This is a genomic window from Proteus sp. G2609, assembly GCF_963896135.1.
GTDB lineage: Bacteria > Pseudomonadota > Gammaproteobacteria > Enterobacterales > Enterobacteriaceae > Proteus > Proteus mirabilis.
On sequence record NZ_CAWQNB010000030.1, the window covers coordinates 1 to 57,671 of the forward strand.

The window sequence follows — 57,671 nt, forward strand, 5'->3', positions numbered from 1 at the left end:
GCTGTTCTCACTTTTAACTTTGGTGTCTAATTTTAAAGTAATTGATAATCACAATATAATTAAAATTTATATTGTGATTATCTTTTACGTTAAAAATTTAACAGTACTTAACAGTACTTAGTACGCTATCAATGTTCTGAATATCAAATTAGCACATCATTCAATCAGGAACGATACATCAATACTTCCTTTATAAGTATTCGTAGGTATATTCCCATTGGCACAAAGGTTGAATGATAATGACTTATAAACAGATCCCCCATTATATTTGCCTGAAGGTTGTCCTGCATAAAACTCTAAAGCTTCGGAGGAATTGTTATTACATACTGCATTAGTTATTGTTTTAGTTGCATCAGATACCGTGATATAAGGTGCAACTTCTTTATTTTTCAAAGGGATACTTGGAGACATTGTCATCCCAGTTTTACTCCCATTGACTAGCTCATTATAGGGTTTTAATGTCACATACATATTTCCTGAATGAGGACAAGAGACAAGCATACTAGCGACACTTTGCTCAAGTAACTTGGCTGACTTAAAATTTTGTGCTAGTTGAGCGGCAAATTGTATGTTTGTTGAGCTAGCAGGGGAAACATTACATGTTTTTAAGACGTGAATAGGACCATTACCAAATGAAAAAGGAACTGAAGATAGATCTGGAGGAGCATCAGTTGCAGTTTGAGCTGTAGTAAAATATATCGGAGCTACAAAATCGTAAATACCAGGTTTAACATGACCTACTGCATAAATAGAATAAGAGCTTATTCTCAAACTAGTATTGTTTACACGTGATATATAACCATACCAGCACATTGGGTGACGATAGACAAATTGATCCGCATACTCAGCTGTTCTAGAAACCTCTTTTCCTCGGCGCAGAGTAATTCGAGTCGGAGAATATGTTCCATTCTGATAATACACCGCATCGATAGATACTATTCCATTGATAGCTGCAACTAAATAATTTTCCCTATTTTCCGCTTCACTTGCATTTTTATTATATAATTTTAATCCGTACTCCCCCTCTTGACTTCCTGGGAATGGGAATAAAAAACTCTGCCATTGTGCACTGTTTTTACTACAATAATCTACAACATTATTAACACCTACAGCCGCTCCATAGGTATTACCACTACTACTAAGTGACATATATGATTGAGGAGGTGTTAATTCACCTATATACCCCGTTCCATTATCTGGAATAACAAGTGCTTTTGTTAGGAGAGGGAAAAACAGTGACAATACCAAAAGACTGATTTTAATAGTTATCGTTTTCAATTTTCACCACCGACCATAATGACAAATAGAACCATCTATATATACTATTTATTATATGACTATTAGTGATTTTTATCTCTAACAATAAGAATAAAAATTATTATTCCATATAAAAATTAAAATAAAAATAAAGTAAAGAAAAACATTCCAAAAAAGAATCACTCTCGTTATTTTTAGCAAAATAATATCTTAAGAATTGTTAACAAACATCATTTTAAGATTTTTATCCTACGTTCTTTTTTCACTTTCTGTGCTTCTTCCATTTCACGTATTCTCACCTTATAGCTTGATTGCTCTGAAAAAATTTGTACACAAATGCGCTTAGAACAAAAAATAAAACAGCTATTAGCAATATAAAAGGTCTATTTTTAATTATCTCTTTTAGATAACATCAGATATTAAAATAAACTCAGTTTAAGAAAGTCTAAATTAGATATATTAAAAAACACATTCAGATATCATTAAATAAATAAACAAAAGGTGTATTATATAATATTGCTTTGTTATTTATCCTCTAAAAAGGAATAATGATATGAAAAAATTATTACTTAGCCTAACTATGCTGGCGATAATATCTACGCCAGTGTTGGCTAAATCCCCTTTGGCTAACTTAAAAATCAATGGAGATATTAAACCTCCAACTTGTACTATCAATGGAGCAACACAGAGTGATGTGATTTTCGATTATGGAGCCATAAGCCCAACACTTATCCCTCAATCAACTATCTACTCTTATCCAGCCAGTATGGCTCAAAATACAGTTACGATTGAATGCGATGCAAAAACATATTTAACCTTTGTTGCGTCTGATACTTATGCTGATACAGAATTAAGTGTTAATAATACATCAGGCTGGTTTCATTTAGTTGATAAAGCAAATCCTGAAACTGCGGTTGGAGCAGCTTATTTTGTATGGGATAATGTGATCATTGATGGCAAACCTGCATATATTTCACGAGCAAATGACGTGGCTATTACAGGGAAAAGCTACAATAACGTCCTATACAAAGGGCCAACTAATGGTTGGACATCAGAACAACAAACAAGCGTTGATAAAAACGCCCTGACTCTAATTTCAGGTAAAATTTTCCAATCAAATTTCAGACAGGGAACTGAAAGTAGTTCTAATCAAACCTTCATTTTATCTAGAAATGAATTAAGTAAAAAAGGAATAGATTTATCTAATGGTTTAGATTTTATGGGTGAAGCCGTCCTCACTTTTAATTTTGGTGTCTAATTTTTAAAATAACAGATAATCACAATATCATTAACTTTTATATTGTGATTATCTTTTGCTATCAATAAGAACCCCTCAAAATTTAATATAATTAAGGACTTCTCATATAACATAAAATTATTTTTGTATTTCTTTTAAATAATCAGCAACACGATATTCAATATTTTTACGCTCAATGTCAGATAAAGAATAAAACATAGCGACATTATTCACATCATAATTTAATAGTAAACCATAATAATATGCTTCTTTCACATCACCTTTGAGTAGAAGTGCTTCATAAAGTTTGTCAAAAGAAGATATTGCAAAATTCATTTTTCCTAATCGAATATTCATATCTAAAATATAATCGTTATGATTTTTTAGTGTAGATAAATACACATTCACGAAAGGATCCTTACTTATGTATTTTGGTGCATTAGTATACATATTATTTAATTCAGAATACAAAAAATCATTTATTTCATATGGATAATCTAACGATAATTGATACCACTCAATAGCCTTATCAAGGTTTCGTTCAACTAAACACGGTGACTCTAAATAATAATCAGCAATGATACTAATACTAGAATATTTGTATTCATTAGAAGAGCTGTATTTACTAGGTTCTTCTCCTGTTGTTAGCCATTCTTTAAGATAGTAGTCTGCTTTATTGATATTATCTTTATCTTCACAGATATTTTGCATATAGTACCAATAAATTAACTCAGCCGCTTCTTTATTTCCTAAATCATATGCTTTTTTGGCATAAATTAAACTTCTTCCACTATCTTCAATACTATAAAATCTTGCTAATTCTAGTTGTTGTTTACTACTCTCTTTTTGGTTTAGTAAATAATCAAGTGTATTATCTCTTTTTTCCTTCCATCTTCTATCTATTTCATATTTTTCTGATTCCAGCTCAAAGTGAGACGAATTGATGCTAATACGTCGTTCATATTCAGATGCTTTAGCAATGTTCTTTCTAACCCCCTCTTTACCGTCTCGATAAATTATAGCCAATTCTTTTAAGCAAATAAAATCACCTAAATCTGCACATTTTCTTCGCCAAACCAAACGCTCCTTAATAGTGATATTAGTTAACTTATCAAAAGAATAGTCTTGATAAATTTCATCGCGAGCATTCTTATCTTTATACTCTTTTGTAATAATAAATTTAATTGCATCAATAGAACCTATTTCAGCTAATTTAAATATATCCTTATAATATTTTTTTAAATTATCTTCATTAATATTGTTAGCTGAGTTCTCATGTATTATATTCTTTATTGTATATTGAAATGCAAGATTTGTATTTTGACTTAATAATGGTTGAATAGCCTTTCTTATTTTATCATCATATAGCGAACGTTCCACAATAAAATCAATTACATACTGTGAATCCATTCCATATCGGAAAAGAATACTATATCCTTCCTGTCGTTTTTTTTCTGTCAACCTTCTGCTTTCTAAATCATCTTTCAATTCTGAAACAATATTAATAAGAGCTTGATCATCTATCATATTTTTATATTTAATAGTCGCAATTGCTTGATGAAAAGTAGCTTCATAGGCATAACCTCGTGCTTTTTGATATAATGAAAAAGCATATTCTTCATTATTGGCGACATCTTCTTCTAAAAGAAGATCTGCATAAAAATGAGCTAAGCTATAGTTTTGATTAAATGTACCAGCTGATTTATTTTTAATTACACTCTCTCTTAAAATATTCACAATCTCTTCTTTTTTAAGATAATCAGAAGCACCAAAATCAAAATATATTTTTACTAATTCTCTTTGGCTTTTACCTGTCAATTTATCATTAGTTATGTTTTCTTTCAGAAAACTAACTGCTTTTCTAATATTCTGATGAGCCCCCTCACTATTAGAATATAATTTAGCCAATAATAATTTGCTTTCAGGAGATGGCTGTATGTTATATGCTCTCTCTACCAGCTTAAGTGCTTTTTCAAAATTATAAAAACTACTATTTGGTTTTAAATAGACATTAGCGAGCGCTAGCATGGCTTGTGGAGAGTTTGGATATTTCAATAATAATGTATTAATATATTTTTCAAGCAAGTTTCTAAAATAATTTGATGATAATGTATCACTATTATTTAATTTCTCTATTATTTTAATTAATCCATCATGATGCGCTAAATCAGCAGATTTTTTTAAATATATATTAGCTAAAAAAGAATTTTCTTGAAGGGGATAGTTTTTCTTATCACCCTTGTAGATTTGATACAGAAGATATGTTGCCTCAGGATAGTTCAAATATGCTGAATCAAAAAGTAAGTTAATATCTTGACTTATTAACTTATATTTTAAATACATCATTTTAGGATCTTTTTCTTCAATAAAAGGACGTATCATATTTTTAGTCTTTTTTGATTGTTTTACTGAATCCTTATTCTCTAAATATTGATATACAGCTTCTTTATTACCTTCTTCTGCTAATTTTTCTAATTCTTCAAGTGTTCTTTTTTTTTTCAGACCAAGATTGCTCACCATAAATAGGGAGTAGCGTATATTCTTTTTGATCATAATAAATCACAGGAAAATTAAGGTCATGTAAAAAATCTTTCGCTATTGAAGAGCCTAAATCAGCAGCTTTAGTTAATGACGTTAATCCTTGAGCATCATCAGTAGGACTTTGGATTAATCCTTTGTTACGTAAATATCCTAAATTATAAAGTGCATTTCTATTTTGTAAGTTTGCTGATTTTATTAACCATTTTTGTGAAGCTAAGGCATTTTTATCAACCCCTATGCCATCCCAATACATCATTGCTAAACTAAATGCCGCTTGCGGATCACTTTGCGCATGTTGTGAAAAATAATTAAACGCCTCTTTATAGTCACCTTTTTGATAATAACTATAACCATTTGGCTTTAACTCTGGTTGGATTTGATTTTTATTGAGATAAAGCCCAAAGGCAATAAATACTAAAAAAATGGAGATAAGTATATTTTTAATTTTACGAGACATAACATTCCTTTTAAAGCTCATTCTTTTTATATAAATATAGCACAATAGTAAAAATTAAAATCAATATAATTGCTATTCTTTTATTTATATTTTTATATTAATTTATTTAGATTTGCTATAAAAATTGATTGACATTCAATACTCCACTCTATAATCAGCCCTCGTTGTGTCGTATTATTCAGAAAATAGTTTGACTACTTCACGTCTAAATATCACTAAAATAAGCTTTTTAATATTACAATCTTTCATCTGACAAAATTAAATACCTTACTATACTAATATATATGATTAATATTTAATCATTTCTGAATAATAATCAGAGGTTCTAAAAAGGTTATTATTTATAATTATAACAAACCATAATTAATTCAATCTTTATCAAATTTAAATCCCGTGAAAATAAAAAAATCATTTTAAATCACTAGAAAATGTCTATTAATGATTTACAGATTGGTATTAAATCTTATTTATCCAAAATACGATTTTAACTTATTGCCTCATTTGTCAGTTTATGTAAACATCAGCACCAAATTTGACTTAAGATAATATTCTCAATGAAAGTCAACTAATCGCTAAATTCCGTACCCTAAACTTATATTTAACCTGCGTAACAACGGATTTGTGACTGCATTAGTAAGGATGTCCGGATCTATATTTCATTACTGACATCGCCTTAATTCATTGAGTTAGACACATGTAATTATTGATTGATGAATTAGGCAAAAATATGCAAGAAAAACCATTCTCCCTTACATCACATCATACTGACAAACAACATCGTTTATTAAAATGGAGCTTACTCAGCTTATATTTTATCTCTGTCCCCTTATTGGCTGATCCCGTCAATCAAGCACTCTCTATCGATGCCCGCGAGCAACAACGCCAGCAAGAACGAGAGCGCATGTTACAACAGCAGAACAACCCCGTTGTGGATACGCGTATTCAACAGCCTGATTTAACGCTGCCTGATTATCCGCAAAATGAACAACCCTGCTTTACCATTTCCACTATCCGTCTTGATGGTGAGTCCGCTGCCGATTTTCAGTGGGCATTAAAGGCCGTTAACGACGCCAAAGGCCAGTGCTTGGGTAGCCAAGGGATTTTGTTAGTCCTCAATAAAAAACTAATAGAGGTCAGCGATTGTTATGGACATTAATCAAGATATTAGACGTTTAGGTGAAAATCTGAAAGGGCGTTTGGCGCCTGATATTGTTGATTTTGACTTAGAATATATAGACCACTCAGAAAGTATTTTAGCTTTTAAAACGTTATGCGATCACATAGCTGACTATGATGTCGTAATAACCAGTGATGAGTATAAGCAGATCATTGGTATTGTAAATAAGCTAAATCTTGAGTTAGATGATAGATATTTATATATAAATCCAGATAATATTAAGTGAATTAGGGTCAATGAAAAGATCCTAGTTCAATACTAGGATCTTTTGTATTTATCTCATCCCTTCAGCCACTTACCGATAATAGTGAGTTGTGGGCTAGAGTTAGGTTACCCCCCTGTTCGGTAAGTAACCCACTGTATATTGTCTGGTTTTACCCCCTTCTTCTTCTTTAGCTGTCTAGCTTTTTACCTTACAACTGTGCACTAATGCCAACCGTCGAAAAGCGAAACCCACACCGACAGCCGCCAGTCGCAAGGCAGTACCTTATTTACCGATATGAAGACCGCAGACTGAGTAATAGAAATGGTATAGCTGCAAATCAAGATAAAATATCTACTTTTATGGTTGAAAGCGATACTCGAATAGTCCTTAATCATGATTGGTCTACAAATATAAATAGAGTTATCTATAAAGAACAAATATTAATAAATAATTAACTTACCATCATCAAAACAATAACAATTTAATTTTTAAAATTACTCTACACTTACTCTAAAAAAGATAAAAATTATTTTTATCTTTAGTAATATCTATGATAATTGAATAGCTACAGTTTAAATATAAAATAACAATCACTTTAAGAATATCTTAATTAGATAAATTAAAAATATATCAATTTGTAATTAAATAAAATTATAGATTGTGTATTATAGAGTATTATTTATATTTTTAAATTTATAAAAAGGAATGGCTATATGAAAAAATTGCTATTTAGTCTTGCTACGCTGATTGTAATGTCAACACCAGCATTAGCTACTCCACCAGGCGCTAACTTAAAAATAAACGGTGATATTACTCCCCCTACTTGCACCGTTAATGCTGGTGATAATGATATTATTATTGATTATGGTGTAATATCCCCCTCTTTTATTCCTGCTGAGGAAAATTACGCACTAGGAGCTAAGAGTGCCAATATCAAAATATCCTGTGACGCAAGCAATTATTTAACACTTAAGGTATCAGATACTTATAAAACAAGTTCAACAGATTCAGCGAAAATTAGCGTTTTTGGATTAGTTAATGCAAAAAATACAGAACAAGAGATTGGTGGATATATAATTGATGTCATTGATATCAAAGTTGATAATAAACGAGCTTATTTAGGAAGAGTGGCAGATAAGATTTGGACTGGATCGTCCGCAACTATTTTTAAAGATACCTTAACAGCGTTAACTAGTGAACCTCAATCTCAGGTTGATAAAAACAATTTAAAACTTATAGCTGGAAAAGTGTTTAATGCAAAAATACAAATAGGAACTTATAACGAAAGTAGGTATGCGTATATTTTATCAAGAAAAAAATTGGCACAAAACAATATCGATTTAACTGATGGAATTGATTATATAGGTGAAGCTGTTTTTACTTTTAACTTTGGTGTCTAAATTTCAAAATCATTGATAATCACAATATAATATATGTTAATTTTTATTGTGATTATCTTGTGTTATCAACTTATCTATAATGCTGTGTACTGATCGTGCTGATACCTAAAAACCGCCAATCAACCCTTCAGCTAAACTTAATCACATGCCAATAAGAGAGTAATTACTATAACGATAACAAAAAAAGAATCCCCCTCTTTCGTCAAAAGCGTGAGGAAATATCTCTATTTTCGTTAATCCAAACTCTGCACTCTAACTATTTTTATTAATATAAATTATCAGTATTAATACTTAAAATATGACACAACAATCAAAAATAATTAACTTTAAAAAATATCTTTTAGCGAATTATTTTCAATAAAAACAAAACACAAACATATCTATATATCACATCAATAAAAATAAACCTTCCCCTTAAAGTTAGAGACTAAATAGCTATAATAATCAACTATATTATTTAATTACTGCTACGATTATTTTAGTAATAAAAACGCCTAATTGTGATAGTGATTGGAAGAAATAATAAGAAAGTTATCTATACTAAACTAATATCAAATTTTAAGTATCAAAATATTAAAGGAGTTTGACGAAATGATACGATGTGTTCGCTTATGGACCGGAGAAGATGGTAACTCTTTATTTGAAGAAGGTATCATCGAATTTAAGGATAGTTCACGAGGCGATAGTGAAAGTTTGCCAATTACTGTTTCAGAGTTATCGTTTAGAGAAACAACTTCAGGTGGTTCATATGATTGGCATCAAGATCCCGTTCCTCGTTATGTTATTACGTTATCAGGAACATTAGAGTTTGAAACAAAAGATGGCTCAACTTTTATCATTAAACCCGGTGATGTGCTGTTAGCGCAAGATAACAGTGGCACTGGTCATAAATGGCGTCTTATGGATGATGAACCTTGGCGACGAGCTTATGTTGTTTACAAAGAAGATGCAGGATTATGTTTTAAACCTACCAAAACAACTAAGTAATTGGGGTCTGTATGAATAAAACTATTAGTGAACATGTAGATGTCGCGCTCATTGGTGCTGGCATTATGAGTGCGACACTTGGCACACTTCTGAAAGAACTAGAGCCTAATTTAAAAGTCGCAATGTTTGAAAGACTTAATGATTGTGGTCAAGAGAGCTCTAACTCATGGAATAACGCGGGAACAGGACATGCTGCTAACTGTGAGCTAAATTATACGCCACCAAATCCTGACGGCACCGTTAATATCAGTAAAGCGTTAGAAGTGAACACCGAGTTCGATTTATCGCGCCAATTATGGTCTTATTTAGTAACAAAAGGAAAAATTGCCGATCCGCGTGATTTTATTCATTCTTGCCCTCATATGAGTTTTGTTTGGGGTGCAGATAACGTTAAATTCCTTCATCAACGCTATCGCCAAATGTCTGCCAATCACTGTTATGAAAATATGCAATACAGTGAAGACAAACAGCAAATTGAAGATTGGGCGCCATTAATTATGGAAGGGCGTGATCCGAATCAACAGCTTGCTGTCACCCGAGTAGCTACTGGTACTGATGTCGATTATGGCGCATTAACACATCTATTAGTTAAGCAACTTTCTCAACAAGATAATTTTGAGTTGCACTATAAACATGATGTTATTGATATCAAAAGAAATGAGACTGGTGGTTGGAATATCGAAGTTAAAGATCTCACCACCCATGATAAATACCTAATTACAGCTAAATATGTATTTGTTGGTGCCGGTGGACGCGCTATCGATTTACTCCAAAAATCAGGTATTCCAGAAGGTAAAGGCTACGGTGGTTTCCCTGTTAGTGGTATTTGGCTGCGTTGTGATGAAGATAAAATCAGCTCTCGCCATCATGCCAAAGTTTATGGAAAAGCAGATGTAGGCTCACCACCGATGTCTGTCCCCCATCTTGATACTCGTATTATTGCAGGTAAACGCTCCCTACTCTTTGGCCCCTATGCTGGATTTTCAAGTAAATTTTTAAAACACGGCTCCTATTTAGATTTATTTGAGTCAATTCGCCCCAGCAATATTGAACCTATGCTAGATGTCGCGAAAGATAACTGGTCATTAACTGAATATTTAATTGGTCAAGTATTACAAACGTCAGCACATCAATTTGAAATGCTTAAACAGTTCTATCCTCAGGCTCAACATGAGGATTGGCAAGAAGCTGTTGCAGGTCAACGAGTGCAGATTATTAAACCCGCAGCTAAACATCATGGCGTATTAGAGTTTGGTACTGAGCTAATTAGTAGCGCAGATAAATCATTTTCAGTGTTATTGGGGGCATCACCTGGCGCTTCTACAGCAGCATTTATTGCCATCAATATCATTAAATCTTGCTTTAAACAGCAACTTGAAAATGAGGGTTGGGAAGATCGTCTTAAAACAATTATTCCAACTTATGGTATTGATCTCAAAATAGATGCCGATGCTTGTCGTAATATTCGTGCATCAACGGCTAAGATATTAAAATTAGAAACACCTTAGTTATATCTTACCGATAAAAATAAAACAGACCGGAAATTAAAGGTCTGTTTTATTTTTTATTTGCATCGTTATTATTAATTACCCTTTTCCAAGTAAATATACTTAGAAAACTTACATCATTTCTACAATAGTGATACCACCAATAATAGAAAGTAATGAACATAGCGTACTTAATAATACAGTGCCCGTTGCCATATCAGCATAGGCCTTATTTGTAATAGCTAAAGCAGGCACCGCTGTTGCAGTAGGCAATACACCAATTAGAAAGACGGCTTTTAATAATTCAGTTTCTAATCCAAGTGCAAATCCCGTTCCTAAAATTAATGCCCCTTGTACAACATTCTTTATTATCACATTAAAAACAATTTCAGTATTAACTTTGAGTTTGAGCCCTGAAATTAATAGTCCTAAGAAAAATAATGCTACACCACCAGATGTTTTCCCTATTTCATTCACTGAGTTTTGTAAAATCTCTGGTAGCTTAACGCCGAAAATAGCTAGCATAGCCCCCAAAATAGGCAGGAAAACTAATGGCTGAGAGATAGCATTAAGCAATGACTGTAAAATGCTTTTTCCTTGTTTGGCACCACTAATGATCATGATAGTAAAAGGTAAAATAATTACCGTGTAGATCAAATTTCCCACCACCATAGCAATCAAACCAGATGAGCCGACTGTTGCCAGTAATACTGGTGGTCCACAATAAGCCATATCAGGAAATGAAACCGATAATGCCTGCATTGCTGAGTTCTTTTTATCATGTTTAAAAAAGAACTTGCCGCCTAAAAAACCAATAAGATAAGAAACAATTAATCCTACCGCGAGAGCTAATAGATAGTCGATATTAAAGAAAACCGACGGAGAAGCTTGGGTTGCCGCTAAAAAGAGTGAAAAAGGCAGAGCAATTTTAACGACAAAATCAGCAAAGGCTTGTGAATACTCTCTTTTAATAAATCCATATTTACCGGAAAGCCAGCCAACTAAAAGCCCTAAGATAATAGGGCCCAGCGCTGCTAAAATGGTTTGTAGTAACATATTACCTCTGGTTGCTTAATATAGTGTCCCCACTTTATTCAATGGCTATAACTGATAACAAAATAGTTATCTATTATATGAATAAAGTAAAAATATTCGTATTATTACCTAGTAATAAAAATTAGAACATTTTAATTATCGGATATATTTAAAATCATTCAAATGATAAATAACAATATTACTTCACAATGATCAACAGGATACTTTATCGAGTAAACTAAACAGGGAAGTAAACCAACACGGCAATTAGGATTTTAAGTATTTTTACTTAAAATAAACCTAACAATGGTAATAAACAGATAATAAAAGAATAGTTTTTGAATAAAAAATAAAATAGGTAGCAATAAATTAAACCATATGGAAATGATTAATCGAGCTTATTTTAATATATATGACAATGCTATATTGCATTTTTCAGCCTAAGGACACTGTTTAGGCATATCATTTAGCTGTTGATGCAGTTGCTCAAAGAGCACTTTTTTCTTATCTACTTCTTGGATTATTTTTAATATATAGATACTATCAAAATCACCACTTTCCCATTTAGGAATAGCTTTTGGATCACCACCAAATTGCGCCACAATATCTCTTACTACTTTAACTAAATTATCATGCTCCCAAGCAATAAAAATGACTGAATTCTGATATTCTTCGCTCAGCAGTTTATTACGTAATGGGTCTATCTCTTTGGCATGGTAATTTAAATGGATTGGCAGTGATGTTTTCACCGCAAGAGGTGTTAAAGTTTGAAGAGAGCGTAATGAATTTCCAAGTTTACTTTGTTTTGGTGCTGCAGCAAATAACGCATCAGGCTGACCAAATTGTGTTATCAATCGATTAGGTAACGCTAACGCACGATTTAATCCCTGACAACTTAATTGCCCGCTATCATTATCAGGCTTTTCACCATGACGGATAAATACCAGCGTTTGTTCTGAATAAGCCATAAGATTAAATCCATATAAAATGAGGCTCAAAAAGATAATGATATAGCGCATATAACACTCCTTTTGAGCCGTTTAATTTTTAGCCAAAGACTTTGGTTAGATGTGCTTTATATTCTACAATATCTTTCTCAATATTAGGCTCTTTAATGACGTTGTTGGTCATAAAAGTAGGCAGCTGAGATAAACCAAGAAATTGTTGTGATTTATGAAAAGCAAAATAGACACCATCAACCCCTCGCCCATCAAAGAAATTACCAAATTCATTGAAAGCTTCAATAGGGGCATTCCAAGTCACGGAGATCATATATTGCTTACCTTGCAACAATCCCCCGCTACCATATTGTTTGCTTGGATCATGACGAGTACGTCCATCGTTTTCATATAGTTTGCCGTGACCGTAAGTATAAACTTCATCCATATACTTTTTCACTTTCCATGGCATCATCATCCACCAGCCCGGCATCTGATAAATAATAGTATCAGCCCAGATAAATTTCTCTATCTCTTCGTTGATATCATAGCCTTCTTCAATTTGTGTTTCTTTTACCTGATGCCCTAATGTCGCCAAATGTGCCAGAGCGATATCATGTAATGTACGGTTTAATTGTCCTGCAGAATGCCCAAATTTTTGTCCACCGTTAATAAGTAGAATATTCATATTTACTCCTAATTTTCTTACTACTAAATATTTAATATGAGCTATTTTAACAGAAAATAAACGGATGCACTTCAGGGTAAAAAATCACCAAAAAGAGACACTGCAGTATTAATCACTTTTATCGAAACAGAATAAACCAACAATAAGTTAAAAATGCTAAAAAAGTAGCCATTAATCACTGTGTATTTCAATAAAGTGGATTATTGCTTTTATCGCAAAAGTCTATTGTTTATTGTCTACTTTATTGCCTAAATTGAGTTAATTAACGATAACGCTGGTGGATACTAGTGACTTACTCCTAGTTTATTTATAAATCAAAAAGTATGCTCTTACTGATTGTTGTTTAAGATCCTTGTCAGCATAAAACATCTCAATATTGTATGAAATTGCGACTCATAATGAATCGCTTTTTGATTTAATCGCTGTTCAACACAGCTAATCACAATTACCATACAGATGCTTTTTATGAACAACATGGCTATTTTTCACTCTGAGCATAAAACAACCTCAAATGTTAAATCCTAAAACATTGCTAACATAACTTATGAAATTATTTATCAACGATAAAGATTTTTATCAGCTGATCTTGCTTTTTATGGGCGTTATTTTCAATCTCTCGGGCTTTATAAGCGATCGTACTTAACGCGATTTCAAATAAACAAGCGTCAAAGTCTGTAGAAAAAACAAGCAGCAAAAACAGAATAAACCTGATAGTTAAGTGGCAGAAAGTTTCGCTACTTGTACCCGATAACAAAGAAATAACAATAAGCGGAAAAACAGATAAGTAAGTGAAAATGATATGCTGACAATTTTCTAGTGTATGTATTATTTCCTCTTTGTTAATACCCTAACAATAGTCGTTTTAGTCACAATTAAAAATAGAGAGTAATAATAAGACATCCCTTTTTTTGGTATATATGACGATTTTTTATTAAGAAAAAAGCAGATCTCGATCACTATTTTAACTTTAGCTATATTTACTAGCCATTCAATATTTACAGCATTCTTATCTAATCACTTGTTTAAATATTAATTATCACACTGATTTGTAATACAAATAATTTACCTATTATACTAGTAATATCATAATGTAACATAAAAAAGAACTTCATCACTGATAGTAAAGTGTCAACTAAACAATTTGTATAATATTATCTTTTCTTTATGAATTTTGAATGACTAATATATCTAACATTAATCATATTCTTATTTATTGGAACAAAGCAATATAAAATAAATTAGCGTTTATTTTTTATCATCTTTATTTTCCACAAAAAAATAAATAAAAAATCTTAAAATAAAAAAACTTTTAAAATTAAAAATAAAAAGAATTAATCTCTATATAAATTTAAAAATAAAAAATTATTATTTATTAATTATAATGAAAGATAAAATATAAAAAATAATTAATATCAATAATGAATATATTAAATGGTAACGTACTTTGGTTTATAAAACTGATTTTTATAACACAGACAATAAAACATTAGAAAAACTTATGATTTTTGAACGTTGAATGAGTCGGATACCAATAAAAAAAGCTAAGTTAGGCTTTAATGTATCGAACAAGTTACCAGTATAAGTAATAAAAAACTCTATTTTTACTATCAAAAATCATCTTGATAACAATAACAATAAATTAATTACATTGATAAAAGTCAAAAAACAAGACAAATAATAACTAGTTAGTAACAAAAATAGATTTTTTTTATATTTGTCACACAATTGATTTTATTCTATTACATCTTTCTAAATTTTTCCTACAATAGCCCACAACCTAACCTGACAATAGTTTAAGTAACGAATGCTTATATTATTTCTTTAGGTAACTATCTTTTTTTCTTTATGATTTATCGTTTCAGCAAAATAGAAAACCATCAAACTAAGTGCCCTACACAAAACATAAATGACGAATGAATAGGTTTGCCGGTGCAGTGATAAACGATAAAAAATTGCAAACTTAAGGATAAAAATAATTATGTCAGACTATCTATCATTTTTACTGGGAATTGTTCCTTTAGCCGTTCTGATTTTTATGATTTTAAAAATGAAATCGGCCGTTCATCACGCTGTCCTCGTTTCGCTAATTATCACTGTGGCTCTCGCTATTTTTCATTGGAATAACACCCTTCAATTTGCCTCAGTATCTGTACTTTATGGTGCGGTAAAGGGGTTATGGCCGATTATCATCGTTATTCTGGCGGCTATTTACAGCTATAACCTAATGCTAAAAACAGGAGGAATGGAGGTATTAAAAGACGTATTAGCGGGGATCAGCGATGATAAACGCGTACAAGTTTTACTTATCTCTTGGTGTTTTGGCGGTTTTTTAGAAGCTGTTGCAGGTTATGGTACAGCAGTTGCTATTCCTATCGGTATTTTAATCGCACTAGGTTTTGATCCCTTTAAAGCAGCTGTCGCTTCACTAGTCGCAAATACGGTACCTACCGCATTTGGTGCCGTTGGTATTCCAGTGTCTATTTTGGCACAAAATACCGGCCTTGATGTATTGGTGTTAAGTAAAACCATTATTATCCAACTTGGTTTATTCAATATTCTATTACCTTTTGTCATTGTTGCTATTGCTGGTGGTGGTATTAAAGCCATTAAAGGTGTCGGCTTTATTACTTTAATGTGTGGGATCAGCACCTTAATCCCTCAATATATTGTCGCAGCTAATTTAGGTGCGGAATTACCTGCCTTTGCAGGAAGCCTAGTCAGTCTGATTGTGGTTATTTTCTTGGCTAAACGCATGAAAACAGGCCATGATAAAAGTAAACAACCAACAAAACACTCAGCTAAAGAGCTATTAGTCGCTAGCTCTATCTATCTGTTTACTTTTATTTTTATCTTAGCCTGCTCTCCGCTATTCCCTACAATCCAAACCGCAGTAGGAACTATTGCAACTAAAATTCCTTTTGTATTAAGTGATACTCAAACTGAATATCAAACTATTGCTTGGTTAAGTACGCCTGGGGTATTGATTATTTTAGCGAGTTTTGTTGGTGGCACTATTCAAGGTGCAAGCCTTTCAACGCTCTTTTCTGTATTAGTAAAAACCACAATTCAATTAAAGAACTCCATTATTGCCATTATGGCTATTGTTGCGATGGCAACGGTAATGGATTTCAGTGGCATGATTGGTAGCATTGCGGAAACATTAGTTAACTTTACTGGCGCTGGATTTATCTTTATTGCCCCAGTCATTGGTGCACTAGGAACGTTTGTAACCGGAAGCGATACAAACTCTAACGTACTATTTGGCAAGCTTCAAACCAGTGCCGCGGCAAAACTCCATGTTGATCCCTTTATTCTCGCAGCGGCTAATACCTCTGGGGCGACTGGCGGTAAGATGATTTCACCACAAAGTATCGCGATCGCCGTTTCGGCGACCAAAATGGATGGGCAAAGCAGTGCCATTATGCGAGAAACATTAAAATATTGTATTGCCTATATCATCATTCTAGGTGCCAAAATCGGCATTATTTATCACCTAATGAATTAACTATACAAGATAAGTGATGGCTTATCTTGGCTATCACCTATCGCTTTGACATAACGAAAATAAAGAAAAATAACCAATAAGAATTTTATCTTAAATAAAAATGACAACATCTGAGCGATGTTTTGGAGTTCGGTGAATGAAAGTTAATTTTTATGCAACCTGTCTTGGTGATGTGCTAAAAGCAGATTCGGCACGAGATACCGTATTATTGCTCGAAAAATTAGGTTGCGAAGTATTATTTCAAGAGCGCCAGGGTTGCTGTGGTCAGCCAGCACTTAATAGCGGTTATGTTAATGATGCAAAACCCGCAATGAAATCATTAATTGAGACATTAGAAGTTAATGATTATCCGATTATTTCCCCTGCAGGCTCTTGCACTTATGCGATTAAAGGCTATCCCAGCTATCTTGCCGATGAGCCTCAATGGGCGCAGCGAGCCCAAGGTGTGGCCGATCGTTTAATTGATCTTACCAGCTTTATCGTCAACACCTTAGGTGTGGTTGATGTTGGCGCCCGCCTTGCGGGTAAAGCGGTTTATCACCCCTCTTGTAGTTTAACGCGAAAGTTAGGGGTTGTTAGTGAACCTTTAACCTTATTAAAACATGTTGAAGGACTCGAAATGTTACCTTTCGCCAATTCAGAAACTTGTTGTGGTTTTGGCGGCACCTTCTCAGTAAAAATGTCAGAAATTTCCGGTGAAATGGTCACTGAAAAAGTAAAACATATCATGGAAGTCAGCCCTGATTACGTCATTGGTGCAGACACCAGTTGTTTAATTAATATTCAAGGCCGTTTAAGTCGTGAAAAGCGTCCTGTCAAAGTGCTACATATTGCACAAGTTTTAATGAGTCAATAAGGGGGCTGCAATGTCTATTAAAACCAGTAATATCGATTTTAGACCACGCTTAGCGCATGAAATGAATGATACCATTATGCGTAACGCCGTTGTTATGGCACAAGAGCGCATTGGAGCCAATCGCCAAATAATGGTAAAAGAGTTAGGTGATTGGGAAGCGTGGCGTGATCGCGCAGAACAAATCCGTAACCATGTTCTTGAAAACTTAGACGCTTATCTTTATCAATTATCAGAAAAAGTGACTGAAAACGGCGGTCATGTCTATTTTGCCAAAACGGCAGAAGATGCGACACGCTATATTTGTAACGTTGCCAAACAGAAAAATGCCAAGAAAATCGTTAAATCAAAATCGATGGTAACCGAAGAAATCGGTATGAACAAAGCCTTACAAAATGAAGGTATTGAGATTATCGAAACCGACCTTGGTGAATATATTCTGCAACTGGATAACGATCCCCCTTCTCATATTGTTGTACCGGCGATCCATAAAGATCGCTACCAAATACGTAAAGTGCTAAATGAAAAACTAGGTTATCAAGGTAGTGAAACCCCAGAAGATATGACCCTTTTTATCAGGCAACGTATTCGACAAGATTTTCTTTCTGCTGATATTGGAGTCACTGGTTGTAACTTTGCGGTTGCAGAAACAGGCTCAGTCTGTTTAGTAACTAACGAAGGCAATGCACGGATGACGACCACATTACCTAAAACCCATATTGCCGTTATGGGAATGGAGCGTGTTGCGCCTACTTTTGAAGAAGTCGATCCGCTGATCACGATGTTATGTCGTAGTGCGGTTGGCTCACGCCTAACCAGTTATAACACTTGGGTAACTGGACCTCGTGAAGCGGGTAATGTTGATGGCCCTGAAGAGTTTCATTTAGTGATTGTCGATAATGGTCGCTCTGAAATTTTAGGCTCACAATTTAAAGATATTCTACGCTGTATCCGTTGTGGAGCCTGTCTAAACACCTGTCCTGCTTATCGTAATATCGGTGGTCATGCTTATGGCTCTATTTATCCCGGCCCTATCGGTGCAGTTATTTCGCCACTCTTAGGAGGCTATAAAGATTTTCATGACTTACCTTATGCCTGCTCATTATGCAATGCATGTAATGTGGTCTGTCCGGTCAAAATCCCTTTAGCACAATTGATCCTAAAACATCGTCGAGTCATGGCGGAAAGTGGTTTAACACCAAAAGCTGAGCGTCGTGTAACCGGTATGTTTAATTACATTAATGCGCACCCCACGCTTTGGAAAGTTGGCATGAATGTAGGGGCTAAGATGGCGGGCTTGATGATCAAAAATGGCTCAACTCCAATCAAGATAAGTGTACTCAATGATTGGATGGCATCACGTGATCTCCCAAAACCCGATGGTTATAGTTTCCGTAGTTGGTTTAAGCGCCACAAAGCAGAAGGAAAAAAATAATATGTTAAACGAACAAAATCGTGCTGAGTTTCTGCAAACTATTGCTCAAAAATTAGGACGTGAGGTGACGCATACGCCAAAACCACAAGATCCCCCTATTAATAATTTAGCTAAAACACGCTTAACAAATTTAACCCAAGATGAATTATGCAAAGAATTTACTGATTTTGCACAAACCCAGCAAGTAAGATGCGTTATCACTAAACCAGAACAAGTGATAAATAGCTTAATAGCGCTTTGTGAAAGCTATGATTGTCAAGGCTCAGTGATAATAAGTGGAGATGAGCGCTTAAATGCACTTGGTGTAACACAAGCTATTAGTGAAAAATATGAAACTTATATTTGGGATCCTAAACTCGGTCATGAAAATATTATTCATGCTGAGCGCTCTCAAATAGGGATTGTCTTTGCGGAAGCGGGATTAACAGAATCTGGCGGGATTGTGCTGTTTTCTTCTCCGGAAAAAGGGCGTTCTGTCAGCCTGTTACCTGAAACCTCGATTGTTATTTTACGCAAAAGTGACATTTTACCGCGAGTGGCTCAACTTGCAGAGCGTTTACACAAAATGGCACAAGATGGGATCAGAATGCCTTCATGTATCAATTTAATTGGTGGTGCAAGCTCAACGGCTGATATTGAATTAATCAAAGTATGGGGAGTTCATGGCCCTGTTCATGCCGCTTATCTTATTATTGAAGATTGTTAGTTTAAACGAAACAATATAAAAACGATAACCAAATAACTTAACGTCATGGTCAACGGATTGACCCAAATACAAAACACCTTTTATACAGGTGTTTTGTATTTATGGCTTAATTAGTGAGTAATAATTTAGCTCGCCATTGATTTAATTTTATTTCACAAGCCAGCAGTACTTCATCAGCACCATTGCCCCCCATCATTAAAGCAGATTGACGTTGGCATTCACTACTTCTAAAAAGAATAAACTGCTCTTGTGAACTGACTAATGCATCAATAGCACTTTTAGCCGCGATAGAGTCACTATCTTCAAGGTCGCCTTTGCTTTTATTATAGATAACATTCAACTGCTCTTCAGATAATCTTAGTTCATCTAATAGACAAGCTTTAATGGTTGTTTGGCTTGCATCTGTTGACAACTCATAACATTTGGTCAGGGGATCGTGATTTACTTGAGCAAAGGAGGAAAAAGAGATCAAACTCATTGTGAGTAAACTGTAAGAAATTAAAAGCGTACCTATCTTCACGTTGGCTCCCAATAATAAGTTTTTTACTAAATTTGACTGTCAAATATAAGGTATTAAAGAATTAACACCACATCTATTAGTGCGAAAACACAAATTTAGGATATGTCGCATTAAGTGTAGAAAATAAATCTTAATAAGAAGTAAAACTATAATTAATAAGTCTTTAAATCTATCTATTTTATTAGTATTTTTTATAAAAAAAGATGTTTTAATAATAATCTTAGTAAGCGTTATATTTATCTATTGAGAGGATAATATAAAAAAATCAGGTTTAGTGTTTTTTCTCGATTTAAGTCAATTTTTTTTGATCCTCCGAAGTTCTATTTTTAGCAATAGATCTAAAAAAATAGACTTTTTTTACTTGATGTCAATAGCAAAACAAAGCGTTTTGCAGTAATCTCATCGCTGATTTTTTGCTACTTTCTCCCTTTAAAACCTCTGGTGGTATGACAAATATGTTGTATAAATTTACCCCCATTATTCTGCTGATAATTTCCAATATCTTTATGACTTTTGCTTGGTATGGCCATTTAAAATACGGTAATAAGCCGTTAATTATAGTGATCTTACTCAGTTGGTTAATCGCTTTTGTTGAATACTGTTTTGCAGTTCCTGCAAACCGTATCGGCCACAACTATTACAGCGCCGCCGAATTAAAAACCATTCAAGAAGTCATCACACTAACCATTTTTGCTGTTTTTTCGGTGACTTATTTAGGTGAAAGTTTCACACTTAACCACTTTATCGGTTTTATTTTAATTGGTGCGGGTGCGCTATTTATTTTTAAGGGGCCATTTTAAAGAATAAAAAATAGCTGCTGATAAAATAAATGAAAATTTTCAAAACCTCATTTCGAAATGAGGTTTTTTGTTTTGTAGAGCCCCGCCTCACCCGAACAAAAAACAATCAAAATAATTGATTTCAATTATTAAGTACTAACCAGTAATTCATAGCAAGATTAAGTTATATCATTCAATAAATTACCACATCCCATATTATGCACTGCATTAGTAGAAATTTGACTACAAAAAACAAATATTGCTCTTGAAAAAATATTTTCATTCAGCGCATAATAGCTAGCTAAGAGAGGCATTGTTTCTCTTTCTTTCTTTGTTGCTTCTCTTAAGTGAAAACGATTTTCAAAAACTTCTTATATTACTTTAAGGTCAGATAAAACGGTATCTGGTATGAGCAAACATTCTAACGATTTTATTTATATGCAGGATAATCCCTGTATGCATTGTGGTGCATGTTGCGCCTATTTTAGAGTCTCTTTCTATTGGGCTGAAATGAAAAGTGGTGGTGGTGTTGTTCCTGACGAATTTACCGAACCCTTAACCCCTTTTCTATCATGTATGAAAGGAACTAATGAGAAACAACCACGCTGTGAAAAATTGATTGGTGAAGTTGGTGAATGCGTGAGTTGTGCAATTTATGAACAGAGACCATCCCCTTGCCGTGAGTTTGAACAATCTTGGGCTAATGGCGTAAAAAATGAAGCTTGCGATCGGGCAAGAGCCGCTTTTGGGCTTCCTCCTCTTCCTAATATTTCTCTACCGCATTCTGCGTAGAACATCAGAGGGGCTAGCCCCTCCTGAGTCTCTTTGATCACAATTTTGCACTTCTTTGCATAAAATAAAGAATTTTCACCAAAAATAGCATTATAAAATAATAGGTTAGTTTGACTTTATTTATAAATCATCTAGTATAGAGAGTAATCAATTAATAACGTGTATTTAGTGAGGTTTTTTATTTAAAAATAGCAATAAATTAGGAGGTCACTATGATCAGTAGCTCATTTTTCATTCTTTTCCTTTCCCTTATTTGTTCCGTTGCCGTTGTCAGTATGTTACTCGGTGGCTTAGAGGACTAATTATGAATATTTCTGATGAAAATATTCTCCCCCAGAAATAGACGCCCATACCAAAATAATTATTTTTAGTATGGGCGTCTATTAATATTATATTAATTAACTTTCTTTTTATTTTGCTATTACTCGTTATTAGTAAATATTTTTATATTCTATTTAAATCTAATTTTAATAACTGTAATGACCGGTTATTTTCCACGAAAATAAAACATCTTCAGCGACTTGTCCAAAACCAATATTATGCATCACTAAATAGCGCTGATTATCACTGCTTTTCTTGTCTATGACGAGACCAATATGAGGACGCCCATTATCTAAGCGCCAGCTAACAATATCACCAGGCAAGTAGTCTGACGCCTCTTTGCTAATAGGTTTCACCTTTCCCTTACGCGAGAAAAAAACTTCCAAATTGGGTACTCTGCGGTGATCAATATTAGTATCAGGTCGACTAAGTCCCCAGATACGCTTACTAGGGTAAAGTGCAAAATTGGCTTTGATATCTTCATGTAACAATTTTTGTAAATCAATGCCAATTCCTCGGTAACTACGAATAATCACATCACTACACACCCCATAATGAGCAGGCACATCACCATTAGGATAATTAATTTTACGGTAGGCTGGATCATAAATAACGGCTCTAGGTAGATCCGTTGCATAAGCCACCAGCTGTTTATTTTGTGTCGGTGTTATCGCTTGGGAAACAGAAATGGGTAAGATAATCAGAGAGAGAAAGCTAAATATGAATATTTTCAAAGAATTATTTCCATGTTGTATCAATCGATGATAATTAAAATCATCTTTATTTAATGACTTTATCATTTGCTAAATAGTGGGGTAAAAATATGAGAAGGATCTTAATTAGCCATCACGCATCAATAAAAAAAACCGAGTTACTCTTAAAAGCAACTCGGTTGATATCAAAGAATGAAAGTGTTTAACGCAATTAGTTAAGCACAATATGGCTTTTGCGTCGTAAACTGGCAAATAACATATATACAGCTGTCGCTAATAACACGACAAAGAAAAAGTTCATAATGCCGTTACTTGCTTGTGACATAAACATACCTGCGCCTAATGGCCCCATTGCTGAACCCACGCTGTAACTTAATAACATCACCTGAGTAATTGCCACAATATAGCTCGCATTAACATGATCACAAGCTAATGTGATAGCAATAGGATAAAGTGCAAAAGATGACATTCCTAATAAAGCTAATGCAATAATTAACACCACATAGTCATTAGACAGATAAGTCATGCCCATCGCAAATACCCCAACTAAGCACATCATGGCTAATAATAGGGTTTTACTCATCATCACCGACAATTTGCTAATAATAGGCTGAACAACCATACCACCTAAAATAATTGCTGCCATCAACACCCCAATTTGGTCGGTGTTAAATTGTCCTTGATTTAAAGCCAATGGCATCATGCCATAAATACTCCCCATCACAACGCCAGAAACCATACAGCCTACTAAAGAAGCTTTATTCAGCCGGCTAATCTGTTTAAGTGACAAACTTTTATGCTCGTGGCATTGGGGTTGTCCTTGTTTAAAAAACAAAGGAGGTAACACTGCAATTAATAGCAATGCCAATACCGCGATAAAAGGAATTGCCCCTTGCGTACCAATGGCACCAATAGCAAGCTGACCTAATGTTGTGCCACCATAAAGTGATGTCATATAAAAGCCCAAGCGTTTAGCTCGCTCTTTAGGATTATCACCAATTAATAACCATGATTCGACTACAACAAAGATACCCGCAACCGCCATACCACCGAAAAAGCGAGATACTAGCCATACCGATAAATAAGGTAACAGTGGCAAAATACTCACGGTGAATGCTAACAACAATAAAAACAGCACAAAAGAGAGCCTATGCCCTATTTTTGCAATAATAGGTTCGATCATCACTGAACCTATAAGTAATCCAATAAAGTAAATGCTTGCTAACCAGCTAGCATAAAAAGTATCAATACCAAAACTATCCATAGATAGTGGAATTAAACTCATTAAATAGCCTGATGCGATAGCAAATACCGTTAAACCCGCGACAGGTACTAATGTACTGTCACCTTTGCGTACCAAAGTAGTGTTCTGTTTCACTACCCTCGTCTCCACAATCAAAACGGTTAATCATGCGCTGTTTTCTCGAAGCCAGACATTGGCACTCCTTTCATCTAGAAAAGATGAAAGCAATAGTGATGAAAACAGTGGGTGGCGTCCCTAAGTTAGGGGTGCGTGAATATAGCTCGTTACTAAAAATAAATAAAATTATAAAATCTAATGCTAGCGAGTAATTTTATTTATCCTATCCGTTATTATCGTCCTTTCACGGTAAAAAAGTAGTCCTTGGCGCAAATTATTTTTTAAAATTGAGAATAATCTATAGCCTTTGTGATAACAGCGCACAGAGCAGAATAGCGGCTATTTTATTAAATAAAACAGCCGTTAATAAAAACGCTTATTCTGTACTTTGTTCTAAAGCGATTTTGATTGCATCAGGGATTGAACTGCCATGTCCTTTACCCGTAAAGAGGTAAAATTGGCATGTTTTGCCGGCATCAGTAAGATAATCACAGAGTTGTCGAGGAGTAAGCCAGCTACTACGCGTTTGATAGCGCAAGCGTTGCTCTTCGCTCATTTGAGAAAAATCAGGGGTTTCTTCTAATTCACCTAATGTAATGGTCACCGCAACATTATTGGGGATCTGTTGCCATTTATCTTGAGTGATCCACTCACCTTTTCCCCACCAAAGAGATGGGCTAGCAGCAATATAGCGTTGAAAAGCGTCTGGATGATTAAATAATACATATAGCGTAAACACGCCACCAAAGGAGTGTCCAAATAGTGATTGCTCAGTAATAGTGATGTTTTCTTGCACCGCCTGTGCTAGTACATAGGGTTTTAATTGGCTTACCATAAACTGATAAAACTGTTCAGCATTACCGCCTTTGGCAAAGGCTTCGCCATGTACTCTTGGGGTATAGTCGTGAGTTCTTTCCGCTATAAAATAGGCCTTTTCACCTACATAGCCTAGGCTTGCAATAACAGGCAATGGCTTTTTCGCTTGCGCTAGTGCTTCATTCACAATAAGTGGAAATTGTGCATTTCCATCAACACTATACAGCACTGTTGTCTTAGGCGTATTTTTGGGGATCGCAAGAAAAAAGCGATACTGCTTTCCTTGATGCTCAACCTCTTTTTCCATAATGTGATAATAGGTTGATACTTGTGGTGTGATCTGAGGAACTTGTTGATTAGGTCTTGCTTGCACAATAGAAGATAACATTATCATTCCACATAACATTAGTATTCTCATCAATCAGATACCCTGTAAGTTATTATCAAATGATGGCAGTAAGCCCCATAATAAATGAGGCTTACCTTTACTGGGATAGATTAAAAACTATATTTGATATTTGCCCAATAACGACGGCCTTCATCAACGACCCAGTTCCCCCCTTTATCGTTGACCGCAGGACCCGTTTCATCAGTAATATTCAATACGGCTAAATTTAGCATGGTATTTTTATTAAAGTTATAGGTCATTCCTAAATCAAAGGTTGTATAACCACTACGATAACGAGCGCCAGTATAACCATTTCGTTGAGCCGCCCAAATTTGCTTACCAGTATAGGCAGTATTGGCATAGAAACTGGTAGCTTCATCGTATTGCCAATCAACACGCGCATTGGCGCTATGTTTTGGTGTCATATCCAATGGATAACCTTTTAATGATTCACCAGAGCCTAATTTTTCGTCATCACTTTTACGCTTAGAGTTGATATAAGTGTAATTAGCACTTACTCGCCAATTATCAGCGACAGGGAATGCAACCGCGGTTTCAATCCCTTTAATATTAGCTTTACCCACATTATCATATTGGTACAGTTTTAATCCGGTAATAGGATCGATTTCACCGGTATCGTAGTTGGTAAGCTTATCTTTAAATTCTGTATTAAAGAAAGTCACATTGGCGGTAAAACCATCACCATTGTCATAACCAACACCAATTTCTTGGCTAACCGAAGTTTCAGGTTTTAAGTCACGATTACCATACATAATCGCTCGCCCTTTTTCCGTTGATGTACCATATTGAGGGCTAATTTCTCGTAAACTCGGGGCTTTAAAGGCCTTAGCAATCCCCCCTTTTATGGTAAATTCGTCGGTTAAATGGTAAACCGCGTATGCTCTTGGGTTCCAGTGCTTACCATAGTATTCATGATCATCAAGACGTATTCCCCCAGTTAGGGCTAAATTATCTGTGACACTAAATTCATCTTCTAAAAATAACGCTTTTTGATCAGCGGTGATCGTAGATTGTTTGACCTCTTTACCGCCGACTGAAGATTCGTCTTTTAAACGTGCATATTGGTATTGACCACCAAAAGTCATCACATTATCAGGAAGGAATGCGGTAAATTTAGCATCGAAAACAGTATTAGTGATTTCAGGGCGGCGATCTTCATAATATTTGTAGCTATTTCCTGTCGCTTTATCTACACCTTCCGTCTTTTGAACACGCTTGGTTTGCTCTTGATAAACACTTAACTCAGAGTGCAAAATATCAAACTGATTTTTATAAGTTAATGCCCAATGGTTACGGTCATTATTCGTTTCTAGCATTTTGTTTTTATCAAGACGTCCACCACGATTGGTAAATTCGCTCATCGATTTACCCGGTGTTGTCGTGCGTTGTAGCGAATTGCGCCCAGCTTCTAATAAAATGGTTTGGTTATCTGTAGGAGTAAAAGCTAATTTGGCCGTAATATTTTTATTATCGTTACGCCCTTGCCCATATGTAATTTTATCTTCTGCACGTAAGTAGCTACTACCATAAAGTTGTAAACCTAACTTATCTTCAATTAATGGGCCGGAAAGATAAAAATCACCATTGATAGAATCTCCCGCGTCACGGTTATGTTGCAATGTTCCCCCCATGGAAACTGCACCATGCCACTCTTTAGTAACAGGCTTAGTAATAATATTAATCACACCGCCCATCGCATCTGAGCCATAAAGTGATGACATTGGCCCACGTATTACCTCGATCCGTTCAATGGCATCCGCGGGAGGAATAAATCCACCTTCATATCCACCACTCCCATTAGGGCGTGATTCACGACTATTTTGACGTCTGCCATCAACCAAAATCAGTGTGTATTCTCCGGGTAAGCCACGAATAGTAATTTCTTGTTTATTTGCATTACCATTCACACTGACGCCTTCAACCCCTTTTACGGCATCAGCAAGATCGTGTATCGGTTTTTTCTCTAATTGTTCTTTGTTGATTACCGTAATGCTAGCGGGTGCATCTGTTTGTTGCTGTGCAAACCCTGAGGCTGATACAACTAATCGTTCTACTTTATCTTCTTGTGCGTGTAGTGAATAAGAAGTCATTAAAATACAGGCTGTTAAAGCACTTATTTTAAATTTCATAACAAATCCCTGAAGTCAAATAATGGTTATAGTAATGAGAATGATTAATATTATCTTAATCAATTGACTGTGAGAATAATTTTCTTTTGCAATTTAGTGATATTTTTTAATCTGCATCAAAGCAATTTAGAGCAACAAAGATAAGAAGATTTGAATAGGCATTGAAGTGACAAAAAAAGCAGAGCTATTGGCTCTGCTTTTTTTTGTAATACATTGATAAATAAAATTAATTACTAATTACCAAAATACAGCATAAAGCACACAGAGGATGATCATAATGATATAAGAAGCAATATTGAACCCACTTTGGGTTTTAAATGTTGCATCAGTTAATACAATCGCCCCTGCGCTATCATCACTTTTCGTTGAGGTTAAGCTGACCAAACCAATAACAACCGCGGTGAAAATAAAGGTATACATCATTTGGTCAAGGAATGGCATTCCTAGTGGCATTAATTTTAGGAATAAAGCAAAAGGAATTGAGAGTACAACCCCTATAATTGCCCCTTTGGCATTAGTTTTCTTCCAAAATAGTCCTAACAAGAATACAGCTAAGATACCAGGACTCACTAAACCTGTGTACTCTTGGATATATTGGAATGCCTGATCAATGCCCCCTAACAGTGGCGCAATAAAGCAAGCAATAATCAATGCAATCACCGCACTAATACGTCCCACATTAACTAAGCGGGTTTCTGAGGATTTTGGCCCAATATATTCTTTATAAATATCCATCGTGAAAATAGTCGCGATAGAGTTAAGCATGGAAGCTAAAGAAGAAACGATAGCTGCTGCCAGTGCTGCAAACACAACCCCTTTAGCCCCAATAGGTAAGAATTGTGTTAACCAAGGATAGGCTTTATCCGCTTGCGCTAAGGTTGGGATATGCTCCTGTGCCATTGTTCCTAATCCTGCCATCAGCGTAGGATCGGTTGTAATAACAAAAGCTGCGATCCCCGGCACAACAACTAAAATAGGCACAATCAGTTTTAAGAAAGCGGCAAACACTAAACCTTTTTGCGCTTCATTAATAGATTTAGCGGCTAAAGCACGTTGAATAATGTATTGGTTAAAGCCCCAGTAATAGAGGTTAGCAACCCATAGCCCACCGATTAGCACAGCAATTCCTGGCAAATTCATAAATTGTGGGTTTTCTTTTGCTAAGATCATTTTAAAGTGATCTGGCGCGGCGGCTGTCATCTTACTTAAGCCTTCCATTATTCCGCCATCACCACCGATATAGCTAACAGCAAGTACGGTGGTGAAAAGTCCACCGAGGATCAGGAAGAAAACTTGTACAACATCCGTCCATGCAACCGCTGAAAGTCCACCGTAAAGCGAGTAGATAACCGCAAATAGTGCCAGACCAATAATGGCATACATCATCGGCACACCAAGAATGGTTTCTAACGCCAATGATCCTAAATACAATACAGATGTTAAGTTAACGAAAATAAAGAGTGCTAACCAGAATACGGCGAGGATCGTCTTTAAATTACGACTTTTAAAACGATTCTCAACAAATTCAGGAATGGTATAAATGCCTTTTTCAATAAAAATAGGCAAAAAGTATTTAGCAACGATGATTAACGTCAATGCTGCCATCCATTCATAAGATGCAATAGCAAGACCTATCGAAAATCCTGAGCCAGACATACCAATGAATTGCTCAGCTGAGATATTAGCAGCAATAAGAGAAGAACCAATCGCCCACCAAGGCAGTGTTTTACCCGCTAGGAAGTAATCCTTTGTTCCTTTTTTAGCTCCATCTTTTGAACGAGAAACCCATAATCCAAGGCTAATAATAATGATGACATAGAGGGCAAAGATTGCATAATCTATTGTGCTTAATCCAACACCTTCTGTATGCATAATATTTTCCTTTCAGACCCATAGAGAGAAGAGAATATTAATGTAAACGTTTCCACTTGCTTTTTCCGTTACTCCGTTCACAATTTTATCGCCTATGTTAAAAATCGGATCGATAAAGCACATAACAAACGATTACCTTAACTAATAAATCAACAAAATTCGCTGATTTCACTTTATGCTCTTTTAATTGAGAAAAAAGTCATCGCTAAAAATAAACAAAATAAAGAAAGTTTGATAACGATTACAAGAAATAACCAGATAATAATAAGAATATTTTTAAGCGATAAAACAGATAAAAAAGGCGCTTAAACAAACTGTTATAAACTTCTGAGCCTATTATCAGAAGTTTGTAACATGTTTAAAGTATAATGGATGATTAAGAAAGGTGGCTTAAATTATAAACGGAGTTGCGCTGAACCAGAGTGGGTGAGTAAATACGCTGCTTTTGGGTTAGGACTTCCCCTTGAGAAAGCTTTAACGCTAATGTTGCTGCTTGCTCTGCCATCATATGTATCGGATAACGCACCGTTGTTAGCCGAGGATGAATATAACGAGCGATAAGTACATCATCAAAGCCAATCACTGAAATTTTTTCAGGAACAGGGATCTCATTTTCATCAAGCACCGATAATGCCCCTGCAGCCATAAAGTCGTTATAGGTGACCACTGCTGTAAAATCTATCGACTTGGTTAATAGACGCATCATCGCTTGCTCTCCCCCTTCGCCTTCTGGCTCGCCATATTCGACATAGCTTTCAGGCAAACTAATATTATAAGCTGCTAAAGCAGCTTTATATCCCGCAAGCCTTTGGCTGGTATCTTCAATATGGTGAGTGGATGAGATATAGGCGATTTGAGTATGACCTTGACGAATAAGATGTTCGGTGGCAATCCATGCCCCTTTGTAGTTATCTAAGGCGACACAACGTTCCGCAATTTCTGGGATAAAACGGTTAATTAATACCATGCTATTAACTTCATTGGCATAAGCTAACAACTCTTCATCAGAAAGTGCCTTAGAGTGGATCACTAAGCCATCACAACGGCTGTTGATCAAGAGTTCTATAGATTGGCGTTCATCTTGCGCATCATGGTAACCATTACATACCAGAATATGTTTTCCCGCTTTTCTGGCAATATTATCGACCGCTTTGACCAAGGTCCCAAAAAAGGGATCGGATACGTCATGCACCAAAACACCTAATGTTTGGGTACTTTGACTGACCAGTGCTCGCGCAGCAGCATTGGGGCGATAACCTAATTTTTGCATTGCCGAATTGACAATCTCTATCGATGCTCGGCTCGCTTTTGGTGAGTTATTAATGACCCGAGATACCGTAGCAACAGAAACACCCGCTTCTTTTGCCACATCCTTGATAGTTGCCATATCCACCTCATAAATAACTCTTATTCTGCATTAAAAACCTTGTGTCATTAATCGATGGCTAAGAAAAAGAGTAAGTTATAAAACAAGTGGCATGATTATCAGTGAAGATAAGAAATTTAAAAAGTAAAATGATCAAATAAACAGTAAAAAAGGAAAGCGTTTACACTTTCCTTTATCTATTACTGATAAAATTTATATATTGTTTGGCTATGCCACGGAGTATTTGCAGCTAAAATACCTTGGTTCTCACCCCATTCAGGATGATTCGGCCCATCAGGAAAATATTGTGTCTCTAAAGCCAGCCCCGAATAATTACCATAACGACGAGTTTTTCCTTTACTCTGTGCCAAAAAATTTCCTGTATAAAACTGTATAGAAGGCATGGTAGTAAAAACATCCATTTTAAGCTCACCTTCAGGGGCAATAACTGTGGCAATCGATGCTTTATCTGCTATTTTTTGTTTGTCTAAAATAAACGCATGATCATAGCCATTAGCGGCTTTTTGACATTCATCTCGCATAAAATCGATGCCAATACGTTTTAATTGGCGAAAATCGAATCCCGTCCCAGTCACATCGACAATTTCCCCTGTAGGAATATTACCCGCACCATTTTTTAAGTAGTGAGAAGCGTGGATAACTAAATCATGTTCAAGAGCCGTTCGCTGAGTATGCTCCCCAGCTAAATTAAAATAGGCATGATTAGTTAAACTCAACGCTGTCGTTTTATCACTAATAGCCTGATAATTGATATGAACTTCATTATCATCCGTTAATGTATATGTCACACTGGCTTCGACGGTACCAGGAAATCCTTGTTCGCCATCTGCAGATTGCAAGCTTAAAGTGACCGACTGTGTGGATTGCGCCACAATAGTCCAGCGACGATGGCTAAAATTTTGTTTACCACCATGTAGCGTATTGTTGCCTTCATTAGCAACAAGGCGATACTCAGTTCCGGCGATGGTGAATTTAGCCCCTGCAATACGATTAGCAAAACGCCCTACCGTTGCGCCAAAATAGGCCGTTTGCTGTTGATGGGCTTTCATATCTGCAGATCCTAAAAGCACATCGCGACGATAGCCATTCACAGGGACAATACAACTTAACCATGTTGCACCAATATCCATAATGGAGATAGACATACCAAAACGGTTTGTCAAAATCACGACTTGAGCAGGCAAACCATCAAAAGCGGCTTGTGTGGTCATCTGTTCAGGCTTAAAAAAACGGTTTTCATTTAATGCCATTAGTTATCTCCAGATAGCCCGCCCCTTGGCTTGCAGAGCAGACATAAATAGTTTCTTTTAAACCTGTTTGGGGTTTATATTGGGCTTCAACCGCTTGTGTCACTTTTGCAACTAAATCAGGAGTCACCAGCGCCACCACACAGCCCCCAAAACCTCCGCCAGTCATTCTAACGCCACCTTGCGAACCAATCACTGATTTAACAATTTCTACCAGTGTATCCACTTCGTTAACGGTTATTTCAAAGTCATCACGCATAGAGATATGTGATTGTGCCATCAACTCACTAAGTTTAGTAAGATCGCCTTGTTTTAACGCCTCAGCCGCTTGTAAAGTACGCTCATTTTCGGTGATCACATGACGAGCACGTCGATATACTTTATCATTCATCAGTGCCTTTTTCGCTTGCAATTGCGCTAAGGTCGCATCTCGTAATGCAGTAACATTTAATATTTTTGCCGCTTCCTCACACTGTTGACGACGCGTATTATATTCGCTATCGACTAACCCTCTTTTTTTATTTGAGTTAATAATCATCACTACCGCACTTTCTGGCATTTTTACCGCCGTAGTGGCTAATGAACGACAATCAATTAATAGTGCATGGCTCTCTTCACCACATGCAGAAATAAGCTGATCCATAATACCGCAATTGCATCCAACAAATTGGTTTTCTGCTTTTTGACCGTTAAGGGCAATTTCTTTTTGACTAATAGGAAGTTGATAAAGTGTTTTTACTGTTTGTCCTATAGCCACTTCTAATGCAGCTGAAGAGCTTAAGCCAGCCCCTTGAGGCACATTACCTGTAATGGCAATATCCATACCCTGAAATACATATTTGGCTTGTTGTAAAAAATGAATAACGCCACGAATATAGTTAGCCCACATTTTATTAGGTAAAAACTCAATGGGATGTTCGAGAGAGAATTGATCTTGCGCATTCTGATAATCAACCGCAATCACACGAATAAGATTATCATCTCGTTTGGCGGCAGCAACTACCATTTGATAATCAATGGCACAAGGAAGAACAAAACCATCGTTATAATCAGTATGCTCACCAATCAGATTAACTCTGCCTGGAGCTTGAATAAAATGTGTTGGGGCATAACCAAAAATAGAGGTAAAAGAATGAGTCACATTATTAATCAGTGCCTGCATAATAAATCCTTAACTTAAAATTAAGTAATAACAACCTGTTACATCAATATAATAGTGATGCATCCTAGGCTAGGTAGTGATTTAAAAAGCGTCCGCCATCAACCCGTTAAGCTAATTTTCTTGCTCTTTATAATGGATATCGCTTACTTGGCGTAAATTATAAGCAGCTTGCTCTGGCGTTAAGTCGCGTTGCGATTCAGCCAACATTTCATAACCCACCATAAATTTACGTACTGTCGCAGAGCGTAATAACGGCGGATAATACAGGGCATGTAATTGCCAATGCTCGATGCTTTCGCCCTCTTTAAAAGAAGGTGCAAAATGCCATCCCATTGAATAAGGAAATGAACAATGAAATAGATTATCGTAACGACTGGTTAATTTTTTTATTGCCAAGGCTAAATCATCACGTTGTTCAGCCGTTAATTCACTCATTCTGCGAATATGGCTTTTTGGTAATAGCATGGTTTCATAAGGCCATGATGCCCAATAAGGCACGACAGCTAACCAGTATTTAGTTTCAACCACGGTTCGACTACCGTCTTCAGATTCAGCTTTAACATAATCCATTAATAGATTACGGCCATATTGATTAAAATAGTCTTTTAATTGGCTATCTTTGCGTGCTAATTCATTAGGTAAAAAATCACTCGCCCATATTTGCCCATGAGGATGAGGTTGAGAGCATCCCATTGTTTCACCTTTATTTTCAAATACTTGTACCCATAGATACTCTTTACTTAGCGCTTCTATTTGGTTATCCCAAGTATCAATGATTTTACGTAGGCTACTAATAGGTAATTCGGGAATAGTTTTACTATGATCGGGGGAAAAACAAACAACACGACTGATCCCTCTCACCGCTTGAGTCTGGAAGAGTGGATTATCGGATACCTCAACACTATATTGGTCTGTCAATAATGCAGAGTGATCGTTATTAAAAACATAAGTGCCTGTATAATCAGGATTTTTATCACCCGAAACTCGGGTATTCCCTGGGCACAGATAACAATGTGGATCATAAGAGGGAAGTGTCGCTATCTGAGGTTTTTCATCTTTGCCATTCCATGGTCGTTTTGCTCTATGGGGTGAAACTAATATCCACTGCCCAGTCAAAGGGTTATAACGACGATGAGGATGCTCAACGGGATCAAAAATCAGTTTTGACATAATCTTCTCTCTTATTTATTAAAGATTATCTGATAGCGTTTTTATGATCTATTTCAGATAACCGTTAGGATTTTGTGATTGCCAACGCCAAGCATCGGCTGCCATATCATCAATAGAGCGAATGGCTTTCCAGTGTAAGTCTTTTTCTGCTTTGGCAGGACTTGACCAACATTGTGCGATATCTCCCGGGCGACGTGGCTGAATTTCATAAGGGATTGCTTTACCACTGGCTTTACGAAATGCTTCAATCATTTCAATCACACTGGTGCCATTCCCTGTGCCTAGGTTATAGATATGTAACCCTGCTTTTTCTCCTAACGCATTTAAGGCGGCAATATGACCATCAGCTAAATCCATGACATGGATATAGTCACGTACACCAGTACCGTCTTTTGTTGGGTAATCATCACCAAATACCGCGACTTTTTCACGACGACCTATCGCAACTTGCGAGATATAAGGCGTTAAATTATTAGGAATACCCTTAGGATCTTCCCCCATAGTGCCAGATGGATGAGCACCTACTGGATTGAAGTAGCGCAGTAAACTGATAGACCAACTCTCATCTGCAATATAGAGATCAGACAAAATACGCTCGACCATATATTTACTGGTGCCATAAGGATTGGTAGTGCCACCAACAGGTGACTCTTCAGTAATAGGCACAGTTTGAGGATCACCATAAACCGTGGCTGATGAGCTGAAAATAATACTTTTTACGCCCGCATCACGCATACAACGAACTAACACCAAAGTACCGTTAACATTGTTGTCATAGTATTCGATGGGCTTTTCAACAGATTCACCTACCGCTTTTAATCCAGCGAAATGGATCACTGATTGAATAGAGTGCTGAGTAAAAATTGTGGCCAGTCGTTTTTCGTCACGAATATCCCCCTGATAAAACAGTGGGCGTTTTCCTGTTAATGCTTCAATTCGGTTAAGTACCTCTTCATTTGCATTACTGAGGTTATCCAAAATAATAGGCGTCATGCCTGCTTCTAACATTTGCACGCATGTATGACTACCGATATATCCCATTCCACCCGTAACTAAAATTTCCACATTCACCTCTTTTGATTTATTTCAAATGAAAAGCGTCAAGCGGTTTTGTTGATTGCCTCAGAGTTTAACAAGTTCAACAAACTAATTTCGTGATCAAACCGACATTTAGTGTAAACGTTTACACGCTTTTCTTATTCCTTAACTATTTAATAAAAACGACCTAATATAACCGTATTACAGCAAATTATTGTTAATAATCGTTATATAGTTATTTTAGAGAGAAGTGCCCTCTTCACCATAAAAGTAAACGATTACATTATACTGAATACTTTAATTATATGATAAAACTGATATTAATTGGTTTTTATCATACCTTATTAACATCCACGCTAATATGCTTTACAGTGAAATTAAGAGTAGCCTCAATAGATGAATTGAAGAGAAGAGAGTGTGATTTATATCTATTAGTTAATACCAATTAGGAGAACGCTATGAAACCCGTTGTAATACTTTATCAACCGCTTCCAGAAAAACTGCAACAAAAATTATCTGCCGTTGCTGAGGTAAAACAGTTTAACGCGCTCTCTCTCGATTGTGCCGATTTTAAAGCCACCCTCGCTCATGCTGAAGGATTGTTAGGCGCCGGCGGTAATATCGATAAACACTTTATTGAAAGAGCACCAAAACTAAAAGCCGTATCAACGATTTCTGTCGGTTATGATAATGTGGATGTTGCCGCGCTCACTGAACGTCATATCAAATTGATGCATACACCTACGGTATTAACTGATACTGTCGCTGATACAATGATGGCGCTTGTTCTTGCCGTCTCTCGTCGTATTCCTGAACTAGCCGATAATATAAAACAAGGTTTATGGGTAAAAAGTATTACGCCGGATTGGTATGGTACTGATGTTCACCATAAAACCATGGGAATTATTGGTATGGGGCGTATCGGTAAAGCATTAGCACAACGCGCCCACTTCGGTTTTGATATGGATATTATTTACCATTCTCGTACTGAATATAACGATGTTAACCAGCATTTTAATGCTAAATTTTGTTCCCTAGAGATGCTTTTACAACAAGCCGATTTTGTCTGCATTACTTTACCGCTAACGCCAGAAACTCATCATCTGTTAAGCGCAAAACAGTTTGCATTAATGAAAGCTGACGCCTATTTAATTAATGCCGGACGCGGTGCCGTGGTTGATGAAAAAGCATTAATTAACGCATTAGAGCAGCGACAAATAGCTGGAGCCGGATTAGATGTGTTTGAGCAAGAGCCACTGCCAACCTCTTCACCACTTTTAACCATGAAAAATGTTGTCGCCTTACCCCATATTGGCTCTGCAACTAAAGAGACTCGCTATGCAATGGCTGAATGTGCCGTTGACAATCTGATTGCTGCATTAACCGATAATGTAAAAGAAAACTGTGTTAATTTTTAATTAAGCAAAGAATAAAAACAAAAAGGTAATAAATACAATTTATTACCTTTAAACTATCAAATAGTTAACGCTAAATTAAGCAGGATCGACGTGTATCATCACACTTAAAATCTGTGCATGCTGTTTAAGTACTCTATCATGGGCATTGACCACAATATCATGACTTTGATTGACCGTTAATTCGCCTTTAATTTCTAAATGGACATCAACTAATAAATAATCACCTGCACGACGGGTTTTTAAATCATGTACCCCTTGTACTCCTGGTGTGGTGATTAATGTATTGGTGATCTGTTCAAGTGTTTCTTCATCAGCGCCTCTATCCATGAGATCTTGCAAAGCTTGATAGGTAAAACGCCATCCCATACGGCCAACAAATAGCCCGACAATAAGTGCTGCTAGTGGATCAAAGAATTTAAATCCAGCAAGGCTACCAATGATCCCTATTGCAACCACTAAAGAAGAGGCGGCATCTGAGCGCGCATGCCAAGCATTGGCCACTAACATACTAGAATCGACTTTTTTGGCTACAGCTAACATATAACGAAATAACCCTTCTTTAGCCGCTAATGCCAATAAAGCCACATAAAGCGCGATGCTATGAACATCAGGAATGATTGAAGGATCTAACATTTTATGGATAGCAGAAAATATCATTCCCAAACCAACAATCAATAAAATTGTCCCTAACACTAATGAAGCGGCATTCTCATAGCGAAAATGTCCATAAGGATGATCGGCATCGGGTTGCTTTTGACTGCCTTTATTCGCAATTAACACCACGAAGTCAGCAATTAAATCAGACAGTGAATGAATACCATCAGCAATTAAGCCTTGGGAATGTGAGAAGAAACCAATTGTGATTTGAAATATGGATAAAAAGATATTAACAAAAACACTGACCAATGTGCTTTTCTTGGCCGCTTTGAATTTGTCAGATTGTGTTTTCTCAGCCATATTCAACTCAATATCATCAATGTGATTATGTGTCATAATAATAATCTTATTCTGTATAAATAGCCTACCCTATTTGTTTATAACGAATAGAGTTCCATAGGTTATTTCAGGTTCCATAACTCATTGGTGAGGATAAAGGACGACTCTGAATAACAATCCTGTTTAGGGACTAAGATTGCTGTCCAAACATCATATTGAGATGCTATTAACGGTTAATATGCCATACTTTACTGATTAAGTCTCTAAAAAATTACTAATAAAATCCTATAGATACAGAACAATAATATAATTGATAATCATTCTTTTGTGCATTTTCCTCTAGATGGCTAATTAAAAAACTTTTATTTTAAATATCATCTTATTTAACTCATTCCTGTCAATAAGTTAAGATTGATATAGTTTTATTCTGCCTTTTTAGCTTTTTATTTTAAAAGCACTAATTATTACTATAATATAAATAATTAAGTGATAGAATAATCATTCTCACTCTTATTTAGAACGTAGATCACAGCTATATTTTTTATATTCAGTGATAATAGAGTTATATTTTAAAACTAACGTTAAGTGAGGTTTGTAATGTACAAAAAAATTCTAGTTCCTATCGATATTCTAGAAGATGAGCTTTCTCAGGAACTGATCACTCACATTGAACAAATTGCTCAAGTTGGCAAACCCGAGATCCACTTCCTCACCGTTATTCCAAATGCAGAACTTTTCTTCGGTATTGAGTTTGCCGCTATTCCTGAAAAATTTAAAGACTCTTCAGAGCGCACTCGCCTCGCTTTTATTGCTCTGCAAGATATGATCAAAGATGCGAAAATTCCCGATGAGCAAATTGTTTGCAATGTCGGTGTTGGTAATGCAAAAGATGAAATTTTAGAGTATGCACGTCAAATCGATGCAGATTTAATTGCTATTGCTTCACATCGTCCTAATGTTTCTTCCTACTTATTAGGCTCAACAGCATCATCTATTGTTCGACATGCAAAAATGTCGGTATTGGTGATCCGTTAGTTATAAAAAAAGCCCTTTGAAAACAAAGGGCTTTCCACTCAATAATAATTAAAGATCAATCATTATTTCTTTGTTGAATCTTTAACCTCGTCAGAAGTAGACCACACACGATATTTCACATCTACATCTTTTGGTGCATAGACAACAATAGGTAATTTGCTGTTATAGCGGATAAATGCCGCTTGCCCCATATTAGCTTGAACAAAGGCGGGTTTTTTAGTGTTATCAAGACAACCCATCATCGTAGACATTGGGCCATTTAAGTCGCTTACGATATAGTAATCATAACCCCAACCTTCGAGATCTTTTTTATCTAACTCAGCACCAAACCATTGACGATTACAATCAACCATCATCTCTTTACCCACGATCAACTCAACTTGGTAATTGCCTTCGTTTTCTTTTTGTTCTAACTCAATAACATGACGAATTTGATTTTCCTTTGCTTTAGGATAAGGAGCGACTTTTTCCAAACTATCAACCGCTTGTGCGCAAGCAGACAAAGACATCGCTGCAACCAAAGATAAAATTACTTTATTCATCATTTTCTCCATATTCACAGCGCCAAATCGCTGTTAACAAATTTTGCTTAGATATTTTTATTAGTAATCATCTTAATACTAGCATTTTATAATATAGATGCTAACACTTTAGCAGATCTCTCTCTGAGAGGATTATTCTGATAATTTTTTAAAGAACTCATTCTTTTATTGATGAAATGTAAATTTGTGATGCACTAACGTGCAGATCAGCTATCTATGATTATACTGAAATAGAGATCGCAATTTCTTTCATTAGGAGGTTATATGTTCTCAGAAAGACAATCACTGGTTTCTCAGTTAAAAAATACCCATCCTCGTTTCCAAGCTCTCTATGATAAACACCATCGACTTGATCAAGAAATTGCTAAATTAGAAGGACCTAATGGCGCAGGCTACAATGATGAAGTTGCAAAACTAAAAAAAGAAAAACTCTATCTAAAAGATGAAATGCAAAAAATACTTCAACAAGCTGAGAAATAAACCGTTCTTTACTACGGCACAAATATTATTTATCAGCGACCTGAAGCGATGACCTTTTGTCATCGCTTTTTTATGATTAAAAACAAAGTTTCCCACCTAAAAAGATGCATAATAAATACATCTTATATAATTAAGGGCTAACAAATGGCATCTATACATGGTCATGAAGTATTACATATGATCCTTTCATCAAAAGTGGCGTTTACGCAAAGATCACTTATCGAGGCAATTCATCAACGTTTTGGGGAAGAAGCGCGCTTTCATACCTGTTCTGCTGAGAATATGACAGCGGCCGAATTAGTGGCATTTTTAGAAAAAAAAGGAAAATTTATTGCTGCTGATGGCGGTTTTACTACCAGTGAAAACAAAATTTGTCGCCATTAGTAATATCAATAAGTAGATTGCCAGTAAGCAACATGTTTGGCATGTTGTTAACTATCTATCTAATCAATAAAAGTAAGATGCTCTGGCAATCTCTGTTTAACTTAATTGGTCGTTAATCATCATTCGTTTGGAGCCAACTATCATCTTCCCAAACACTTTGAATTAACTCCATAATATGCTCATGCTTAGCTTCATCTTTTACGCCCGTGACTTGGATCGTATTCATGCTACTAAAAGCGATACGAAACTGCATATCAGGATAAATAGGAATAATTTTTTTTCTTAGTTCATGTTCTAACAGCGGAAATAGTGAGTCAGTGACATTAGATTGTTTGTTAAATAAAATTTCCACACGCATTATTTTCACCATACCAAGGCAAATAAACTGTATATAAATACAGTATTATATAATCAAAAAAAAGAAAAGTATTTTTGCAAAATTTTTTCTTTTTTTGCCTTAAGAATAGCCAATTAATTTATCATCCCAGTCATGCGTTATGATAAAATGCATTTTAAATGCAATAATAAGAAGTGAGAGTACCATGTCAGGTAAAAGAATTAATCGAGAGAAGCAAACCATCCAAAAAATGGTTGCTCTGTATGAACGAGCGCATCCTAATACCGACCCCGAGTATTATCAGCAATTAGTGACATATGCTTATAAAAGACTAGATAAATGTCGCTATGGTGAGGAAAAACCCGCCTGCAAACAATGCCCAATTCACTGCTATCAGCCAGTAAAAAGAGCAGCAATGAAACAAGTCATGCGTTGGGCTGGGCCTCGAATGCTAATTTATCATCCCTATTTAGCAATTAGACATCTTATTGATGATAAGAAACCCGTTCCTGCATTGCCGGCTAAAAAATCTAAACGTTTATCGGGAAAATAAAGTCTGCTTTTTTTAATCGGTATAATACATGTTGTGCTAAAGGGTGTGTTTTATCTAGAGATGGATGCATAAAATATTCAGACTTCTTCATACCGAGTTTTTTCATCACCCCTTCTGAGGGTAAATTAGTCACTGCGGTAAATGCCACGACTTCTTCCAGTTTCAACTGTTCAAAAGCATATTTTAATACTGTTAAAGCCGCCTCATAAGTGTACCCTTTGCGCCAATGAGATTGTGCAATACGCCAACCTATTTCAACACACGGATTAAAAGGCAAAGGGGCATTAGGAATATTTAATCCAACAAAGCCAATAAGCTCCTGAGTCTCTTTTAATTCAACGGCCCAAAATCCCCAACCATTTTGCTGAATAAATTTATCACGCAATGTATCAACCATTGCATCGCTTTCTGAGCGGGTAAGTGGTGAAGGGAAATAACGCATCACCGATGCGGAGGCGTTAATATGTAAAAAAAATGGCGCTTTATCACTTTCACGCCATTCTCGTAAACGTAATCGAGGAGTAGCCAATTCCATCATTATTCTCATTCTAATTAGTTAGGATAATAATGATAAAATAAAACAGATCATAAGTAATAAAAAGAGAATCGCTTTTATTTTTTATTTTCTTTTAGTTTACTTTCTGCAGTTACAGACTCTTTATTGGTATTAACTGTACCTTCTTTAATAGATACAACACGTTGCTGTGCAACGGCTTTAGCTTGGTGTTCAACCTGTTCAGATTGTCCAGTAAAGACACCGCCACGTTTAATTGACATACTGCCACAACGACTAGTGCCACGTAGTTCACCATGCTCTAGAATATCAAGATTGTTTGCGGCACAAATACCTTTAACAAAACCATCAATAATGATGTCTGGCGCCGTTAATTCCCCTTCAACTTGGCCTGCATGCATAACACGGATCACGCCATCTTTTACATTGATATTCCCTGAAATTTTACCCCAAATTTGAATATCACCATCAACGTTAATATCACCTTGAAATACAGTGCCTTTAGCAATAATGGTATACAATTTTTGCTCCGGCATAGGCTTCTTCTCTTCTGCCATAACTGGAGCAATAGGCTCCGCGGCTTTTGGTGTTTCTGTTTTTCGACTAAACATTGCCGTTTTTTTTAACCTCAAAGTTATAGAGTAAATAATAATGCTAAAAATTAGGATAAGGGTGATCAAAAGCTCACCAGCTATTTGATATCGCCAAAAAGCCATTAATGCACATGACCAAATAATCCATATTATGCTAAATATAATATCCCGCTGTGTTCGCTTATTATCCATAATTAGCTATATCTGAACCTCCCTGATAATAAATACACTAGCTCTACTTATTATTTTAATAAATAATTATTCAAGTCGATGGCGATAATAACGCCATATATCATCGCCAATTTTGGGCTTTGTTTTTTAGGAAAAAGGTCGATTTATAAGTAGATAAAAAAAGAGATAACAATTAATTTTTCGCTAATTTATGAATAAGATGCACACTTTCCCATCCTATAATGATGATAATTTATAACACGAATTAACATATAGCTAATCGCATCTATTGATAACAACTTGATTATTCAAAAATCTTCAACAAATGGAGGAGAACTAACAAAACAACAATAAAACCATCACAGATAAAATATGAGACATTAGTCACAAAAATAAACTACCGTCTATTTTTAAGACTAATTCCTTGATACATTACTGGCCATTTTTATGATAGACGTTAATTTTTATGTTTTCATAATGTTAAAACTATATAAAGACGAAAAAATATACTTGGGAAAAATTTATAGCAAGTTTATTTGCTTCTTTGCCATACTAAAAAAGATAATAATATATAGTGAAAATAACCTATAAAAATTACATTTTATTTTTTTTATCAAATAAATTCATTGCAAAAAACACTCATTTAATATACAAAATAAAAACATATAGACAAAAATTTATTAACAACTCATATTAAACAACTTTATAGTGTTTAAAAAACACCCTTATTATGCTTTACAGTGTAAATTTTAAAATAAAATATAACTAATTGTTATTTATAGAATAAATAACTCTATTTCATTATCTGTCAATATATTATTACAAAATTCTACTAAATTTTGTCGCATTCTTTTCATTAAATGACTAGCTTAATTAAATTGTTTTTGCAATCTATAAAAAATGACATTAAATTAAACAAATGATTTATCTTAAATTAGAAATGGCAACTTCAATGTCTAATATCTAAAAAAAAACCACATCATAATAAAGAAAACATTCTATTTTTTATTTTTAATACTCTTTAAATAATAAAGAAGCTACTACTTTATATTCTTTTTATTTATTGGTATTAAATACAGTGATACTTATATAATAATTTTGGGCGAAAAATGAATACAATACAATGTGGTGAAAACACTAAACAAGATTGCGTTATTCAAAAACTCTCTTATTTTTATCCGCAATATCAAATATTAGAAAATAACCAAAAAGCTTTATACATAATCAGAAATAATGCGCTGGTATTACAAAACTGCACAAATACAATAACTATTAACAAAGATCAGATTATTTTCTTACAACAAGGAAATTATACCATAAAAACGCTAGGCAATGAGCCTTGTGAAACAATTTATATTCCTCTTTCTGATGATTTCTTAAGAAATTTCATGTCAAAAAATAGTGATATTCTCAGTAATATCGATAGAGAGGAAAATTTCTCATCGGCTTTTATCTGTTTTGAAGATTCACCTCTGATCCATTTTTGTAGTAATGGTTTTGATTATCTTTCTTCACAAAATTGTCCAGATACTTTTACTCAATTACGTATTGAAGAAATGCTCATTCTATTACTTTCTTCCGAGCAAGGTGCCAATCTTATGGCGTTACTACGCCAATTAAGTCATAGGCAAGTTGATCGCTTGAAAATATTTATGGAAAAAAACCATCTAAAAAATTGGAAGCTAAAACAGTTTGCTCGCGAGTTTGGTATGGGTCTCACCACATTTAAAGAGTTATTTAATCATGTTTATGGAACATCGCCAAGAACATGGATATGCGAAAGAAGAATTATTTACGCACATCAATTATTATTAACAACAGAAATGAGTATTGTCGATATTTCTATGGAGTCAGGATTCTCTAGCCAATCTTACTTTACACAAAGCTATCATCGACGTTTTAATATGACACCGAGTAAAGCGAGACATCTTAAATTAAAATTATAAAAAATCCGACCTATTATCATAATATCATCGTTCAATTCATCGCTAGAATATGCAAAATTTGTTCTGATGAGTGAAACTATTGTGATAAAGCGACAAACTAATACTAGCAAATACCAATATTATCGTTATTTTAATTTGCTAAAAAAAATGATGGCAGATGAAAATAAGAAAACTGTTGATAATTTATTTAATCTTCAGTTTTCTTTACTTATTACAAATAATGATATAAATGAGAAACAAATTAAAATATTATCTCGTTTATTATGCCGTGAAGCTGTAGACAGTTTATTGCAATCCACATGGTTTTTACGCAAAAAACATTGCTCAGTGCCATTAACTAAAGAAAATATTAATGCCGTAGTAAATTTGGCTGATAAATACCAATCTAATATATCAGATATTAATTGGAACGCTTTAAATGCAAAAATCAACATTGCTGATCATGCACGTTTAATTCAAGCTATCATAAAACCCATTTTTATTTGGTGGGTTGAGCATATAACACCGCATATATTTACACTTTATGAGATAAAAAAAGAGCTCGAATATCAAATTAATCAATGTGAAAACATTAAATTATTTGAAGAAAAGGAACCATCAAATATAGCCTCTTCTTTTTTATCTTTAGAAGATATAAAAACAAAATTAGAAGCTGATAAAGCACGGATCGTTGTGATAGATGATTTGCTGAAAAAGGATATTAAATTAGTTATAGAAGCTTGGGAAAAAGAGCCGGTATTCAATAAAAAAATAAATAATACATTAGAGTACTTACAAAATACACAACCGCATTCTGAGTTATTACAACCATTATGGGATATTTTAATCACTATTCCACAACACCCTGAAAATTGTAAAAAATTAAAACACTGGCTAGTAGAACACTCTTTATGTTTAATTAATGATGAATTTATGTGGCATGTATAAAATATCAGCTCTTCATTATTTTTAGAAGAGCTGACAACGGTAATTTATTAAAGGGTGCTATTTGATAGCTAAAATTTCAATTGTCACTATAGACATCGATTCTGGAGGTACTTGCCCTGGGATACCATCTTTCCCATACCCTCCATCAGGTTTAATATAAATTTTAGCTTTGCCATTTAAGCCTGCTTTAGCAACAAAAGTATTAAGAGGCAGTGGAAGTTGGCGGTATGGTAAAATTAACGGCTTAGCTTTGTCATAATTAAGTGTTACTGTACCATCGGTTAATTGTTCATGCATAGCGAAAACAACTGTTTTACCTGCAATTGAATCCACAGGTTTCCCTTGTTTTAGGATTTTAAAGTAAGTGTTATCATCGTATTGCACATAGTTCTGTTTTTGTATTTCCGACAGAATTGATTTATTTCGTTGGGCATTATCTTTACCGATAATTGAATAGGCATATGCAAGCTGACTTGCGATAATTTGCCCTTCTCCCATAGCTTTATCCAATTGCTGTTTTAATGTTTTATTCTCTTTTTGAACACTCGCATTTTCGCTATTTATTTTTTTAATTTCACTCTCTTTTTCTTTTAATTGCTCACTTAATTTTAATTCTTTTTCTTCAAGTGTTTTCGTTAGCGTACGCTGAGCTTCAAGCTGCTTAGAGGCTTCATTAAACTCTTTTTGAGCATTCGCATTTTCGCTATTTATTTTTTTAATTTCACTCTCTTTTTCTTTTAGTTGCTCACTTAATTTTAATTCTTTTTCTTCAAGTGTTTTCGTTAGCGCACGCTGAGCTTCAAGCTGCTTAGAGACTTCATTAAACTCTTTTTGAGAATTCGCTAAAACACTTTCTTGTTGCTTAAATTGAGCCGTCGATTCTACTTGCTGCTGTTTTAATGAAGCAATTAGTTGGTTACTTTCAGAATTTTGTTTTGCTAACTGATCTTTAGCTTGTGTTAATTGTGTCGTTAATTTATCAGTAAGCGATTGTTTTTCTGCTAGTTGTTTCTCTAATTGAGCATAAGCGTTATCGTTCGCTATTTTGCTCTCTTTAAGTTGCCCAATGATGGTATTGTTCTCTTTAAATTGGCTATCCAATGCTTGATACTTATTGGCGAGATCTGCCTGAGCTTTCTCTAATTTAGCGATTGCACCATTTTTTTCTGAAATCAAAGCATCAAAAGCTTTCTCGCCCGTAGATAAACTTTTTTTCAGCTCAGCTAATTCATTAACCTTATTTTGTAACTCAAGCTTCAACGCTGGGATCTGTGTTAATTTATCATCTGCTTGTGCTTTTTGTTGTTGAAGAGTCACTAACGAATGATTTAACTGTTGTTGCTCTTGGTTTATTTTTTTTATGTGATCGTTAAGTTGAGCTATCTGTTGGCGTTGGGTATCAATTAACTGATTATTCTTAGCTAGAGTAGCTTCAAAAGAGGCTTTGTTTTTAGCTAATTGATTTTCTAAAGATTGGCGCACTGCTGATAAATTAGTTAAAGAATTTTGTAGTACCTCAATCTCTTTTTTAGCACTGTTATTTGTTAATAACCGTTGAGCCTGCCCATATTGTGATTGTAGCTGCTGTTTTTGTTGCTCAAGTTGAGCAACATGGGTAGTCAATTGATTTAATTTTTGTGCCTGAATATCAAAATCTTCTTGCTGTTTAGTTAATACTTTATTTTTTTCTGTCGCATCAAACAGCAACTGTTCTTTTTCAGCTAATTGTGCAAGCAAGGTATCCTGCTCTTTTTTAGACTGTGCTAATTCATTTTGTAACTTAGCCACAGACTGTTTTAGGCTATCATCATTAAGTAAATTATTCGCTACAGCCAGTTTATCTTGCGTTTTTGCCAATTCCGCTGTTAATTGTTGAACTTTTTCTTCTGCGGTTTGCAGGTTAGTTAAACTTTCAGTTAATAACGCGGTTTGTTCAGTAAATTTCTGATACAGACGTTGATATTTTTCGCGAGTATTTGCTAAACGATTTAATAGCTCTTTATTAAAGAGAGGTTGCTTATGGTCAAGCAAAGAACGTTTAAATTGATATAAAAAATGAAAAGGTATTTCAGTCACTGAATACACTGTATTTGGAATGAAATCTAATAAAGTATTATCAGTAGACTGATATGGCTGCCCTGGATAACGCTTACGCGTATAAAGCATTAGAGGATTATAGACCACGGATTTACTTTGATAATACCGATTCAAGTCCTCAGGGGTAAATTGCGGTTTAATCGGTACAAACGAAAGCAGTGGTGTTAAATAATGAGTGTAATCACTGTTTATTTTGTTGGTATTTGTAGATACCACAGAGCATTGTTCAGACAAAGTCACCTGAGGTACAGAGGGAGTCGCCACTACTGGCTGATGCTCATTGCGTACCACGGTTTGATGTTCATTCCGTACAACAGGCTGTTTAGGCTGAATTTTTTGTTGTGGTTTTTGTGGTGGCTTTTCCTTCAATGTCACAGTGGAACGCACCGTTCCACTACGCTGATCGGGAGTAGATGAAGATGAAATTGTTGCAGAGGGTTCAGGCTTAATATCAACGGGCTGTTGTGCTTCTAAATAACGGTCAAAATCTTCAATGACAAAATTAAACTCATTATTAGCAAAAGACAGCGCCGGAAACATCATAAAAGCGAGACAAGCACTCTGCTTTAATTTCATAGTAATTATTCACCTAATTTCTTCAGTGTCGAATTCACAGACATAACCGAAAGATAGCGCACTTTAGCACATAGTACTTCGGTCTTAGATTCGATACTCATTTTTAATAATGCTAAGCTATCTTTACTGGCGGTATTTTCAACACTACGGTATAACGCATTAATTTCACTGATTTCCTTAAATTCATCCACCATAGATTTATACTCTGCTGGTGAAAATGTTTTTAAAGAATCAAGTTGCTTGATACATGCTGTTTGTGATGCCAGTTTTTGCTCCCCTACGTTCATCTGTTGATAATTATTATCAGCAGGTGAAGTTACCGTGGATTGCACTTGTGTTGGCACCACCTCCACAGGTTGGCTATCACCAGATAAAATGCTACATCCCGATAGTGTGAGAACAGTAACTGCCATAGACAGAGCTAAAACATTGTTTTTATTTTTCAATAAGGACATCATTTTTCCTTAATTCCGATCAGTCTAAATAAGAGCGTATGTAGTATCGCATTTTAAGCTATCTTATTATAATTTTCTATTGTCTATTGCGTACTAAGTCAATAACCTAGCGCATAAATGACAATAACGGCTCCTATCCTTTCATTTCATTATTTTTTCTTACAACATTGCATCCGTCACATTAAAATCATCATTAAATGAGTATCGGTATTTTTAATTGGAAAAATGTTGTCGTGTTAGAAGCAGTTATTTCTACACAATGAAGATAATAGCAGATAATCAGAAAAATAATAACATCTAATTTTATCATTTAATTACCTTTATAAGGTGTAAAATAATACTCTTTTAATGTGTTATAATTACTTTTATTTTGTTGCTGTTTTCTATTATCAGGATAAAATCAAAATATGAATATCAAAATAGTAATTGATATTCATTGTTATCCTTCAATATAGGAGAGTTAAGATGAGTCATTTTAACATTGGTGTTGTAGTCGGAAGCTTAAGAAAAGATTCCTATAATAAACAAACAGCAAAAGCATTAACCTCGCTATTTCCTCAAGAATTTACTTTTCAGTTCCTTGATATCGGTACTCTTCCTCTCTACAACCAAGATGATGACGACAAAACACCTGAAGTCGTTGTCGAGTTTAAGCAACAAATTAAGCAATGCCAAGGCATTATCTTCGTGACACCTGAATACAACCGCTCAATCCCTGGTGTGCTAAAAAATGCGTTAGATCAAGCCTCTCGCCCTTATGGTACTAATGCATGGGATAGTATTCCTGCTGGTATCATCGGTGTTTCAATCGGTAATATTAGTACTGCTATTGCACAACAGCACCTGCGTAATTCATTAGCATTTTTAAATATGCCAACCTTAAATCAACCAGAATGTTTTTTAAAATGGTATGATGGAATGGTAGAAAACGGTCAGTTTTCTGAAAAAACAGCAGGTTTTATGCAAAACTGGGTTAATAGCTATATTAACTTTGTAAAGCATAATCAAAAATAGCTTAAAATAGTCCTAAATAGATTTCACAGAGTGTGGTTTATAATAATTACACTCTGTCTTATTTTAAAAAGAGGGAAAGTAAAACTAACTAGCTAACCAATCAATAAAATATAATTAACTATTAATTATCAATATTTAAATAGTACCTCCTAATAATAATTAACTTTATTATAGCAAGTAACCCATGTATAAAAATGACATTTAATAATCTATTTAAAATAGTAAATGGTATGGTATTTTTAGTCTATTAGTTAGCGCAATTAAAAAACCAATCAATAAAATCATTATGTTATTCTTTCTATCTAGCTCATAAAAATTAACAAATTAGATATTACTTTAGTTACCAAAACAAGGGAGAAATAATTATTATCACTCATTTCACACATCTTGCTCCTATTAAACATATTGTGCGTTATATCTCTCAATAATCTCTTTCTATAATTGTGATATATAAAAAAATTACTTATATTAATAATCCATTAGATACTGACAGGTAAATCATGGATAACAACTTAAGAGAAATCGAATGCGAGCTCGCTGCTTTAAAAATAGTCACTAAATCTCTACTTTGTGCATTAAATGATAAGCAACGACGCGATATGTTAGGCAATATATCTTTAGTTATTGAAGATACTTCAAGCAGATATCCACATCACAATGAAGTTATAAATCTTACTGAGCAATATGTGAAAAAACTTATCCAAGCATAAACTCATTATATGATTTTAATGGTTTCCCCACCAATTTAACATCATAGGATGCACAATATTGCATCCTATGCTCTTCTTTTTACTAAAATAACCTTCACTCTTTTCTATTACTTAAGTCAAATATAACCTCTTACACTCTATCTTTATCCTCCAGTGATTAAGTTAATAAAATAGAGCTCTTTAGATAAAGCGCATCTGTAAAAACGTTCTTTCTGTACTAATACATTTTTTACTTGGATTTACTTAAATAATTAATTAATATGCAAAATTATCGCATTGCTATCGTAATAGTTCCTCGGAAGAATATATGGAAAAAAAATTAGTTAACATAGAACATGAAGTTGCGGCATTAAAAGTGATTTTAAAATCACTATTACTTACATTAACAAATAAACAAAAGGAATCTGTTATATATGATATAAACAAAACCATTAGAAATGCTTATGCTGAACATCCACAATACCAAGACATAATAGAAAAAACCGAACAATACATAAAAAAGATACTCCAAAAATAGTTGTGATTAACATCACTATCAGTAAATAGCTATAACTATTTATATGGTTATTTATTATTTTTAGCTTTATATCTATAAATGCTGAGTTATTTTAATATGATATCATCAATGATTGATTGAGTTATAATATATGGCTGTTATTTGCCATGTTATAAAAAAACAGCAACACAAAAAATTATTAAATTTATTAATAAATTACATACAGTTAGAATATAAAATCTATCAATGCAATATTTTTAGGTATTTGCTATCTATTTCTTGCTAATTTATCTATTTAATAAAATTCGCCAAATCCTGGATCGCAGATAACCATATATTCAGAAAATGAAAATTTGATAGACTTCAGGTGAGTTAAGTTTGGAGCGGGCGAAGGGAATCGAACCCTCGTATAGAGCTTGGGAAGCTCTCGTTCTACCATTGAACTACGCCCGCAGTAGATTTTCTGATTATACTCCAGCAAATTTTAACGGCAATCCCCTGCCTATTTAAATGGTTATCAAATAGACAACATAGAGTGTAATCCCTTGAAATTTAGACATAAAAAAGCCATCTTGCGATGGCTTTTTTCATATGGCGTATTTATCGTGACTCAACAATTATTTTCCCGGACGCATCGCTGGGAATAAAATAACATCACGAATAGTATGACTATTGGTAAATAACATTACCATACGGTCAATACCAATACCTAAACCTGCTGTAGGTGGTAACCCATGCTCTAATGCAGTGATATAGTCATGATCAAAGAACATGGCTTCATCGTCACCCGCTTCTTTTTGACGCACTTGCTCTTCAAAACGCTCCGCTTGATCTTGCGCATCATTAAGCTCAGAGAAACCATTACCGATTTCACGACCACCAATAAAGAACTCAAAGCGATCGGTAATAAATGGATTATCATCATTACGGCGAGCCAGTGGTGAAACTTCTGCTGGATATTCAATGATAAAAGTTGGCTGGATCAAATGACTTTCAGCTACTTCTTCAAAAATTTCACATTGAACACGACCTAAACCCCAACTCTTTTCAATCTTAATACCAATAGATTGAGCAATAGCAACGGCTTTATCCATATCATCTAGATCAGCCATATTGGTTTCTGGACGATATTTGCAAATAGCTTCTTTCATGGTCAGTTTTTCAAACGGTTTACCGAAATCAAACTCTTCATCACCATATTTGACGATAGTCGAACCTAATACATCTTGAGTTAATGTACGGAATAACTCTTCAGTCAATTCGATAAGATCACGATAATCAGCATAAGCCATATAGAGTTCCATCATTGTGAACTCAGGGTTATGACGTGGTGATACACCTTCATTACGGAAGTTACGGTTGATTTCAAAAACGCGATCAAACCCACCAACAACTAAACGTTTTAAATATAATTCAGGTGCAATACGTAGATACATATCAATATCTAGCGCGTTATGGTGAGTGATAAACGGACGTGCACTTGCTCCACCTGGGATAGTTTGCATCATCGGTGTTTCTACTTCCATAAAGCCTTTATTCACCATAAATTGGCGAATAGCAGACATGATTTTCGAGCGGATCTTAAAAGTATTACGTGAATTCTCATTAGAGATCAGGTCTAAATAACGCTGACGATAACGTGTCTCTTGGTCAGCTAGACCGTGGAATTTATCAGGTAACGGACGTAGTGCTTTAGTCAGTAAACGTAACTCAGTACAATGAATACTCAGTTCGCCTGTTTTGGTTTTAAATACACGGCCACGGCCACCTAAAATATCACCGAGATCCCATTTTTTAAACTGCTCGTTATAAACGCCTTCAGGCAGATCATCACGAGAGACATAAAGCTGGATACGGCCGCCCATGTCTTGCAATGTAGCGAAAGATGCTTTCCCCATAATACGGCGAGTCATCATACGACCTGCAATAGCAACTTCCACATTAGCAGCGTCTAACTCTTCTGCACTCATTGCATCATATTTTTGATGTAATTCGTCAGACATGGCATCTCTGCGGAAATCATTTGGGAATGCGTTACCATTATCACGTAAAGCTGATAATTTTTCGCGGCGAGTTTGCAGTTCGTTATTTAAATCAGGTGCCTGCTCCGCACCTTGTTGCTGTTGCGACATGTTTTTCCTCACAGGCCCGCTTTTAAGCTAGCTTCAATAAATTTATCGAGATCACCATCTAACACTGCTTGTGTATTACGCGTTTCCACACCAGTGCGTAAATCTTTAATTCGTGAATCATCTAGAACATAAGAGCGGATTTGGCTACCCCAGCCAATATCTGACTTATTATCTTCCATCACTTGCTTATCTGCATTTTTCTTTTGCATTTCCAGTTCATACAGCTTCGCTTTCATCTGTTTCATTGCCTGATCTTTGTTCTTATGTTGAGAGCGATCATTTTGGCATTGTGTGACAAGCCCTGTAGGAACGTGGGTAATACGTACCGCAGATTCTGTTTTATTAACGTGCTGACCACCAGCGCCTGATGCGCGGTAAACGTCGATACGCAGATCGGCTGGGTTGATTTCAATATCAATATTGTCATCAACTTCAGGGTAAACAAAAGCAGAGCTAAATGAAGTATGGCGACGTCCGCCTGAGTCAAATGGGCTTTTACGCACTAAACGGTGAACCCCGGTTTCTGTACGTAGCCAACCATAGGCATATTCTCCTATGATTTTGATTGTTGCTGATTTTAAACCTGCAACATCACCGTCAGACTCTTCAATAATTTCTGTTTTAAAGCCTCTAGATTCAGCCCAACGTAAGTACATACGCATTAGCATACTTGCCCAATCTTGTGCCTCTGTACCGCCAGAGCCTGCTTGTAAATCAAGATAGCAATCAGCACTGTCATATTCACCAGAGAACATACGACGGAACTCTAATTGCTCAAGCTTTTTGTTTAATCCTTCTAACTCAGCAACTGCTTCGTTAAATGTTTCTTCATCATCGGCTTCAACAGCAAGGTCAAGTAAACCAGAAACATCTTCTAGTCCTTGTTCGAGTTGGTCGATTGTTTCTACAATAGCTTCAAGAGATGAGCGTTCTTTTCCTAACGCCTGCGCCTTTTCAGGCTCATTCCACACGTCAGGTTGCTCTAATTCTGCGTTGACTTCTTCTAAACGCTCTTTCTTGGCATCATAGTCAAAGATACCCCCTGAGGACTTGAGTCCGCTCAGCGACTTCTTCTATTTGGTGTTTTACTGGATTGATTTCAAACATACTTTTTCGTCTTAACGTTGTTTTTAAAAACAATTGGAATAAATTTTGAACCGCATATTGTAACGGATCTCAGCGCGGGTTTATAGCATTTATATACAATTGTCTATCGGATTATTGTGCTCATAACAGCGCGATGCTCAATACAACCATAAAATGACTTATCTATCGCGATTAACAAGGCCAAATATGCTCCACCAGCAGTTGTGCATTGCGCTGTCCTCTAAATTCATTGACGTCTAATCGGTAGGCAAGCTCAACCGTTTTAATACTGTTATCCGGCCATATATTAACATCAACATTAAATGCAATAGCATCAATCATTACATGGCTATTTATCGGTTGAAGCATCATTTTTAAATGTTTGCTTCCCACAATACGTTGCTGTAATAAGGTGAATTTGCCATCGAAAAGTGGCTCAGGAAAGGCTTGTCCCCAAGGCCCTGCTTCTCTTAACATTTCCGCAATAGGTAAAGATAACTGACTGTCGCTTAACTCGCCGTCTGTTAAAATCACGCCTTGTAATTGTTCAGCTGAAACTAATTCCGCCATAAGTGCCGAAAAGTGACGCTGAAAAAGTGGAAATTTCTCTTCTTCCAGAGATAGTCCGGCCGCCATCGCATGACCACCAAACTTCACCATTAATCCCGGATTTAATGTATTCAAACGTTCTAATGCATCTCGCAAGTGTACACCATGAATAGAGCGTCCTGAGCCTTTTAGTAAACCATCACCGCTTGGGGCAAAAGCAATCACTGGGCGATGTAGTTTTTCTTTAATTCGTGAGGCGAGAATGCCAACCACACCTTGATGCCACTGAGGATGATAAATAGCTAATCCATTCGGTAAGTCATCTTGGGTAGTAATAAATTGGCGAAAAATTGTCGATGCTTCTTCTTGCATTCCTGCTTCTATTTCACGACGAGTCTGATTTAATCCATCCAGTTCATTGGCAATTTCACGGGCGACACCAATATCATTAGTTAACAGTAAAGCAACGCCAACAGACATATCATCAAGACGCCCAGCCGCATTAAGTCTTGGCCCTAATGCAAAACCTAAGTCACTGCTGACTAATTGTGACAACGTTTTACGTGAAACTTCCGTCAAGGCTTTGATCCCTGCACAGCAACGTCCTGCACGAATACGGCGTAATCCCTCATAAACAAAAATACGATTATTTTCATCAAGAGGAACCACATCAGCAACCGTGCCTAATGCGACTAAATCAAGGTAATCGGCCATATTGGGGCGAGCTAATCCCTGTGTTGTAAACCAACCTTGTTTTTCTAATTCAGCTCTTAATGCGGTCATTAAATAGAAAGTGACACCGACACCCGCTAATGATTTCGACAAAAAGGCACAATCCGCTAAATTAGGATTGATAATTGCATCAGCTTGAGGAAGGGCGTGACCCGGCAAATGGTGATCAGTAACCAATACACGGATACCATATTCATGAGCAACATCAACACCTTCAAAAGAGGAGATCCCATTATCAACCGTAATAATCAGATCTACGCCTTTCTTCGCCACATCATGAACCACTTGAGGGCTAAGTCCATAACCGTCATCAAAACGATTAGGAATATGGTAACTTACTTGCTGAAATCCCATTTGCCGTAACGCTTTAATAGCAAGAGCTGTACTGGTTGCCCCATCGGCATCAAAATCCCCTACAATAACGATCCGCGATTGCAGCTTTAATGCCTCAACTAATAAAGAGATAGCAACATCAATACCGTTTAAATCTTGATAATGCAATAAGCCCTTTAACGAGCGCTCGAGCTGAGTTTCAGAGGTAATACCTCGATTGGCATAAATTTGCCGTAATAAGGGATCGAGGCTTTCTGGTAATGCTGTTGCTTTCGCCACACGCCGACGTAATGTCGGTTCAATAGTAACCATAAAACGCTATCACTTCTCTTTTTTATTTAATAATTCAAGTAGATTAGTCGCCGATATATATCCGCCATAAATACTCGCATCAGGTAATACAATCGCAGGCGTACCTTGAATGCCCATCATAGTGCCAAGTTTAAAGTGCTCATTGATATTAATTTTTTTACAGTCATCAATCGCAATAATTTTGTCACCTTTAAACGCACTATCGAGTGATTTTTTAGGAAAACCGCTACACCATACGGCATTCATCTGTTGACTGACCACATTATTTTTCACCCCGTTACGAGGAAATGCCAAATAACGTACCGTGACACCTTGTTTATTTAGCTCTGGTACTTCTTGATGCAATTTTTGGCAATAAGGGCAACTAATATCGGTAAAAACAGTGATCACATATTTTTCATTAGCAGCCTTATAAACAATCATTTCATTTTTCAGTGAATCAATTTTTTTCATGATCACTTGATTAGCGATACTGACAGGCTCCTCACCATTAATATTATAAATCGGCCCTGCTGTAAGGTATTTCCCATCATCAGTAATATAAAAAATGCCTTTATCAGAAAGCACTGCATTTAAACCCACTATCGGTGTCGGTTGAATGCTCTCTGCTTTTATCTGCATTTTTGCCAGTTGCGCTTCAATAGCAGCGTTATCTGCAAACACTGGCATTGACACCATACTGAATAAAATGGGTAACCAGAGTAATTTCTTTTTCATTTGAATTCCTATTTAACACCAACCATTCGGCGGTTATCCCCTTGGGTGATGTTGCTGATGAAGCACTTTTAAGCGCTCTGTAGCAACATGGGTATAAATCTGTGTTGTAGAGAGGTCACTGTGCCCCAATAACATCTGTACAACACGCAAGTCTGCTCCATGATTTAATAGATGTGTTGCAAAGGCGTGCCGCAACACATGGGGTGATAATTTCTCTGAATCAATTCCGGCGATCACCGCGTAATGTTTTATACGATGCCAAAATGTTTGTCGCGTCATTTTTTGGCCTCTTAAGCTTGGAAACACAATATCATCGGTTTTCCCTTGCATAAGGGCTGGTCTACCATATTGCAGATATTGTTCTAACCAGTAAATAGCTTCTTCACCTAAAGGAACTAATCGTTCTTTATCGCCCTTACCTATCACACGTAACACCCCTTGCCGTAAGCTAATATCAGATAAAGACAATCCTACTAGCTCAGAAACCCGCAATCCACAGGCATAAAGAACCTCAAGCATCGCTTTGTCACGTAATTCTATTGGCTCATCAATACAAGGAGCACTAAGTAAATTTTCTACTTGCTGTTCACTTAAGTCTTTGGGTAAACGTTTGGGTAATTTAGGTGTAGAAAGCAAAGCGCTGGGATCATCTTGGCGTAATTTCTCACGATAAAGATATTGAAAAAACCGACGTAAGGTACTTAACAGTCGTGCCGCACTGGTTGCTTTATAGCCCTCATCCAAACGGGTGGCAAGAAAAGCGTGTAAATCTAACGTCGTCACCGATAACCAATTGAGTTTTTGTGTGACCAGCCACTGGCTTAACGCCTGCAAATCTAAACGATAAGCGCTGAGTGTATTCGCAGATAACCCTTGCTCTAGCCAAATACTATCGAGAAATTGTTCTATGATAACGTCATTATCTTCTTGGTTATTATCTGTTGTCGTTTGTGTCGATAACTTGGTCTGGGTCACGGGTTTACTCTCTCTTCTTTACGTTGTT

The 57,671-nt window shown here is 35.5% G+C and carries 51 protein-coding genes and 1 tRNA gene; 22 read left to right on the forward strand and 30 right to left on the reverse strand.

What is annotated here, in order from left to right:
* Nucleotides 1-156 precede the first annotated feature (156 nt).
* On the reverse strand, nt 157-1,278 hold the full coding sequence (locus AACV01_RS09115; protein WP_060554790.1) for a hypothetical protein: 1,122 nt from the start codon (nt 1,276-1,278) through the stop codon (nt 157-159).
* Nucleotides 1,279-1,810: 532 nt separating this feature from the next.
* Between AACV01_RS09115 and AACV01_RS09120 the strand changes: the two genes are divergently transcribed.
* Nucleotides 1,811-2,515, forward strand: coding sequence for a fimbrial protein (locus tag AACV01_RS09120; RefSeq protein WP_104836601.1), 705 nt, complete (start codon nt 1,811-1,813; stop codon nt 2,513-2,515).
* Between the two features lie 117 nt (nt 2,516-2,632).
* Here AACV01_RS09120 and AACV01_RS09125 read toward each other — a convergent pair whose 3' ends face one another.
* The gene (locus AACV01_RS09125; protein ID WP_339382634.1) at nt 2,633-5,047 is read right to left on the reverse strand and encodes a sel1 repeat family protein; all 2,415 of its coding nucleotides are present in this window, start codon (nt 5,045-5,047) and stop codon (nt 2,633-2,635) included.
* A complete protein-coding gene (locus AACV01_RS09130; protein WP_237585008.1) occupies nt 4,974-5,492 on the reverse strand; it encodes a tetratricopeptide repeat protein in 519 nt (172 codons plus the stop codon). Before AACV01_RS09130 ends, AACV01_RS09125 begins: the two co-directional genes overlap by 74 nt.
* Nucleotides 5,493-6,219: 727 nt before the next feature.
* Between AACV01_RS09130 and AACV01_RS09135 the strand changes: the two genes are divergently transcribed.
* From AACV01_RS09135 to mqo, 5 genes are all read left to right on the forward strand, one after another.
* Nucleotides 6,220-6,648, forward strand: a complete 429-nt coding sequence (locus AACV01_RS09135) for a hypothetical protein (protein WP_041701197.1) — start codon at nt 6,220-6,222, stop codon at nt 6,646-6,648.
* Entirely contained in the window at nt 6,638-6,895 is a 258-nt protein-coding gene (locus AACV01_RS09140) for a MafI family immunity protein (RefSeq protein ID WP_161682755.1), read from the forward strand. Before AACV01_RS09135 ends, AACV01_RS09140 begins: the two co-directional genes overlap by 11 nt.
* A gap of 692 nt (nt 6,896-7,587) precedes the next feature.
* On the forward strand, nt 7,588-8,274 hold the full coding sequence (locus tag AACV01_RS09145) for a fimbrial protein (RefSeq protein ID WP_046335316.1): 687 nt from the start codon (nt 7,588-7,590) through the stop codon (nt 8,272-8,274).
* Nucleotides 8,275-8,865: 591 nt separating this feature from the next.
* Nucleotides 8,866-9,261: a cupin domain-containing protein gene (locus AACV01_RS09150; RefSeq protein ID WP_104836602.1), complete on the forward strand. Its 396-nt coding sequence runs from the start codon at nt 8,866-8,868 to the stop codon at nt 9,259-9,261.
* A gap of 11 nt (nt 9,262-9,272) precedes the next feature.
* Nucleotides 9,273-10,769 (forward strand): malate dehydrogenase (quinone), encoded by a 1,497-nt coding sequence (gene mqo, locus AACV01_RS09155; RefSeq protein WP_020945976.1) that lies wholly within the window; start codon nt 9,273-9,275, stop codon nt 10,767-10,769.
* Nucleotides 10,770-10,880: 111 nt separating this feature from the next.
* Here the strand turns inward: mqo and AACV01_RS09160 are convergent, their stop codons facing one another.
* The 3 genes from AACV01_RS09160 to AACV01_RS09170 form a co-directional block, all read right to left on the reverse strand.
* Nucleotides 10,881-11,804 (reverse strand): AEC family transporter, encoded by a 924-nt coding sequence (locus AACV01_RS09160; protein ID WP_004243956.1) that lies wholly within the window; start codon nt 11,802-11,804, stop codon nt 10,881-10,883.
* Nucleotides 11,805-12,223: 419 nt separating this feature from the next.
* On the reverse strand, nt 12,224-12,802 hold the full coding sequence (locus AACV01_RS09165; RefSeq protein WP_161682757.1) for a histidine phosphatase family protein: 579 nt from the start codon (nt 12,800-12,802) through the stop codon (nt 12,224-12,226).
* A gap of 28 nt (nt 12,803-12,830) precedes the next feature.
* A complete protein-coding gene (locus AACV01_RS09170) occupies nt 12,831-13,409 on the reverse strand; it encodes an NAD(P)H-dependent oxidoreductase (protein ID WP_004243958.1) in 579 nt (192 codons plus the stop codon).
* A 1,978-nt stretch (nt 13,410-15,387) separates the two neighbouring features.
* On the opposite strand from AACV01_RS09170, the gene AACV01_RS09175 reads away from it, so the two are divergent.
* The 4 genes from AACV01_RS09175 (at nt 15,388) to AACV01_RS09190 (ending at nt 19,908) form a co-directional block, all read left to right on the forward strand.
* On the forward strand, nt 15,388-16,914 hold the full coding sequence (locus AACV01_RS09175) for an L-lactate permease (protein ID WP_004243961.1): 1,527 nt from the start codon (nt 15,388-15,390) through the stop codon (nt 16,912-16,914).
* A gap of 136 nt (nt 16,915-17,050) precedes the next feature.
* Nucleotides 17,051-17,770, forward strand: coding sequence for a (Fe-S)-binding protein (locus AACV01_RS09180; RefSeq protein WP_004250412.1), 720 nt, complete (start codon nt 17,051-17,053; stop codon nt 17,768-17,770).
* 10 nt (nt 17,771-17,780) lie between these two features.
* On the forward strand, nt 17,781-19,202 hold the full coding sequence (locus AACV01_RS09185; protein WP_004243964.1) for a LutB/LldF family L-lactate oxidation iron-sulfur protein: 1,422 nt from the start codon (nt 17,781-17,783) through the stop codon (nt 19,200-19,202).
* A gap of 1 nt (nt 19,203) precedes the next feature.
* Nucleotides 19,204-19,908, forward strand: coding sequence for a LutC/YkgG family protein (locus tag AACV01_RS09190; protein ID WP_004250409.1), 705 nt, complete (start codon nt 19,204-19,206; stop codon nt 19,906-19,908).
* A 106-nt stretch (nt 19,909-20,014) separates the two neighbouring features.
* Here the strand turns inward: AACV01_RS09190 and umoC are convergent, their stop codons facing one another.
* A complete protein-coding gene (gene umoC, locus AACV01_RS09195; RefSeq protein WP_012368164.1) occupies nt 20,015-20,428 on the reverse strand; it encodes a flagellar biogenesis regulator UmoC in 414 nt (137 codons plus the stop codon).
* Between the two features lie 455 nt (nt 20,429-20,883).
* On the opposite strand from umoC, the gene AACV01_RS09200 reads away from it, so the two are divergent.
* Both AACV01_RS09200 and AACV01_RS09205 read left to right on the forward strand, forming a co-directional pair.
* Nucleotides 20,884-21,228, forward strand: coding sequence for a DMT family protein (locus tag AACV01_RS09200; RefSeq protein ID WP_004248496.1), 345 nt, complete (start codon nt 20,884-20,886; stop codon nt 21,226-21,228).
* 387 nt (nt 21,229-21,615) lie between these two features.
* Complete coding sequence (locus AACV01_RS09205) at nt 21,616-21,999, forward strand: YkgJ family cysteine cluster protein (protein WP_004243972.1); 384 nt, start codon at nt 21,616-21,618, stop codon at nt 21,997-21,999.
* Nucleotides 22,000-22,466: 467 nt separating this feature from the next.
* On the opposite strand, the gene AACV01_RS09210 is transcribed toward AACV01_RS09205, so the two are convergent.
* The 10 genes from AACV01_RS09210 to galE form a co-directional block, all read right to left on the reverse strand.
* Nucleotides 22,467-23,120 (reverse strand): DUF1287 domain-containing protein, encoded by a 654-nt coding sequence (locus AACV01_RS09210; RefSeq protein WP_017627947.1) that lies wholly within the window; start codon nt 23,118-23,120, stop codon nt 22,467-22,469.
* 124 nt (nt 23,121-23,244) lie between these two features.
* Nucleotides 23,245-24,411, reverse strand: coding sequence for an MFS transporter (locus AACV01_RS09215; protein ID WP_004248501.1), 1,167 nt, complete (start codon nt 24,409-24,411; stop codon nt 23,245-23,247).
* A gap of 358 nt (nt 24,412-24,769) precedes the next feature.
* The gene (locus tag AACV01_RS09220) at nt 24,770-25,597 is read right to left on the reverse strand and encodes an alpha/beta hydrolase (protein WP_237585010.1); all 828 of its coding nucleotides are present in this window, start codon (nt 25,595-25,597) and stop codon (nt 24,770-24,772) included.
* A 110-nt stretch (nt 25,598-25,707) separates the two neighbouring features.
* Nucleotides 25,708-27,747: an IreA family TonB-dependent siderophore receptor gene (locus AACV01_RS09225; RefSeq protein WP_004243977.1), complete on the reverse strand. Its 2,040-nt coding sequence runs from the start codon at nt 27,745-27,747 to the stop codon at nt 25,708-25,710.
* A gap of 237 nt (nt 27,748-27,984) precedes the next feature.
* Nucleotides 27,985-29,619, reverse strand: coding sequence for a sodium/sugar symporter (locus tag AACV01_RS09230; protein ID WP_063108567.1), 1,635 nt, complete (start codon nt 29,617-29,619; stop codon nt 27,985-27,987).
* A gap of 376 nt (nt 29,620-29,995) precedes the next feature.
* Nucleotides 29,996-31,006 (reverse strand): substrate-binding domain-containing protein, encoded by a 1,011-nt coding sequence (locus AACV01_RS09235; protein ID WP_004243980.1) that lies wholly within the window; start codon nt 31,004-31,006, stop codon nt 29,996-29,998.
* A 179-nt stretch (nt 31,007-31,185) separates the two neighbouring features.
* Entirely contained in the window at nt 31,186-32,256 is a 1,071-nt protein-coding gene (galM, locus tag AACV01_RS09240) for a galactose-1-epimerase (RefSeq protein WP_046334641.1), read from the reverse strand.
* Nucleotides 32,243-33,415 carry a galactokinase gene (gene galK / locus AACV01_RS09245; RefSeq protein ID WP_020945988.1) on the reverse strand — a complete coding sequence of 391 codons (1,173 nt, stop codon included), beginning with the start codon at nt 33,413-33,415 and terminating at the stop codon, nt 32,243-32,245. Before galK ends, galM begins: the two co-directional genes overlap by 14 nt.
* A 111-nt stretch (nt 33,416-33,526) precedes the next feature.
* A complete protein-coding gene (locus tag AACV01_RS09250) occupies nt 33,527-34,585 on the reverse strand; it encodes a UDP-glucose--hexose-1-phosphate uridylyltransferase (protein WP_004243985.1) in 1,059 nt (352 codons plus the stop codon).
* A 48-nt stretch (nt 34,586-34,633) separates the two neighbouring features.
* Nucleotides 34,634-35,650, reverse strand: coding sequence for a UDP-glucose 4-epimerase GalE (gene galE / locus AACV01_RS09255; RefSeq protein WP_004248507.1), 1,017 nt, complete (start codon nt 35,648-35,650; stop codon nt 34,634-34,636).
* Between the two features lie 431 nt (nt 35,651-36,081).
* Between galE and ghrB the strand changes: the two genes are divergently transcribed.
* On the forward strand, nt 36,082-37,041 hold the full coding sequence (ghrB, locus tag AACV01_RS09260; RefSeq protein WP_004248508.1) for a glyoxylate/hydroxypyruvate reductase GhrB: 960 nt from the start codon (nt 36,082-36,084) through the stop codon (nt 37,039-37,041).
* Between the two features lie 75 nt (nt 37,042-37,116).
* Here ghrB and AACV01_RS09265 read toward each other — a convergent pair whose 3' ends face one another.
* Entirely contained in the window at nt 37,117-38,034 is a 918-nt protein-coding gene (locus AACV01_RS09265) for a cation diffusion facilitator family transporter (protein WP_004243988.1), read from the reverse strand.
* A gap of 540 nt (nt 38,035-38,574) precedes the next feature.
* Here AACV01_RS09265 and AACV01_RS09270 point away from each other — a divergent pair.
* Nucleotides 38,575-39,012, forward strand: coding sequence for a universal stress protein (locus AACV01_RS09270; protein ID WP_004248510.1), 438 nt, complete (start codon nt 38,575-38,577; stop codon nt 39,010-39,012).
* Nucleotides 39,013-39,074: 62 nt separating this feature from the next.
* Here AACV01_RS09270 and eco read toward each other — a convergent pair whose 3' ends face one another.
* Nucleotides 39,075-39,554, reverse strand: coding sequence for a serine protease inhibitor ecotin (gene eco, locus AACV01_RS09275; protein ID WP_004248511.1), 480 nt, complete (start codon nt 39,552-39,554; stop codon nt 39,075-39,077).
* A gap of 264 nt (nt 39,555-39,818) precedes the next feature.
* Here eco and AACV01_RS09280 point away from each other — a divergent pair, with 264 nt between their 5' ends.
* Both AACV01_RS09280 and AACV01_RS09285 read left to right on the forward strand, forming a co-directional pair.
* Nucleotides 39,819-40,034, forward strand: a complete 216-nt coding sequence (locus tag AACV01_RS09280; protein WP_004243991.1) for a DUF465 domain-containing protein — start codon at nt 39,819-39,821, stop codon at nt 40,032-40,034.
* 144 nt (nt 40,035-40,178) lie between these two features.
* Nucleotides 40,179-40,418 carry a YecH family metal-binding protein gene (locus AACV01_RS09285; protein WP_004248513.1) on the forward strand — a complete coding sequence of 80 codons (240 nt, stop codon included), beginning with the start codon at nt 40,179-40,181 and terminating at the stop codon, nt 40,416-40,418.
* A 112-nt stretch (nt 40,419-40,530) separates the two neighbouring features.
* Here the strand turns inward: AACV01_RS09285 and AACV01_RS09290 are convergent, their stop codons facing one another.
* Nucleotides 40,531-40,776 carry a DinI-like family protein gene (locus AACV01_RS09290; RefSeq protein ID WP_012368173.1) on the reverse strand — a complete coding sequence of 82 codons (246 nt, stop codon included), beginning with the start codon at nt 40,774-40,776 and terminating at the stop codon, nt 40,531-40,533.
* Between the two features lie 184 nt (nt 40,777-40,960).
* On the opposite strand from AACV01_RS09290, the gene AACV01_RS09295 reads away from it, so the two are divergent.
* Nucleotides 40,961-41,308, forward strand: coding sequence for a nitrous oxide-stimulated promoter family protein (locus tag AACV01_RS09295; protein WP_004248514.1), 348 nt, complete (start codon nt 40,961-40,963; stop codon nt 41,306-41,308).
* Here AACV01_RS09295 and AACV01_RS09300 read toward each other — a convergent pair.
* On the reverse strand, nt 41,286-41,846 hold the full coding sequence (locus AACV01_RS09300; RefSeq protein WP_046334644.1) for a GNAT family N-acetyltransferase: 561 nt from the start codon (nt 41,844-41,846) through the stop codon (nt 41,286-41,288). The genes AACV01_RS09295 and AACV01_RS09300 overlap by 23 nt on opposite strands.
* Nucleotides 41,847-41,920: 74 nt before the next feature.
* Nucleotides 41,921-42,433, reverse strand: coding sequence for a bactofilin family protein (locus AACV01_RS09305; RefSeq protein ID WP_004248516.1), 513 nt, complete (start codon nt 42,431-42,433; stop codon nt 41,921-41,923).
* A gap of 1,262 nt (nt 42,434-43,695) precedes the next feature.
* Here AACV01_RS09305 and AACV01_RS09310 point away from each other — a divergent pair.
* On the forward strand, nt 43,696-44,532 hold the full coding sequence (locus AACV01_RS09310) for a helix-turn-helix domain-containing protein (protein WP_004244000.1): 837 nt from the start codon (nt 43,696-43,698) through the stop codon (nt 44,530-44,532).
* Between the two features lie 66 nt (nt 44,533-44,598).
* Entirely contained in the window at nt 44,599-45,459 is an 861-nt protein-coding gene (locus AACV01_RS09315) for a T3SS regulon anti-activator ExsD domain-containing protein (RefSeq protein WP_109880883.1), read from the forward strand.
* A gap of 57 nt (nt 45,460-45,516) precedes the next feature.
* On the opposite strand, the gene AACV01_RS09320 is transcribed toward AACV01_RS09315, so the two are convergent.
* Complete coding sequence (locus AACV01_RS09320; RefSeq protein WP_161682761.1) at nt 45,517-48,132, reverse strand: sugar transporter; 2,616 nt, start codon at nt 48,130-48,132, stop codon at nt 45,517-45,519.
* 5 nt (nt 48,133-48,137) lie between these two features.
* Nucleotides 48,138-48,590: a hypothetical protein gene (locus AACV01_RS09325; protein ID WP_004244003.1), complete on the reverse strand. Its 453-nt coding sequence runs from the start codon at nt 48,588-48,590 to the stop codon at nt 48,138-48,140.
* 462 nt (nt 48,591-49,052) lie between these two features.
* Here AACV01_RS09325 and AACV01_RS09330 point away from each other — a divergent pair, with 462 nt between their 5' ends.
* The 3 genes from AACV01_RS09330 (at nt 49,053) to AACV01_RS09340 (ending at nt 50,828) form a co-directional block, all read left to right on the forward strand.
* Entirely contained in the window at nt 49,053-49,601 is a 549-nt protein-coding gene (locus AACV01_RS09330) for an NADPH-dependent FMN reductase (protein WP_161682763.1), read from the forward strand.
* Nucleotides 49,602-50,101: 500 nt separating this feature from the next.
* Nucleotides 50,102-50,311 (forward strand): hypothetical protein, encoded by a 210-nt coding sequence (locus AACV01_RS09335; RefSeq protein ID WP_004244005.1) that lies wholly within the window; start codon nt 50,102-50,104, stop codon nt 50,309-50,311.
* Nucleotides 50,312-50,618: 307 nt separating this feature from the next.
* Nucleotides 50,619-50,828: a sigma-S stabilization anti-adapter protein IraP gene (locus tag AACV01_RS09340; RefSeq protein ID WP_004244007.1), complete on the forward strand. Its 210-nt coding sequence runs from the start codon at nt 50,619-50,621 to the stop codon at nt 50,826-50,828.
* 358 nt (nt 50,829-51,186) lie between these two features.
* On the opposite strand, the gene AACV01_RS09345 is transcribed toward AACV01_RS09340, so the two are convergent.
* From AACV01_RS09345 to xerD, 6 genes are all read right to left on the reverse strand, one after another.
* Nucleotides 51,187-51,260, reverse strand: a tRNA-Gly gene (locus AACV01_RS09345).
* Between the two features lie 164 nt (nt 51,261-51,424).
* Nucleotides 51,425-52,939 carry a lysine--tRNA ligase gene (gene lysS / locus AACV01_RS09350; RefSeq protein ID WP_004244024.1) on the reverse strand — a complete coding sequence of 505 codons (1,515 nt, stop codon included), beginning with the start codon at nt 52,937-52,939 and terminating at the stop codon, nt 51,425-51,427.
* Nucleotides 52,940-52,947: 8 nt separating this feature from the next.
* Nucleotides 52,948-54,046 (reverse strand): peptide chain release factor 2 gene (gene prfB, locus AACV01_RS09355; RefSeq protein ID WP_096043105.1). Its coding sequence is split into 2 segments (ribosomal slippage): nt 52,948-53,970 and nt 53,972-54,046, totalling 1,098 coding nucleotides; the frame shifts between segments, so codons are not numbered across the junction.
* Between the two features lie 171 nt (nt 54,047-54,217).
* Nucleotides 54,218-55,951: a single-stranded-DNA-specific exonuclease RecJ gene (gene recJ, locus AACV01_RS09360; RefSeq protein ID WP_046334647.1), complete on the reverse strand. Its 1,734-nt coding sequence runs from the start codon at nt 55,949-55,951 to the stop codon at nt 54,218-54,220.
* A gap of 9 nt (nt 55,952-55,960) precedes the next feature.
* A complete protein-coding gene (dsbC, locus tag AACV01_RS09365) occupies nt 55,961-56,668 on the reverse strand; it encodes a bifunctional protein-disulfide isomerase/oxidoreductase DsbC (protein WP_046334648.1) in 708 nt (235 codons plus the stop codon).
* 33 nt (nt 56,669-56,701) lie between these two features.
* Entirely contained in the window at nt 56,702-57,643 is a 942-nt protein-coding gene (gene xerD / locus AACV01_RS09370) for a site-specific tyrosine recombinase XerD (protein ID WP_004244032.1), read from the reverse strand.
* Nucleotides 57,644-57,671: the final 28 nt, after the last annotated feature.

Coding starts and splice junctions, on each gene's coding strand:
- AACV01_RS09150 (WP_104836602.1), top strand. CDS start 8,866: ATGATACGATGTGTTCGCTTATGGACCGGAGAAGATGGTAACTCTTTA.
- AACV01_RS09235 (WP_004243980.1), bottom strand. CDS start 31,006: ATGGCAACTATCAAGGATGTGGCAAAAGAAGCGGGTGTTTCTGTTGCT.
- AACV01_RS09125 (WP_339382634.1), bottom strand. CDS start 5,047: ATGATCAAAAAGAATATACGCTACTCCCTATTTATGGTGAGCAATCTT.
- AACV01_RS09285 (WP_004248513.1), top strand. CDS start 40,179: ATGGCATCTATACATGGTCATGAAGTATTACATATGATCCTTTCATCA.
- AACV01_RS09175 (WP_004243961.1), top strand. CDS start 15,388: ATGTCAGACTATCTATCATTTTTACTGGGAATTGTTCCTTTAGCCGTT.
- recJ (WP_046334647.1), bottom strand. CDS start 55,951: ATGGTTACTATTGAACCGACATTACGTCGGCGTGTGGCGAAAGCAACA.
- AACV01_RS09335 (WP_004244005.1), top strand. CDS start 50,102: ATGGATAACAACTTAAGAGAAATCGAATGCGAGCTCGCTGCTTTAAAA.
- mqo (WP_020945976.1), top strand. CDS start 9,273: ATGAATAAAACTATTAGTGAACATGTAGATGTCGCGCTCATTGGTGCT.
- AACV01_RS09205 (WP_004243972.1), top strand. CDS start 21,616: ATGAGCAAACATTCTAACGATTTTATTTATATGCAGGATAATCCCTGT.
- AACV01_RS09180 (WP_004250412.1), top strand. CDS start 17,051: ATGAAAGTTAATTTTTATGCAACCTGTCTTGGTGATGTGCTAAAAGCA.
- AACV01_RS09305 (WP_004248516.1), bottom strand. CDS start 42,433: ATGTTTAGTCGAAAAACAGAAACACCAAAAGCCGCGGAGCCTATTGCT.
- AACV01_RS09250 (WP_004243985.1), bottom strand. CDS start 34,585: ATGTCAAAACTGATTTTTGATCCCGTTGAGCATCCTCATCGTCGTTAT.
- AACV01_RS09145 (WP_046335316.1), top strand. CDS start 7,588: ATGAAAAAATTGCTATTTAGTCTTGCTACGCTGATTGTAATGTCAACA.
- AACV01_RS09265 (WP_004243988.1), bottom strand. CDS start 38,034: ATGACACATAATCACATTGATGATATTGAGTTGAATATGGCTGAGAAA.
- AACV01_RS09270 (WP_004248510.1), top strand. CDS start 38,575: ATGTACAAAAAAATTCTAGTTCCTATCGATATTCTAGAAGATGAGCTT.
- galM (WP_046334641.1), bottom strand. CDS start 32,256: ATGGCATTAAATGAAAACCGTTTTTTTAAGCCTGAACAGATGACCACA.
- AACV01_RS09325 (WP_004244003.1), bottom strand. CDS start 48,590: ATGATGTCCTTATTGAAAAATAAAAACAATGTTTTAGCTCTGTCTATG.
- AACV01_RS09225 (WP_004243977.1), bottom strand. CDS start 27,747: ATGAAATTTAAAATAAGTGCTTTAACAGCCTGTATTTTAATGACTTCT.
- AACV01_RS09120 (WP_104836601.1), top strand. CDS start 1,811: ATGAAAAAATTATTACTTAGCCTAACTATGCTGGCGATAATATCTACG.
- AACV01_RS09165 (WP_161682757.1), bottom strand. CDS start 12,802: ATGCGCTATATCATTATCTTTTTGAGCCTCATTTTATATGGATTTAAT.
- AACV01_RS09295 (WP_004248514.1), top strand. CDS start 40,961: ATGTCAGGTAAAAGAATTAATCGAGAGAAGCAAACCATCCAAAAAATG.
- AACV01_RS09140 (WP_161682755.1), top strand. CDS start 6,638: ATGGACATTAATCAAGATATTAGACGTTTAGGTGAAAATCTGAAAGGG.
- AACV01_RS09290 (WP_012368173.1), bottom strand. CDS start 40,776: ATGCGTGTGGAAATTTTATTTAACAAACAATCTAATGTCACTGACTCA.
- AACV01_RS09200 (WP_004248496.1), top strand. CDS start 20,884: ATGTTGTATAAATTTACCCCCATTATTCTGCTGATAATTTCCAATATC.
- AACV01_RS09315 (WP_109880883.1), top strand. CDS start 44,599: ATGAGTGAAACTATTGTGATAAAGCGACAAACTAATACTAGCAAATAC.
- AACV01_RS09340 (WP_004244007.1), top strand. CDS start 50,619: ATGGAAAAAAAATTAGTTAACATAGAACATGAAGTTGCGGCATTAAAA.
- eco (WP_004248511.1), bottom strand. CDS start 39,554: ATGAATAAAGTAATTTTATCTTTGGTTGCAGCGATGTCTTTGTCTGCT.
- AACV01_RS09310 (WP_004244000.1), top strand. CDS start 43,696: ATGAATACAATACAATGTGGTGAAAACACTAAACAAGATTGCGTTATT.
- AACV01_RS09220 (WP_237585010.1), bottom strand. CDS start 25,597: ATGTTATCTTCTATTGTGCAAGCAAGACCTAATCAACAAGTTCCTCAG.
- AACV01_RS09170 (WP_004243958.1), bottom strand. CDS start 13,409: ATGAATATTCTACTTATTAACGGTGGACAAAAATTTGGGCATTCTGCA.
- AACV01_RS09210 (WP_017627947.1), bottom strand. CDS start 23,120: ATGATAAAGTCATTAAATAAAGATGATTTTAATTATCATCGATTGATA.
- AACV01_RS09135 (WP_041701197.1), top strand. CDS start 6,220: ATGCAAGAAAAACCATTCTCCCTTACATCACATCATACTGACAAACAA.
- lysS (WP_004244024.1), bottom strand. CDS start 52,939: ATGTCGCAACAGCAACAAGGTGCGGAGCAGGCACCTGATTTAAATAAC.
- AACV01_RS09280 (WP_004243991.1), top strand. CDS start 39,819: ATGTTCTCAGAAAGACAATCACTGGTTTCTCAGTTAAAAAATACCCAT.
- AACV01_RS09330 (WP_161682763.1), top strand. CDS start 49,053: ATGAGTCATTTTAACATTGGTGTTGTAGTCGGAAGCTTAAGAAAAGAT.
- AACV01_RS09160 (WP_004243956.1), bottom strand. CDS start 11,804: ATGTTACTACAAACCATTTTAGCAGCGCTGGGCCCTATTATCTTAGGG.
- dsbC (WP_046334648.1), bottom strand. CDS start 56,668: ATGAAAAAGAAATTACTCTGGTTACCCATTTTATTCAGTATGGTGTCA.
- galK (WP_020945988.1), bottom strand. CDS start 33,415: ATGCAGGCACTGATTAATAATGTGACTCATTCTTTTACCTCTATTTTT.
- AACV01_RS09300 (WP_046334644.1), bottom strand. CDS start 41,846: ATGATGGAATTGGCTACTCCTCGATTACGTTTACGAGAATGGCGTGAA.
- AACV01_RS09190 (WP_004250409.1), top strand. CDS start 19,204: ATGTTAAACGAACAAAATCGTGCTGAGTTTCTGCAAACTATTGCTCAA.
- ghrB (WP_004248508.1), top strand. CDS start 36,082: ATGAAACCCGTTGTAATACTTTATCAACCGCTTCCAGAAAAACTGCAA.
- AACV01_RS09185 (WP_004243964.1), top strand. CDS start 17,781: ATGTCTATTAAAACCAGTAATATCGATTTTAGACCACGCTTAGCGCAT.
- AACV01_RS09230 (WP_063108567.1), bottom strand. CDS start 29,619: ATGCATACAGAAGGTGTTGGATTAAGCACAATAGATTATGCAATCTTT.
- AACV01_RS09320 (WP_161682761.1), bottom strand. CDS start 48,132: ATGAAATTAAAGCAGAGTGCTTGTCTCGCTTTTATGATGTTTCCGGCG.
- AACV01_RS09130 (WP_237585008.1), bottom strand. CDS start 5,492: ATGTCTCGTAAAATTAAAAATATACTTATCTCCATTTTTTTAGTATTT.